We start from the raw sequence: 57,073 nt of genomic DNA on the forward strand, positions 1-57,073 counted from the left end.
TCCAGCTGAAACTCATTCATGCCAACACGACACTCCTGCATCGCAGTAACATGCGCCTGGGCACTGATCTCTGCAGCATGAGCCATCAACTCAACTTCAGCATCGGATTTAAAGAGGCGCATCTCATGTAGAAGCGTATCGGAATCCGTAAGTGCTTTTGGCACTGCAGCCCCAGCCCTAACGCGCTGAGCGACACTCTCAATCCACCCCTTAACTCGACCATCGAGTGAGGTTTTGCGGGCCAATGGATAGAAAAGCTGATCAACACCATCGATCAAATTCGGCATTTGCGTGTCAATCTCTTTCAACTCGTAAGCAGCATCCACGCCATAATCAGCAACACACCCCTCGGGACCAGCACGGTAGCCGTTCCAGATCTCCATGTCGCGATCTCGCGGCTGAGTGAACAGCACAGAGAGTGAGGTTGAGCCTGGTTTCAAAACCAGCAAACCATCGGGCTCGTTGAAGCCGGTAAGGTAGTAGAAATCACTGTTTTGACGGAAAGCGTACTCAGCATCACCATTACGCGACTGATGCGAAGCCGCAGCAATCAGCATCACCGAATTGGCAGGCATTTTGGCGAGCAGCGCGGCGCGCCGCTGTTGGTAAATCGATCGATCTAGCTTCACTATTAATGCACCGTCTGCTCTGCAGGAGTTTCTGCAGTTGCACTATTACACTCAGAGAAGAGCAACATCGCAGCCATACGAACATACTCTTCAACTTCCATTAGAAGGCTTTCGTCCTCTTCCGCGCCACCTTCAGACTCTATCTGTGCAATCTGAACTAAATCACGAAGCCCATCTTGTGCATCAGTAGAGAGGTTTTGGCCCTGCTCACCAATACCCAAACCAAAACCTGCAAGGAAACCAGCCGCCCAGAGCCCAAGACTTTCAGCTCGTAAAGCCAGCTCTTGCTCATCATCCGGGAGGATCAAACGTAGTTCAAAGCCTGGCGCCTCAAGTTGTTCCAAGGCAAGCTTATATACTGCCGCAACCAGCGTTTGGTTTGCCTCTCCGCCAATTTTTTCTAAGTCGAGCTGTGCAGCTACAAATTGGTTAAGCGCACTGCCCTGCAACCTCTGGCCAGCAGACAACTGCCCCACAATGACACCGTGCAACTCGGCAGGAGAGAAAGCAACCGCGCCCTCCTCGACCAGCATATTGGCAATTTGATCAAAATCTGGGGAACTCATTTACACTCACTTAACCGATAAAAAATCGCGACAGTTATTAGATTACAGGACAAATGCTAGCACTTTGCCTAAGAACTGACTATGAAGGATCATTGACCCAGTGCAGCTGACTGCTAATAATGGACGAAACTTGAAGACAGAGACTGATAATGTCGGAAAAAAATATGCAGATGCTCGCACAGCGAGTGGATCAATTAATTGATACCTGCCGCCAACTGGATGAGCAGAATCGCTACCTATTGACCCAAAATGGCAAATTGAAAGAGGAGCGTGCGCAGCTCCTTAAAAACTATGACGAGACCCGTTCTCGTGTAGAAGCTATGTTAACCCGCCTCAAAACACTGGAGCAGAACTCATGAGCCAAGCGAACACAGTGACCGTCTCGCTGCTAGATAAAGAGTACAAACTGAGCTGTCCTCCAGGTGAAGAGCAATCGCTCATCGACGCTGCTAACCACCTCGACAATAAAATGCGCGAGATATCAGGCAGCGGCAAACTGCTTGGGCTTGAGCGTATCGCAGTGATGGCCGCTTTGAATTTGAGCTATGAGAATATGAATGGCTCAAAATCGCAAAGCAGCTCTAATGACGAAGTGGCAGCGATGATCGACAAAATCGATGCTGTGCTTGCAAAAAATTCATAGCCCAAAGTGCAGTCAACCCTGCAAAGTTGAATTTATAGCGTTATAATCGACTCAACCCTGGGATGTTCGACAGATGTTCAAGTCCCTCGAGCCGATAATCATTTTACCGGAAGCAGGGGATTGGTATTGTGCGCATGTCCGCATGCGGAAAGCCTAATATGCCGATACTTGTTTCCACCCTGAACCGTCGGGTTCAGGGCCAAGAACACCAACGGCATTCTGGGGGGTTTTATGACTACAGTGACACCTGAAGCGCGAACACAGCTTCGCCGCCAAATGCGCCGAGCTAGGCGAGCACTCTCCCCTCTTCAACAAAAAAAAGCCGCTCAGGCACTGGCAACCAATATCCGTCGCGCACGCCTATTCGCAAGCGCCAAGCGAATTGCTGTCTATATCGCGAGTGATGGTGAGATTGCACTGCAGCCATTTATCGAGCTTTGCTGGAGTTTGGGCAAGCAGGTCTACCTCCCAGTTCTGCACCCTGTTCGACACAACCGTCTCTGGTTTACTCAGTATCAACCTGACACCAAAATGAGTCTCAACAAATACCGCATACCCGAACCACACTTTAAACGCTCGCACATTACCGCTTCCGCGCTAGATCTTGTTCTGCTACCACTGGTCGCATTTGATAAAGAGGGTGGACGCATGGGCATGGGTGGTGGCTACTACGACCGCACCTTCGCATTTACTCAATCTCGACACGGTCTTAAGGGGCCAAAACTGATTGGAGTTGCTCATGAGTTACAAAAGAGCGAGACACTCCCGATAGCGCCTTGGGATGTCCCACTCAACGGCGTCATCACCGATAAAGCACGCTACAAAATCTAAGCCCGATCAAACTATTTACACCCCAACCACTCATTTTTTATAACCCTCCGGGAGTTAGTAAATAAATCCGTTAGTACACTGCGTGAAATGATATGCATAGCTACAAGACGCTTTTCGCAGCTAATGGCAGCGCCCTTAGCAAGTAAAGCAACGCAGTAGATGGGTATAGCAGTTTGCGCAGAGGAGTGACGGAGTTTTTTACTGACCCCGCTAAAGCAAGAAAGCCCATGTTTTGGCATGGGCTTTCTGTGCATTCTGGAGAGTTTGGACTTTGAGGCTTGCCCAAACTAGGAGGCTTATATACTCAGACCGACATATCTCAAAAAAGTTCCAAAAAATTTATAAATTTCTTAAAAATATTTGAAAAAACTTCCCTATCATCTTTAAAACTATTTCAAATCAATAGATTAGCGAAACTGCGGATAACGCAATTGGAAGCGAAAATATTGAAACCATCACCTGCGCAGAGAGAATATTGGCAAACAAGGGGGCATCCCCTCCCAGTTGTCGAGCCAAAATATAACCTGCAGAAGCCGTCGGTACAGCAGCAAAGATCATAAAGATCTGCGCAGCCTGATTAGATAAATTCGCTATCGAGATAACAACCAACGCTAGCAGCGGCATAACACCTAAGCGAAACAGCAGCGACCATCCCAGTGCCATGCCTGAACTTCTAATCGCCTTCAGATTTATCGCTGCACCCACCGCCAACAGACCAAGTGGAAGCGCGACCTGGGCCAGCAGATTCAAAACAGGGGCAACAAGACCGGGCACTCCTATCTTGGTCAAATTTAGAGTGATACCTAGAAGACAAGCAAGGATCAAAGGGTTAGTAGCAAGCTGCTTAAGAACTTTCAAAAAAGAGGGCTTAACCTCCGAATAGAGCGCAAAAATCAAAACACAGAGCACATTGAGCAGTGGAATCATCACCGAAGCAATAATCGCAGCAAGCGCAAGGCCTGCACCGGGATCTAGACTCGCTGCAATCGCCAAAGTGATATAGGTATTGAAGCGCATCCCGCCCTGAAAGACAGAGGTAAATGCTGCAGCCTTAAACTTAAAGATACGCTGTGAGATCAATAACAATACCGACCCCAAAGCTAACAACAAAAGCACAGACTCTATAAGTGCTAGCGCCTCCGCACCATTAAAGTCGGCCGGCGCCAAACGAGTCACAAGTAGCGAGGGAAAACAGATGAAGTAGATGAAGCGTTCTGCATTAGCCCAAAAATGGTCATCGAGAAATTGTGTGCGATGAATCACCACACCCAAGACCAACAAGGCAAATACCGGCCAAAGTGCCGAAAAAATATCCAACTAACAGCCCCCAATCTAACAGGATAAAAAACTCAATACTCACGACTAACTGATGCCTACCCGAGTCGCAAAGTGCTAGGATAAATCCAATCAGCTATTTTTTGCACGGAGAGAATTATGAATACAGTGGTAATAAGCTTTATAGCGGATGACAAACCAGGCCTTGTTAATCTCATTTCCACAACCGTCAGTCAGCATGACGGTAACTGGTTAGAATCGAGCCTCTCTCACCTTGCCGGAAAATTTGCCGGGGTAGTTGTCGTGCAAATCTCCGCAGAGAAAGCAGAGGCTTTAATCGGATCGCTGAAAGCACTCAGTGACAAAGGCATTCGCCTAAATGCAGAAATCGCATCATCAGGTGCAACTGAAGTTGAATATCGCGCTGCGACGCTAGACCTTATCGGCCACGATAAACCAGGCATCGTCCGCGACATCTCAAACACCCTGGCGCAGATGGGTGTAAACCTAGCGAAACTTACAACAGAGATCACTCCAGGTTCGATGTCTAGCGAACTACTGTTCAAAGCCCAGGGCCAACTTCAGATCCCAACCACTACTGATATCCACGACCTACAAGATGCGATCGAGCGCTTAGCATCAGATTTGATGGTCGATATTGAGATTGAGTAACTCGACCTGCTAGATACAAAAAAGGCTGCATGATGCAGCCTTTTTGCGCTTTCCTGAGCTTATTCAGCGCGTTCCGCTAAGAGAGCATGACCGCGTTCGATAGCTGCGCGTACCTGGTTTGGTGCGGTACCACCGATGTGGTCACGTGCTGCAACTGAACCTTCAAGGGTGAGTACTTCAAAGACGTCATCATGGATTTGATCAGAGAACTGTTGCAACTCTTCAAGCGTCATATCAGAAAGATCTTTGCCTGTTTTGATGCCGTACGCCACAGACAAACCTACGATCTCATGCGCATCACGGAAGGCTACACCAGCACGAACTAGGTAGTCGGCAAGGTCAGTCGCTGTTGAGAAACCGCGACGAGCCGCTTCACGCATCACATCTGGTCGAGACTCAATTGCCGGCACCATGTCACCAAAGGCACGTAGACAGCCCTGTACAGTGTCCACCGCATCGAATAGAGGCTCTTTATCTTCCTGGTTATCTTTGTTGTAAGCCAACGGCTGAGATTTCATCAGCGTTAACAGAGCAATCAAGTGACCGTAGACACGACCCGACTTACCACGCACTAGCTCTGGCACATCTGGATTCTTCTTCTGCGGCATGATTGATGAGCCGGTACAGAAGCGGTCTGGAAGGTTGATGAAGTTAAACTGAGCAGATGTCCATAGAACCAACTCTTCAGACATACGCGTCATGTGCATTAGAAGCACACTTGCTGCCGCACAGAACTCAATCGCGAAGTCACGGTCTGAAACTGCATCCAACGAGTTGCCCGCCGGCATCGAGAAGTTCAGTAGCTCTGCTGTGTAGTGACGATCGATAGGGTAAGTGGTACCCGCAAGGGCAGCAGCACCTAGCGGCATAACATTGACACGCTTACGGCAATCAGCGAATCGCTCGTAGTCACGCGTTAGCATCTCAAACCACGCCATTAGGTGGTGACCAAAGGTTACAGGCTGGGCAGTTTGAAGGTGAGTAAAGCCAGGCATGATGGTATCAGCGTTGCGACTAGCCAAATCAAGAAGGCCAGCTTGCAGACGAGAGATTTCTAATAGAATCTGGTCAATCTCATCACGCATGTAGAGACGAATATCAGTGGCTACCTGGTCATTACGCGAGCGACCTGTGTGGAGCTTTTTACCGGTAATACCGATCTTCTTAGTCAGTGCAGCTTCAATGTTCATGTGCACATCTTCAAGCGCAACAGACCACTCAAACTCACCGCGTTCAATCTCAATACGAATTTCGCCAAGACCACGAATAATCGCATTACGCTCATCTTCAGTCAGCACACCCACTTTCGCCAACATGCGAGCATGGGCGATAGAGCCCTGAATATCCTGGCGGTAGAGGCGCTGATCAAAGTCTACAGACGCGGTGAATCGGGCAACAAATGCATCCGTTGCTTCACTGAAGCGGCCACCCCACTGCTGATTAGTCTTTTCACTCATGCTCTCTACCTCTTCCGAATTCGGCACATCGACCTGGTCGATTTAAAATTTTAAGGCGCGATTATATCAATCCTCGCGTGTCTGAATAACCCATCATTTCATACATTTCTGATACACTAGCCGGATTATTATGATTTAGATCGGTTTTGGAGATTTCATGTCCCGCAAACTCCGCATTGCGACCCGTCAGAGCCTACTTGCCCTATGGCAGGCTGAATTTGTAAAAGCGAGCTTGGAATCGCTTCACAAAGACCTCGAAGTTGAGCTTGTTACCATGGTTACTCGTGGTGACAAGATCCTTGATACCCCACTTGCTAAGATCGGTGGCAAAGGTCTTTTTGTTAAAGAGCTTGAAGTAGCCATGCTAGAAGGGCGTGCGGATATCGCTGTGCACTCGATGAAAGATGTTCCGATGGAGTTTCCGGAGGGTCTGGGGCTTGCAGTCGTTTGTGAGCGTGAAACACCGACAGATGCTTTTGTAAGCAACACCTACAACCATTTTGATGAACTACCAGAAGGCGCAGTGGTTGGCACATCCTCACTCCGTCGCGAAGTTCAGCTGCGCGAGCGTCGCCCAGACCTAGTTATCAAAACCCTTCGCGGTAACGTGCAGACGCGCTTAGGCAAACTGGATGCGGGCGAATATGACGCAATTATTCTGGCATCGGCTGGCCTCATTCGTCTTGAGTTGAAAGATCGCATTAAGCACCAGATCTTATCTACTGACAGCCTACCTGCTGGCGGCCAAGGCGCTGTTGGTATTGAGTGTCGTATGGATGACCAAGAGACGCTTGCTCTACTTGCGCCACTTAACCATGCTGAGACTGCTGCACGCGTTGCTGCAGAACGTGCCATGAACCGACACCTTGAGGGTGGTTGCCAAGTTCCGATTGGCTGTTATGCAGAGCTAGAGGGCGATGAGCTTTGGCTGCGTGGTCTAGTAGGCCGTCCTGATGGCACACTCGTGCTCCGAGATGAGATTCGCGGCTCAAGCAAAGATGCCGAGAAGATCGGCATCGAGCTGGCTGAAAGGCTTTTAGACGCAGGTGCTGCCGCAATTCTAGAGCAGGTGTATGCCGAGCGCGGCTAATCCGACCATTCTGGCTACCCGTCCAGCAGCAATGCTAGACGGGCTGGCCACCGCATTAGAAAAAGCTGGTTACTCCCCAGTTCGCTTCCCCCTACTTGAGATCATCGAGGAGGAGTTAGAGCGATCTAGCGACCCTACTCTTCGTACCAAGCTACTTAATTTAGATCTTTATTCATACGTCATTTTTATCAGCCGAAACGCAGCTCGCATCGGCATAGATATGATTGATCAGCTATGGCCTCAACTCCCTATCGGCGTTACCTGGCTGACCATAGGTAAAGGAACTGCAGAGGAGCTAGTACCGTTTGATGTGCCAGTTACCGTGAATAGTGGTTTAGACTCTGAGGCACTGTTAGCACTGCCAGCGCTGCAAGATGTGCACGGCGAACGTGTACTCATTTTGAAGGGCGAAGGTGGCAGAGAGCAGTTAGAGCAGACTCTTAGCGAGCGCGGCGCCCAGGTTGAAACCTTGAATCTCTATCAACGTTCTCTACCTAACTACTCAGAACAAGATCTAGCTCAACTTAGCGACGCTAACCCATCCGCTATACTCATTAGTAGCGGCGAAGCCCTAGAGAACCTAGCCGAGCTTGCCGATCAGTTGGGCATGTTTGCGAACACCCCGATTGTAGTTCCTAGCAAAAGAGTTGCAGAAATTGGTGCAGAGCTAGGATTTATCGATATTATTGTGGCAAAGGGTGCTGACGATCTCTCGATGATCGACGCACTGAACCAGCGTTTTAAAAAGGACTGACGCGATGAGCGAGACCGATAAGCCAAACGGACATCAACAGAACAACGATATAGTGGATGCCGAAGTTATCGAAAGCAGTGTTGAGGATATAAAACCGACACCCGCTGAAGCACCTACAGAAACTGTAAAACCGGATACAACAACAGCTAAACAAAGCGGCTCCAAAATTGCCATCGCGGCTGTTCTTATCTCTTTAATCGCCATTGCAGGGGTTACCGGTGCCGGCTACTGGGGCAAGCTGCAACTCGCAGAGCTGAACACGGCTATCGATAAAAAACTCTCGAGCCAGCAACTTGCAGCTACTGCTGCATTGACGGATTCACAAACTGCGCTGGCCGAGCTCAACGAGAGCTTCCAGCAAATTCAGGCTGAAAAAGCATCACAAACGGTTGAGATTGCTGCGCTTCAAGAGCGCCTAAGCGATGCTATCAAACAAGTTGAAGCGGGCCGCAATAGAAGTGAAAACGATTGGCGCCTAGCAGAAGCTGAATACCTACTTCGCCTTGCTAATCAGCGTGTATTGATGGAGAAGCGTGCAGAAGGCGCCCTCGCACTGTTAAAAAACACAGACCAGATTATCAAAGAGCTGGATGATGTTAGCCTCTATGCGTTGCGTCAGGCGCTAGCTAGCGACATCGCAAAACTCGAAGCACTCCCTAAGCTTGATGTTGAAGGGACCTATTTGCGCCTAACAGCACTGATCGAGCAGACCAAAGATCTGCCAACACTGAGTCTAGAGCAGCAACGTCAGTTGCCAGAGCTTCTCAATGAAATGACCAGTAACACTGTTACACCAGAGACCCAAGCAGCCATCACCTCTGGCTTTGCTAAAGCGCTAGCTAAACTGGAATCACTGGTCGTCATTCAACAGCACGACAAACCGGTAGAGCCGATTCTCTCTCCCGATCAAGGTCACTACCTTCGCCAGAACATTCAACTACTGCTCGAACAGGGCCAGCTTGCACTTCTGCGCCAACAGTCTGACATTTACAAAAACAGTCTAACCCGCGCACAAACGCTGCTTGAACAGTACTTCGACAAAACCAACACCAATACCGCTGCACTGCTTCGGGCATTGAGCCAGCTATCAAAACTGGAGGTCGCACCTACTATCCCTGATATTTCAGGCTCACTAAAGCAGTTGCAATCACACATGAAAGAGATGGCAAAGCTACGCGCGGAGGCTAACTAATGAAACGCTTCCTGCTACTGCTTGCCGCCCTGCTGCTAATTGGCGCCTGGGTTGGCCAGGCGATGATGGAAGACAGCGGCTATGTCCTTATCGCCTACAAAACCACCAGTATTGAAACCAGCATTTGGGTGCTACTGATCGCGATTACCGTTCTGTTTGCCCTACTCCATTGGAGCTTCAATCTACTCTCTAATTGGAAGTCACCAGCAGAACGCCTACGTCGCTGGTCTGAAGCACGCAGCGATCGCAAATCCGGTGAAAAGATTATTGCCGCACTTGAAGCAGAGGTTTCGGGCGACCTTTGGAAGGCGCGCAGATTATTCCTGCAGGCTGCAGAGCAGAGCCGTGCACCCGCGCTACTGTTTCGCCAGGCCGCACGCTTAGCTGCAGATCAGGGCGACCTAAAAGAGGCTAATCGAATTTTGCTAAAGGCGAGCAAATCAGTGCCTGATGCAGAGGATGCCTACCTACTTGAGATGGCCCGTATGGATCTTAAAGCGGGACAGCATGAAAAAGCCCAGGAGATGCTTCGCAAGCTACAGAAGCATCATGGCAACTCCACTGCTGTTAACCGTGAGCTTGTCACTCTATTCGCTGCTCAGCACCAATGGAACGACATGTTGCCACTGCTACCAGAACTCAGTAAGCGCAACGCTATAGCTCCAGAAGACTTAAAAGCACTTCGTCGGGATGCAGCTATCGCTAAACTAGAAGCGATGGATGAGCCTTCGCTAGATTCGCTTAACGAAGTTTGGGGCGCACTAAGTTACGATGCGCAGAAAGATAAGGTTGTTCGCCGCCATTACATTAGTCAGCTAACGCAGCTTGGTGATACAGCTTCGGCACTGACTCAGCTGCAGAAGTGGATTGCGTCAGATTGGGATGAAGATCTAGTCATTCGCTTTGGTGAACTGCGAGGGGAAAACCCAGAGCAACAATTAACCCTAGCCAAAGGCTGGAGCAAAGCGCACCCTGACAATGCCGCACTTGAGCTTACACTGGCTCGTCTATCTCGTCGTGTTGAACTTTGGGGCGCAGCTATAGGTCACTATAAACAGAGCTTAGCTGTCAGTGCCCACGCCCAGACCTTGCTAGAACTTGCAGAACTTCTGATGCAACTTGGTGAGAACCAACAAGCAACCGAGCTTCTAAAAAGCAAAAATTCGCCTCTTAAATTACCGGTACCGAGTGATTTAGATCGCGAGACCCGTAAACATCTAAACCATTAACACTATTTGAGGATTTAAAAGTGATTGAGCGTTTCGTTGAACGTTTAATGTATGCAACCCGCTGGATTCTGGCGCCTATCTATCTTGGCTTGAGCTTAGCTCTAGTTGCCTTAGCAGTTAAATTTTTCCAAGAAATTTGGCATCTTCTTGCACATGTTACTGAAGTGCCTGAAGCGGATATCGTGTTAGTTGTACTATCGCTGATAGATATTGCCCTAGTATCAGGGTTAATCGTTATGGTGATGTTTACCAGTTACGAGAACTTTGTCTCGCGCATGGATATTCATGAGGACACCGAGAAATTAGACTGGCTCGGTACGCTGGATACCAACTCACTTAAGAACAAAGTGGCCGCATCTATCGTAGCGATCTCTTCAATTCACCTATTGAAGATCTTCATGAATGCAGCAAGTATCGATAACGAAAAACTGCTCTGGTACGTCGTTATCCATCTCACCTTCGTCATCTCAGCTTTTGCCATGGGTTATCTCGATAAGATGACTCACAAAAAAGCACATTAAAATCAAAAAGAAGGGAAGCCAAACGCTTCCCTTCTTTTTAAGAATAACTCAGTTTACTTCTCCATCAAGGTGTAGCACATGAAACGCTTTTGGTAGAGCGTAAATAAAATAAGCGTGATCAATCCGATTCCAACTTCAATTGAATTGGGTGCTCTACCCTGCATCGGCAATGCGACTACTAGATAAATAACAAATAGGAAAAACGGCAGTGTCAGGATCTGATTTTTACCCGATACGGATAATCCAGATCCACAGGAGGTACAGCGACAAGCACTACCAATAGGTTTGTCCATGGTAGTTAACGTTTTTTTCTTATCGCAAACAGGGCACCAGCCCAGAAACATTTTCGACATATTTATCGACCGCCAGAAAAATAAGAAGTTGTTAATTAAGCATCATTACGAGTGATTTGCTATTAACGATCGATAGATTTCAAATTTTGGACAAAAAAATAGCGCCAAATGGCGCTATTTTTTTATGAGGCTAAATTTTCTTAGAAGCCTTTAGAAGTTAGTTCGCGCTGACGGCGCTCTAACTCTACAAGGTTTCCCGATTCAGCAAGGTAACGCTCTGCAGCTGCTTTGCGTGAATCGATGAAGCTTTTCTTGAACATATCTACGATAGTCTGTTTCAGTTTAGTCATTTTGCGACTCCTAATACTTTGGTCTATATGCAGCCTATTATAGGGACCAATTCTCAAGAGCGTTACTGATCAAATTTCAGACAGTAGATGAATAAATCTAACCATTAGTCTTTCAGGCTTTCTGACAGCCTGGTCAACAAAAACAAAAAAGGGCGCATCAAGCGCCCTTTATTACAAATCTTTCGATTATCGAATACGTTCACCAGTATTAACATCAAAGAATACTGCCTTAGCCGTATTCACCTGTACATCTGTACCCTTACCTGCCGCGGCACCCGCTTTAGGTGAGAAACGAGCATGAACATCGACACCATTCCACTGGCCAATCGCCATAGTGTCTGCACCCATAGGCTCTACAACATCAAAGTCCATCTGCAGACGGTGTACCCAGTGCATATCCTCTTCTGGCTTAGGCTCAGTAATCATCTCTGGACGAATACCCAGCATAACTTTAGAAGCTGAGCAAGACTCTAGCGCATCAATACATGGCACGTTCAGCTGGTGCTTATGACCTGCACACTCTATCTCCACAGAGCCATTTACCACTTCGACTTCAATAAAGTTCATTGGTGGGGAACCCATGAAACCAGCTACGAATAGGTTGGCCGGATCATTGTAGATCTCATCAGGCGTACCTAACTGTTGAACAATGCCATCTTTCATAACAGCAATGCGATCAGCCAGAGTCATCGCTTCAATCTGGTCATGTGTCACATAAACGATGGTTGTGCCCAAACGTTTGTGTAGCTTTTTGATCTCGGTACGCATTTCAACACGAAGCTTAGCATCCAGGTTAGAAAGCGGCTCATCGAAAAGAAATACTTCAGGTGAGCGAGCTAGCGCGCGACCCATAGCAACACGTTGACGCTGACCACCTGATAGCTGGCTCGGTTTACGATCTAGAAGATGATCGATCTGAAGAAGTTTTGAAACTTCATTCACAACGCGATCACGTTCAGACTTATCGACCTTACGCATCTCAAGACCAAAGGAGATGTTACGCGCCACATTCATTGTTGGGTAAAGTGCGTATGACTGGAACACCATCGCGATATCGCGGTCTTTAGGTGACACATCCGTTACGTCACGACCCGCCAATTCAAGCTTACCGCTGGTAGCATCTTCCAGACCGGCAATGATATTCATCAGAGTCGATTTACCACAACCTGAAGGACCCACTAGGATGATGAATTCACCCTCTTTGATATCGATATTAATACCCTTAAGGATCTGTGTTTCACCAAATGACTTGGTGACATTTTCAATTAACAAAGAACCCATAATTCTTATCCTTTCACTGCGCCGGCGGTTAAGCCGCGTACGAAATATTTACCAGCAAGTACATACACCAGAAGCGTTGGTAGCGCCGCAATAACTGCTGCAGCCATATCTACGTTGTACTCTTTACCGCCCATTGAAGTGTTAACTAGGTTGTTTAGCGCAACTGTAATTGGCTGCGTACCAGGACCTGAGTAGACGACACCGAAGAGGAAGTCGTTCCAAATTTGTGTGAACTGCCAAATGATTGTCACTGTGAAAATCGGTACCGAAATCGGCAGGAAGATGTGACGAAAGATCTGGAAGAAGCTAGCACCATCCAACTGCGCAGCCTTAACTAGCTCAGTTGGCACAGAAACGTAGAAGTTACGGAAAAATAGCGTCGTAAATGCAACACCATAGATCACGTGTACAAGCACCAATCCCGTTACTGTGTTTGCCAACCCTAACTCAGCTAGGAGTCGAGCCATCGGAAGCAGGATAACCTGAAATGGAATGAAGCAACCAAACAGCAACATACCAAACATCAAATCACTACCACGGAAACGCCACTTCGACAGCACGTAACCGTTAAGGGCACCAATAACAGTTGAGATAATTACTGCCGGAACAACGATCTTCACACTGTTCATGAAGAAAGGCGCAAGACCCTGACATTCAGAGCCAGTACATGCACTGCTCCACGCTTTAATCCAAGCATAAAGCGTTGGATCCTGAGGCAGCGCCAATAGGTTACCGCTTCGAATCTCTTCGATATCTTTAAATGAGGTCGTTAGCATCACGTATAGCGGCGCTAGATACAAAATCGCAAACGCTGCTAGACATGCATAGATGATAAAACGACCGAAACTGAATGAACGATTAGTGACCATTTTTTCCACCTCGCAGTTCTGAATAGAGGTAAGGCACGATAATGGCCAACACACCCATCAACATAATCATGGCACTTGCAGCACCCACACCCATCTGAGCACGGTTAAATGCAAAGGTGTACATGAAGTTGGCAGGTAGATCTGATGCATAACCTGGACCACCACCGGTCAACGCCTGCACCAAATCGAAACTCTTAATAGCGATGTGAGACAAGATCACGATCGCACTAAAAAACACTGGGCGGAGAATTGGTAGAATGACGTACCAGTAAGCTTTTATCTTACTAGCTCCATCGATCTCTGCTGCTTTAATCAAGCTATCATCGACGCCACGTAGACCCGCTAGGAACATCGCCATGACAAAGCCACTCGACTGCCATACAGCAGCTATAACGATGGTGTAAATCGCCATATCTTGATCAACCAACCAGCGGAACTCGAAGGTCTCAAAGCCCAAGTCACGGACAAACTTCTCAAGACCCAAACCTGGGTTAAGAATCCATTTCCATGCTGTACCTGTCACAACAAAAGAGACAGCCATCGGGTAGAGATAGATGGTACGTAACGCACCCTCAACACGAATTTTTTGATCCAGTAAAACTGCAATCAAAAGCCCTAAGATGAGCGACACTGCGATAAACAGCACACCAAAAACTACAAGGTTACTTAACGACACATCCCAACGTGGGTTCTCAAATAGACGAACATATTGGTCAAAGCCTACAAAGTCCCACTGAGGGAGCATGCGACTCTTAGTGAACGATAAGGCGCCAGTCCAGATCATAAAGCCATACATACATACCAGCATCGCCGCAGTGGTTGGTGCTAGTACAATTTTTGGCAATAGGGTCTCTAGAGTCATTGGCTTTTTTGCCTTTGACACAGACATGGTAATTCTCCTGAGAAAAAGAAAGGGGCTCCAGAATAGAGCCCCTTAACTGCATTACATTGCTGATTGAACAGCCGCAACTAGCTGAGCTTTACCTTCAGCTGCAGTTTGTTTTGAATTGAAGTAGTTTGTTGCTACGTCGTAGATCGCACCAGAAACTGCTTCAGATACAGCCATACCGTGCGCGAAGCTTGGTACTAGGCCGCCTGTCTGAGCGCTTGCAACGAATGCATCCATAGATGCGTGTGCACAGCTATCAAACTCGTCACGAGCCATACCTAGACGCGCTGGGATAGAACCTTTGTTCAGGTTGAATACTTTCTGGAAGTCCTGACCAAGGATCTGCTTAGCCATCTCCTGCTGCGCTTTCTGTGTTTCAGCATCAGACTGCTGGAAGAAAGCGAACGAGTCGATGTTGAACGTGAATGAACCTGAAGTGCTTGGTGCAGCTACACAAGCGAAATCTACGCCTGGAGTTTTGCCAGCAGCTGTGAATTCACCCTTCGCCCAGTCACCCATGATCTGCATTGCTGCTTCACCATTGATAACCATTGAAGTAGCAACGTTCCAGTCACGACCTGGAGAGTTAGCATCTACGAACTGGCGTAGTTCACCGAAAACACGGAAAACTTCTTCTGTTGTTTTGCTGTTAAGTGCATCTGCATCTAGTTCTACGAATGCTTTCTGGTAGTACTCAGGACCGCCTACACCAAGAACAACTGCTTCGAATACAGTCGCATCCTGCCAAGCCTGACCACCGTGAGCTAGCGCGATGAAACCAGCATCCTGAACTTTCTTAGCCTGAACTAGGAAATCATCCCAAGTTGTTGGGATAGTTGCATTCGCTTTCTTGAATACTTCTGGGTTAGCCCACAGCCAGTTTACGCGGTGAACGTTTACTGGAGCTGCTACATATTTACCTTCGTGTTTCATTACATTTGAAACAACACCTGGTAGTACGCCATCCCAGTTCTGAGCTTTAGCTACAGAGTTGATATCCGCTAGGAAACCTAGATCACCCCACTCCTGGATAGATGGGCCTTTGATCTGTGCTGCAGTTGGTGGGTTACCAGATACTGCGCGAGATTTAAGAACAGTCATTGCGTTCTCACCGCCACCACCAGCTACCGCGAAGTCTTTCCAGCCGATACCAGCTTCAGTTAGCTTCTCTTTAAGGTAAGCAACAGACTTAGCTTCGCCACCACTTGTCCAGTAGTGAAGTACTTCTACTTCAGCAGCATTTGCAGTCATTGATGATAGAGATGCGGCTGCAACACAAACCGCTAGAGTACGTTTTAACATCGAATATTCCTCTTATTGTTTTGGTTATCGATTGAACCGAAGCCAATATACCAATCTGAGGCTTACGAAGACTGACCTTCTGTTACAAAGTGTGACAAAGGGAATCGAATCTCAACAATCAAACCACCACCCGGACGATCTAAAAGCAGAGTATCAGCCCCGTGAAGCTGGGCAATAGACTTCACAATCCCCATGCCGAGCCCGACATGAATAGAGCTTGGCTGTTTATCTATACGATAGAAGGGCTCGAAAACGCGCTGTTTCATAGCATCACTTAGACCAGGCCCACGATCACACACCTGAACTACCAGCTCGTTGGTGTCAGCCGCGATCTCACCATAGATCTCAACGCCACGCCCATAGTGCAGCGCATTATCGATCAGGTTGGTAAAGAGTCGCTCCAAAGAGAGTCGACGCCCCTCAATTTCAAACTTAGCCGGGAGACTAGCCTCACAGGGCAGCCCCTCAATTTTTGCACTGGCTAAACAGCCTTGAATCAGTCTATTGAGATCTACCGTTTCAATATTCTCGTGAATGGCAGCATCTTTAATCATCTGCAGAGAGGCTTTAACCAACATCTCGAGATTTTCGAGGTCACCCACCAGCCCATCACGAATATGATCATCATCGATCATCTCTGCTCGAAGTCGCGCACGTGTTAGCGGGGTTTTAAGATCGTGAGAAATCGAAGCGAAGAGTCTCTCCCTATCTGCTATGAACTTCTCAATACGCTGAGCCATCTGGTTAAAGGCTTTTATTGTTGAACGCATCTCACGCGTCCCCTCGACGGGAATTAGCGAAGGCGTTTTACCTCGACCTAGGGCATCAGCCTCTTTAGCCAAGCGGCGTAGCGGCTTAACAATCCCAATCACCATCAGGGTCACGAGCACCATCGTGGTGAGTGTAACGAGTGTCAGCGATAAAATACGCTCACTTGAGAGGATGGGTGAACTCAGCACCTCACCCTCCGGAAATACAGTAGCAAGGTAGATCCATTCACCATCCTTCAATGGGAGCTGTACAACTACGACTGGGCTATTATCACCCGGATCGAGGAGAGCAAAACGCTGCCATTTCTTAGGTAGTTCAACCATCAGGTTGTTGGTTGATAGAATCCTTAAATCACTGAATCCCACAAACTCAACAGCAATATTGTCGGGCTCTGTTTTGATTTGATCGGCAACATTACTTGAAATACGTTCTCCAACCTCAGTCTGTAATGAATTCACTGGAAGCGTTTTCAGATTGATACGGTCAGGGTTAACAGAGACGAAGAAGCGCGTACCACCCATATCCCTGAGCTGATCCAGCACGATATGGCGATACTCTTTAGGTAGGCGTGAAAAGAACTGTATGGTTTGCCCTATACGAGCCCCCATGACATCAGAGATCTCTTCAAGACGATGGCGTTCTGATGCTTGGAACTGCTGCGACCAGATGACTGTACTGACAACCTGAGCAAAGATGATGCCGAAAAGCAGCATCAATGACATGCGTGCGATGATCGATTTAGGAAGTACCTTATCCCGCAGTGAGGAACAGAAGCCAATCATGCCAATACCAGTTGATAACCCTTGCCACGAATCGACTTGATTGGGTCGTCATTTGAGACAGCAGATAACTTAGTCCGCAATCGACTCACTTGAGTATCGATTGAACGATCATAAGGGGCACTAGGATGGCCCTTTAATTGAATACTTAATTGATCACGCGAAACAATCTCGCCACGGTGTTCGACCAGTACTTTCAAGAGGTCGAACTCCGCGCCTGTAAGCGTTAATTCGGTACCAGCAAAGTGAGCTGTACGAGCAACTGAATCAAGCACTAGCGGAGCTTCACAGTTAGATTCTTGTGGCGCAGCAATTGGAGCAGCACGACGTAACAACGCTTTTACGCGCGCTAAAAGCTCTCTTGGATTAAAGGGCTTACCCATATAGTCATCGGCACCCAGCTCTAATCCTAGGATTCGATCCACATCATCACTTGCTGCTGTAAGCATAATAATCGGCACTGATGAGCTGTTACGAACCTGTCTACAGAGCGCCAAGCCATCCATACCCGGAAGTGTGACATCCAAAATCAACAGCTCGTTATCGACAACGCCAGCCTCTAACAAGGCTTCGGAAGATTCATAGGCACGCACCTCAAAACCATTTTTAGTCAAATAGTCAGAGAGCAGAGTACGAATCTCATTGTCATCATCCACTAAAACTAATCTGTGCAAACTGATGCTCTCTTGTTTTTGTTATTGAAGTAATGCTTTCTAGAGAACTATATCAACGACGTGGCGCGTAGGCGAACACGTCTGATTTCATCTGGGTCTCGTTAAAACCCTGCGTTTCAAAAGCGTCGAGTAGCGCGTAGACCATTGCGGGCGAACCACAGGCAAAAACTAGTGCTTTGCTTAGGTCAGCAAAATCTTCACACATAGCGGTTGGCAGCAAACCTGTACGTCCGCTCCACCCTTCGCTCTTCTCTGGCTCACTAACAACAGGCACAAAGTGCACATTGGCGTGATGTTCCGCCCAGCTAGCAGGGAGTGACTCGAGGTACATGTCCTCTTCAACGCGCGCGCCCCAGTAGACGTGAATAGGATTTTTCACCTGGTTCGCTAGAAGGTGCTCTACGATACTTTTCACCTGAGAGAAACCGGTGCTTGCTGCGGCGAAAAGAAGTGGCTGATCGACAGTAAGAGAAGCGATATCGATTGTGCAATTGCCCATAGGCAACTCAACTTCAACAGTTGGCTGATGCAACAAGTGCTGCACAATTGAGTCATTAAACTCACTCTCTGGCATGTGACGGATATGCAGTTCGATTTCGCGACCCGCTTCGGGAGCCGAGGCGATTGAAAACGAAGCCTTCTTGCCATCAGGTAGACAGATATCTAAATACTGACCCGCCGCAAACTCCGTTGCAGAACTATCAGTTGCTGGCAGCAATAGACGTACACGATAGACATCGCGATTCAGTTTATCGGCAGCCAATATAGTGGTTACTTTCCTTGCCACAATTCATACTCCAGGTAACAAACAGCGTATAACACGTAATTTAATATTCGAGCGTGGGTAGCTCGTACAGAGCAGCAAGCGACACTCGCCCTGCCCTGCATCCCAATCCACTCTTGGGTAGCGTTGCCACGCTTGCCCAGTCAGAAGATCCGCTTCACAAATTTCACAAACACCGTTCCGGCACGCTTTGCGTTGCACGAAACCTGACTCAGTCAGCACCTCTAATAAAGTTTGATTGGGCGCGCAGTGCAGTTGCTTTGCTACGCCCTCAACCTCAACCAGAAAATGGCTGCTAGTCATCAATTCCTAACTCAGACCAGATCTCATCAACGCGATCTTTAACAGTCTGGTCCATCGTAATGGGAACGCCCCATTCACGATCAGTCTCACCCTGCCACTTGTTGGTTGCATCCAAGCCCATCTTCGAACCCAGTCCTGATACAGGTGAGGCGAAATCAAGGTAGTCGATTGGGGTATTCTCGATCATAACGGTATCGCGTGCAGGGTCCATGCGTGTGGTAATAGCCCAAATCACATCCTGCCAATCGCGCGCATTCACATCATCATCCACAACAATGACAAACTTAGTGTACATAAACTGACGCAGGAATGACCAAACACCCAACATGACACGTTTAGCATGACCCGGATATTGTTTCTTCATGCTCACAACCGCCATGCGGTATGAGCAACCCTCTGGCGGCAGGTAGAAATCAACAATCTCTGGAAACTGCTTCTGCAGAATCGGTACAAACACTTCATTGAGTGCCACACCCAAGATAGCAGGCTCATCAGGTGGTCTACCGGTGTAGGTACTGTGATAGATCGCATCTTTACGCATGGTAATGCGCTCAACAGTAAAGACAGGAAAACTATCAACCTCATTGTAGTAACCAGTGTGGTCACCAAAGGGGCCTTCGTCGGCCAACTCATCAGGATAGATGAAGCCTTCTAGGACAATTTCAGCGCTGGCAGGCACTTGCAGATCACTGCCAATACACTCTGTCACTTCCGTTTTCCCGCCACGCAATAGACCTGCAAAGGCGTACTCAGAGAGTGTATCTGGCACAGGTGTTACGGCACCTAAAATAGTGGCTGGGTCAGCACCAAGGGCTACCGCGACTGGATAGGGCTTGCCTGGATTCTGCTGTTTAAACTCTAGGAAATCCAATGCACCGCCACGATGCGATAACCAGCGCATGATCAGCTTATTAGGTGCAATTAATTGCTGGCGGTAGATGCCAAGATTTTGGCGCGACTTATTGGGTCCACGGGTAATAACCAATGGCCAAGTCACTAGCGGTGCAGCATCACCCGGCCAACAGGTTTGAATTGGTAGCTTGGTAAGATCAACCTGATCTCCTTCAAGAACCAGCTCCTGACAGGGCGCATTACGGACCACCTTAGGGCCCATGTTTAACACCTGTTTGTAGAGCGGCAGCTTGCTTAGAGCATCTTTAAAGCCTTTAGGTGGCTCAGGTTCTTTAAGTTGCGCCAGCAGCTTGCCCACTTCACGCAGCGCTTCAACAGACTCTTCGCCCATGCCTAATGCAACACGCTCCGGGGTACCGAAGAGGTTGCCTAAAACCGGCATATCGTAGCCAACGGGATTTTCAAATAGCAGCGCCGGACCGCCCGCTTTAAGCATGCGATCACAGATCTCGGTCATCTCAAGATTGGGATCAACAGGATATGAGATACGTTTAAGTTCACCGCGCGCTTCTAGCATCGCGATGAAATCTCTAAGATCTTTATACTTTGGCGTAGCCATCAGTTACCTCAGTAGACAATAAAAAGGGCGGTACACACCGCCCCATTTACGCAAGTCAGGTTACTTACGTTTCATCGACATAAAGAATTCATCATTGGTTTTGAAGTCTTTCAACTTATCAATAACAAACTCAGTTGCGGCAGCATCTTCCATTGGATCTAACAGCTTACGCAGAATCCACATGCGTTGGAGCTCATCTTCAGTCGTCAATAGATCTTCACGACGAGTACCAGAGCGACGAATATTGATTGCAGGGAAGACACGCTTCTCAGCGACACGACGGTCTAGGTGTACCTCAGCGTTACCGGTACCTTTGAACTCTTCGAAGATAACTTCATCCATCTTAGAGCCAGTATCAACAAGTGCAGTCGCGATGATAGTCAAGCTACCACCCTCTTCGATGTTACGTGCAGCACCGAAGAAACGTTTTGGACGCTCTAGTGCATGCGCATCGACACCACCTGTTAGAACCTTACCAGATGAAGGTACAACTGTGTTGTAAGCACGTGCAAGACGCGTGATAGAGTCGAGAAGAATGACAACATCTTTCTTGTGTTCTGTCAGACGCTTAGCCTTCTCAAGCACCATCTCAGCAACCTGAACGTGACGCGCTGGCGGCTCATCGAAGGTTGACGCTACAACTTCACCGCGCACGGTACGTTGCATGTCGGTTACCTCTTCAGGACGCTCATCGATAAGAAGAACGATCAGGTAACACTCTGGGTTGTTACGTGTGATGCTGTTTGCAATATTCTGCAGCATCAACGTTTTACCCGCTTTAGGTGGTGATACAACAAGTGCACGCTGACCTTTACCGATTGGGGTTACTAGGTCGAGTACACGTGCTGTGATGTCTTCAGTAGAACCGTTACCAATCTCCATACGCATACGTTTGTGTGCGAATAGCGGTGTAAGGTTCTCAAATAGGATCTTGTTCTTCGCATTTTCAGGTGCGTCAAAGTTGATCTCAGAAACTTTCAACAGGGCAAAGTAGCGTTCGCTATCTTTAGGTGGACGAATCTTGCCAGAAATAGTGTCGCCAGTGCGAAGGTTAAAACGACGAATTTGGCTTGGTGAAACGTAGATATCATCTGGGCCAGCTAGGTAAGAAGAGTCAGCTGAACGCAGGAAGCCAAAGCCATCCTGAAGGATCTCAAGGACGCCGTCACCGTAAATATCTTCTCCGCTACGCGCGTGCTTTTTAAGGATAGAGAAAATTACGTCTTGTTTGCGCGAGCGCGCTAGGTTTTCTAGGCCCATCTCTGCTGCAAGGTCGAGCAGTTCAGGCATGCTTTTAAGTTTTAATTCGGTAAGATTCATCGTTTTATTAGATTATCGCCGGACACGAGAAAACTCGTTTGGCTGGAAGGTTTGAAAATTAGAAGAAGGTATTTGGGCTGGTCAGGTTTTAACCAACATCGACACTATATATGCGAGATACTGAGGTGTCTATAGACCGATAGAACAAAAAGGCGGGATAAACCCGCCTTTTTTATGATTTTTTAGATATTTGCATCAACAAATGCAGTGAGCTGCGATTTAGAGAGTGCACCCACCTTAGTCGCTTCAACGTTACCGCCTTTGAAGATCATAAGAGTTGGGATACCACGAATACCAAACTTAGGTGCAGTTTCGCTGTTCTCATCGATATTCAGCTTACACACTTTAAGACGACCAGCGTACTCCTGTGCAACCTCTTCAAGTACAGGGGCAATCATCTTACAAGGACCACACCACTCAGCCCAGTAGTCAACCAACACAGGACCGTCTGCTTTTAGTACATCTTCTTCAAAGCTTGCGTCAGATACGTTGTGAATGTTTTCGCTCATTCGTTCATCTCTCCAGATGTGCAGTAGCACTAATTATTTTCAAGCAACAGCTCGATTGCATTTCATGTATCCCGATAATAGCATCAGCACCAACAGATTGGGAATCAACCAACCCAATTACTGACCTTTTTTGGAGGCTAAGTGCCAACTATATTAAAACACCTTGAAACCATCCTAAGAGATAGTGCCAAGGTCTCTATCAGCCTGCTCAAGATTCTGATACCTGCCATTATAGTGGTACGCCTCTTAGATCTGATTGGAGCAGCAGAACTTCTCGCATCAACACTCGGCGCACCTCTCGAACTGTTAGGGCTACCAGCAATCGCTGGTTTAATTTGGGCGACAACAATCGTTACCAATATCTATGCAGGCCTCATCGTACTCTTCACCTTTCCAGAGGCATGGACGCTTGGACAGATTACAACCCTGGGCGTATTAATGCTTGGAGCCCACAACTTTATCGTTGAACTTTCTGTTGCATACAAAGGGCGATGTCGAATCCTACCGATGTTTTTAATACGCATTTTAGGCGGTTACGGCCTTGCAGCTATTCTTAGCTATATCTACGCCGACATGCCAGAGATGCAGACACCGGTCGCTTGGAACTGGACACCAGAAGCCGTTGATAACAGTTGGAGTGGTTGGCTTAGTTCTCAGATTGAAATGCTGTTCTGGACACAGGTGGTTATCCTCGGACTGGTTGCAATGCTGCACATTGCGAAAATCAGAGGCTTCGAACGACTTCTAGAGAAGCTACTCAAACCTGTGCTTAGAGTTATCGGCATACGTGAAAACGCACTACCAATGAGCCTGATTGGCATGACGCTAGGCCTTGCTTATGGTGGCGGACTGCTCATTCGTGAAGCGGAAAAAGGGACTTTGGCACCACGCGACATCTTCGCCTCTTTCGCACTTTTAGGGCTCTGTCACAGCCTAATTGAGGATACCCTACTGATATCCCTGACTGGAGCAGAACTGAGCGGGATTCTCTGGGCAAGACTGGCTTGGGCGCTGCTTTTGATCGCGATAATCACCCGAATCCTGCCGCGCATTCCTGATGCCTGGCTACAGCGCCATCTGGTCCGATAGAAAAATGCGAGCAATAAAAAAGCGACCCGAGGGTCGCTTTTTTCGTCTCTAGTGAGAGTGATTATAACTGAGGACCAGCAGCAACAATCTTCTCATCAACGCCATCGAACTTAGTGAAGTTGTTGACGAACTGAGAGATTAGATTAGCAGCGGTAGCATCGTAATCTTCGCCATTTGCCCAAGTGTTGCGTGGCACTAGTAGCTTGCTGTCGACACCATGAACTTCTGTTGGAACTTCAAGATTTAGACCAGGGATATTAGTTGTTGCAACATCTTTCAGGTAACCATTCTGGATCGCACTAATAATTGCACGAGTCGTAGGAATGCTGAAACGATCGCCTGTACCGTAGCTACCGCCAGTCCAACCTGTATTCACTAGGTAAACACGCGAACCAAAATCTTCGATACGTTTAATCAGAAGATCTGCGTACTCGCTTGGTGGACGTGGGAAGAACGGCGCACCAAAACATGTAGAGAAGGTCGACTTAATGCCGCCACCAGAACCCATCTCAGTAGAACCAACAAGCGCGGTGTAACCAGATAGGAAGTGATATGCAGCTGCCTCTTTGCTCAGGATAGAGACAGGAGGAAGAACGCCCGTTAAGTCACAGGTGAGGAAGATAATGTTATCTGGCTCGCCACCCTGGTTAGTCGCAGAACGCTTCTCAACATGATCGAGAGGGTATGCACAACGGCCGTTTTCAGTCAGTGACGTATCGTTGTAATCAGCAGTACGACACTCATCCAACGTTACGTTCTCAACGATTGCGCCAAAACGGATAGCATCCCAAATGATAGGTTCGTTTTTCTGGCTAAGATTGATTGTTTTAGCGTAACAACCACCCTCTAGGTTAAAGACAGAACCCTTGCCCCAGCCGTGCTCATCATCACCGATCAAGTAACGAGATGGGTCTGCTGAAAGCGTTGTTTTACCTGTACCCGATAGACCGAAGAAAAGAGTCGTTGAACCATCTTCACCGATATTTGCAGAACAGTGCATAGGTAGCACGTCACGCTCAGGTAGAAGGAAGTTCTGCACAGAGAACATCGCCTTTTTCATCTCACCAGCGTAACGCATGCCAGCTAGAAGAACTTTACGTTGTGCGAAGTTTAGAATGACACAGCCATCAGAGTTAGTGCCGTCACGCTCAGGATCACATTCGAAACCTGCAGCGTTGATGATTTGCCACTCCTCTTTACCCTTAGGATTGTACTCACAAGGGCGGATGAAAAGGTTGAGACCAAAAAGATTCTGCCATGCAGTCTCTGTAGTCATCTGAACCGCTAGGTAGTTGTTAGCATCTGCACCAACATGAACCTCAGAGGTGTAAGACTCTTTTTCAGAGATGTAGGCTTCAACACGTGACCAAAGTGCGTCAAATTTATCAGCATCGAAAGGACGGTTGATAGGACCCCAAGAGATTGCATCAGCAGTGCTAGGCTCCTGCACGATGAATCGATCCATTGGCGAGCGACCTGTGCGCTTACCCGTGGTCACAACCAAAGCACCTGTATCAGCGAGCGTACCCTCGCCGCGACGAATTGCCGCTTCAATCAACTCCGCAGGAGTTAGATTCTTATGGTTCAACGAACCCATGTCTGTAGACATCAATGTTCCCTTTGGGGCTACTGCCCTCTAATTTCTGTAGGCCTTGCCAGACATCCGAAGATTCTGACTGCGAAAACTAATAGTTTTTATATGGCTAGTGCGTTTAAACGACTGGCTCTTATTGTTATGTGGGATCAAGTAATTATCCCACAACCTATTAGGAGGACATAGAGCCTCCTAATTAGATATTAGTGTAATGAAGTGTTCTCGCTTAACGCTCCATCATTGTGAAACAGCGCTTTGATATCAGCAGAATCAAAGCTGTAAACCTTATTACAGAAGTGACAAGCTGTTTCAACAGCACCGCCCTGCTCTTCTGCTACTTGTAGCAGCTCCTCTTCGCTCATCATCTGCAACGCATTAGCACTGCGCTGGCGTGAACATGGGCAGTGGAACTTCACCGGATCAGACTCAATCAAACGAACCTGTTCTTCATGGAAAAGACGGTAAAGAATAGTCTCATTATCAAGCTCTAGTAGCTCTTCTGCCGTCAGTGTGCTGGCAAGTGTAGCGATATGTTCCCAATCTGAGTCGCCGCTCTGTGCTGCTGGCAACACCTGCACCAACATACCTGCAGCCTTAGTTGCAGATGCAGCAAGATGAATCTGCGTTGGTAGCTGTTCAGACTGTTTGAAGTAGCTCTCTAGACACTCAGCAAGTGTCGCGCCCTCCATAGGCACAACACCCTGATAACGCTGCCCGCCATCTGGCTCGATAGTGAGCGCCATACGGCCATTCTCAAATAGCTGATCAAAACGATCTTCAGGCACAGCGTGCCCCTCTTCAAAACGAGCAACAGCACGCACCTGCTGATTGTGATCGACCTCGGCCATCAGAAGACGAAGATCGCCTTCACCCTGAGCCTGAAGTGAGATACGCCCTTCAATCTTAAGGTTCGAACCCAGCAGCGCTACAGCTGCAAGTAGTTCACCTAGAAGTTTTTGAATAGAGGCTGGGTAGTTGGCGTGCTCAGTCGCTTCAAGAAAACTCTTATCTAGACCAACCATCACAGCGCGAACATCTGCGCCATCAAAAAGGAGACGTTGAATTTGATCTGAAGAGCTCATTGAAAACCTACTGAATGAATTGAGGGTGCATATTCTACCCTGTTTGAAATGATTTTTTAATCTCGAAGGTAGCCCTTAACACGCAACAATTCACGGCGGCTCTTTTTGTTTGGACGCGAGTCTGGTCCAGAGCCCAACTGCTTGCGCATCTCCGCAGCAGTTTCACGTTTATTCTGGCTCTGCTCAGTCTCTTTATAGAGTTTTTGTGCTTCGGGCGCGCCGCGACGTTGGTCAGATAAAGCGATCACTTCGATCTCTTTCTCGTCATACCCTTGGCGAATTTGAAGGTGCGCACCAATCTCTACAGACTTGCTGCACTTGGCTCGCTGACCGTTATAGTGCACCTTGCCACCCTCGATCATCTCTTTTGCTAAACCACGAGTCTTATAAAAACGCGCAGCCCAAAGCCACTTATCTAAACGAACACCTTCACTCATTGGTGAACCATTACCTCATTAAAATCATTGATCGACATAAAATCGCAATCACTCATATCACGGGGCGGAAGCTTCAGATCGGGCTGATCAATCGTCAGCAGATGCTTAATGCCAAAGTCATGCGCCGATTGCAGCACTGGCAGACTATCATCTACCATTAACGTTCTTTGCGGATCAAATGGCTCATGCGTCATGAGCGTTTCCCAAAATAGCTGAGACTCTTTTGGGTAGCCATAATCGTGCGAGCTAATAACGCCCTGCACCTCATCAGCCAGATTTGTCCTAGAAAACTTAAGATCAACACCGGCACGATGAGAGTTAGTCACAATAAGAACTCGCTTACCGCTCTTTCTAAGCCACGCCAAAAATTCAGGAACGGAGTGGCGATAAGCGATCTTATCCGCAACCTCCTTTTTCAACTCGGCAATCGGTAGCTGGAACCTTTCACTCCAGTAGTCAAAACAGTACCAATTCAGTGTGCCCTGCTCTTCCATGATATTGGAGATAATATGCTGCTTCGCCGCCTCGACATCGATCTTATTAATCTCAGCATAACGCACCGGGAGAAACTCTAACCAAAAATACGAATCGAAATGGAGATCCAGCAAAGTACCATCCATATCCAAGAAGACAGTATCGATCTCTTGCCATTGAAGCATAATCAGGGAACACTCTTGTTAAACATTCATTGGATCCCAGTATGCCCACCAAACCAGAAATTTTGAAGGTAAGTCGACCTGAGAAGAGTCGTCTATTTCATGTTGAGCAGCTGGATCTAAAATTTAGCAACGGTGCCGAGCGTCAATTTGAACGGCTAGTAACTCCGGCACTGGGGGCCGTCATGGTCGTTGCCATAGATGATCAGCAGCGTATGGTCCTAATTCGTGAGTACGCCGCGGGTCTTGATGAATACGTACTCACCTTCCCAAAAGGATTAGTCGATCCCGGAGAAACAGTGAGTGAAGCTGCAAACCGCGAACTTCAAGAGGAGGCAGGCTTTGGTGCAAAACACCTAAACCCTATTAAGACGATGAGTGCTGCCCCCAACTACATGGGCCACATGCTAGACGTTGTAATTGCACAAGATCTCTACGAGAGCAGACTCGAAGGGGATGAACCAGAGCCTTTGGAGGTGGTGCTAATCCCGCTAACAGAGGTAGAGCGCCTAGCCATGGATCCTGAATTTCACGAGGGCAGAGCCATCGCCGCTATGTTCATTGCACGACAATGGCTTGCTAACAATAGCTAAATAGCCGCTTATTCCGCAGCCTTACACGCCAGAGTTCCAGCCGCTATCGTGCGCTCCACCTTAGCTGCAAATGCTTCATCACTCATGTTGTGAGTCATAATTTTACGCACTTCAAGATCATCAAAACGTTCATGCACGTAATCTGTTAAACAAGCACAACGCGCCTCTGTTGCGCCCGATGCAATACAGCCCTGCAAAAAAGGCTCATAGGTTTTCGAACCGAAATAGTTCACACGAACAAGATAGATAGCACCAAAAACAACCGCCACCCAGAGAAGTACTTTTGACATCGATACGCCTTGTAATCAGAAGTTAAGTCACCATTGTAAGGATATGGGCAGAGTGATCCAACAATCTTTAGTTGCAGTATCACTCGAACCAAACTGAAAGCGCTAAAGACATTACTTTTTGTACCGTTTATTGAGTTACAAAGGGTGTTATGATTGCGCGACTGATTTATGAGTGGTTGTAATAACAGCCCCTCAAACTTTTAAAACTCAAGAACATGGAGTGAATAATGAGCTTTGAACTACCTGCTCTGCCATACGCAAAAGACGCTCTAGAGCCACACATCTCTGCTGAGACTCTAGACTTCCACCACGGCAAACACCACAACACTTACGTTGTTAAGCTAAACGGCCTAGTACCTGGTACTGAGTTCGAAGGTAAATCTCTAGAAGAGATCATCAAAACTGCTCCAGCAGGTGGCGTATTTAACAACGCTGCGCAGGTTTGGAACCACACGTTCTACTGGAACTGTCTATCACCAAACGGTGGCGGTGCACCAACTGGCGCGATTGCTGATGCGATCAACGCTAAATGGGGCTCATTCGACAAGTTCAAAGAAGAACTTAACGACAAAGCAGTTAACAACTTCGGTTCTTCATGGACTTGGTTGGTTAAAAACGCTGACGGTTCACTAGAGATCGTTAACACTAGTAACGCAGGCACTCCAATGACTAACGGTCAGACTGCAATCCTAACTGTTGACCTTTGGGAACACGCTTACTACATCGATTACCGTAACGTGCGTCCAGACTACCTAAACGGTTTCTGGTCACTAGTTAACTGGGAATTTGCAAACGCTAACCTAGCGGCTTAATTGCAACGATCTAAAAAAGCCCATCCTTTGATGGGCTTTTTTGTCTCTACCGAATTACATCTGCAAGCACCTGCCACACAGTACCCAGGATCTTCGGTTGCGCCTCTGCCGTTGGATGTAGCCCATCAGCCTGCATTAAAGACCAGTTATCAGCCACTCCCTCTAGCAAAAAGGGTACCAGTGGAGCTTCAAATGTTTCCGCAAGCTTAGGAAAGAGGTTAAAAAAATTGTCGGTATACCGTGGGCCGTAGTTAGGGGGCAAACGAATGCCAACCACGACTAACTGGGCACCACTCGCCTGCACAGTCTCAGCCAATTTTGCGAGATTGGCTTCAATGATTTGCAACGGCATACCCCGTAAACCATCGTTAGCCCCCAACTCCAAAACTACCCACTGGGGCTCATGTAAATCCAGTAGATCCGGCAAACGAGCAAGACCCCCTGATGTTGTTTCACCACTGACACTCGCGTTAACCACCTCAAAAGCGAGTCCCTCTTCTTGAACTCGTTGTGCAAGAAGATCGACCCAACCCTGGCCTGGCTCCAAGCCATAGCCGGCAGAGAGACTGTCACCAAACACCATGACTCCCGACGCTTGAACCGAGTAAGGAGAGAGCGCAATAAACGCAGATAAAAGCAGCGCTTTAAAACTAAAATTGAACATCAACCTAACCTGATTTTTTTAAATTCACGTACACTAAAAAGTGACTAATATCTGATACCGATTAAGGTTCATGTTAGATCAGCGTGGCAGGATATCCCATCACTTTTAATTAGGAGTCATTATGAACAACCCTCGCGTCCTACTTGAGGCGAAGAAGCTAGCCAAGCAATTCAATCAAGGTGAGCGAAAAGTTGAACTCTTTAATGACCTAAACCTCAAGATTCATGCGGGCGAAACGGTAGCCATCATTGGTAAATCAGGAGCCGGCAAGTCAACGCTTCTAAGCCTTTTGGCTGGGCTCGATACCGCCTCAAGTGGCACCGTGGAATTTGCCGGCGAAGGGCTAGAGACTCTGAGCGATGCTGAGCGAGCAAAACTGCGCGCGGAGAAGATTGCCTTTATTTTTCAATCCTTCCATCTGCTGCCAGAGCTCAACGCGTTGGATAATGTGGCACTTCCACTCGAAATCAGGCAGCAGGCAGATAGTGAAACGACCGCATCGCATTGGCTCAAAGTTGTCGGTTTAGAGAATCGCCTGGATCACTACCCCTCTGAACTATCTGGTGGTGAACAACAGCGCGTTGCAATTGCCCGTGCATTTGCCGGTAACCCAGAGATTCTGTTTGCTGATGAACCGACCGGCAACCTGGATGAGGCGACCGGAGCCGCCGTTGTTGAGCAGCTATTTGAACTGAATAAAGCACAGGGTACGACTCTCATTTTGATTACCCACGATCGCGAGTTGGCAGCCAAATGCCAACGCCGCCTCACTCTGGCTAACGGCTCAATTGAGGAGCTGCTATGAGCTCAGCTGTAAGCCGAATAGGTTACCGCCAATTTCGAGCGCAACTCCGCACGGTAGAGTGGCGGGTGCTAATGATAGCTGCCCTTTTGGCCGTGACTCTCACCTCCTTTTTAAGTGTTGTCAGCAATCGCATGGAGGCAGGCCTGCTGCGCGAAAGTGCTGCAGTTCTGGGATCAGATCTACAGCTGACTTCCAGCCGCCCTATAGAGCCTACTCGAATAGAGCGCGCTAAGGCGTTAGGGTTAACAACAACCAGCGTGATTCAGTTTCCAACCATGCTAGGTGCTGGTGACAAAATGCTGCTCTCTTCAGCACGTGTCGTCTCGGCACCCTACCCTCTGCGCGGGGAGATGGTGACACAACCTGCTTCCTCTCTAAGCTTGCCAGAACCCGGCACCACATGGGTTGAGCCACGCATTCTGTCTCAACTAGGAATCAAGATCGGTGACAGCGTTCAATTTGGCTATGCCGATCTTAAGGTCACCGCAGAACTACTCAGTTCACCCGATCGTGGCTCAGGCTTTAACTCACTGAACCCTCATATCATCGTTAACCATGCCGACCTTGAACGAAGCGCCGTACTGGCACCCGGATCTCGCGCAGCATTTCGACTTTTGATAGCCGGGGACGAGAGCAACGTTGCGAACTATGAAAAAGAGATACGCGCCACGCTAACCAGTAACGAGCGCATTCTATCGCTTGTTAATGATCAGCCAGTGACAGGTAATGCGTTAGCGACTGGCTTGGGCTATTTACGCCTAAGCGCAATGACCACCCTACTGCTGGCATCGCTTACTATATTGCTAGCTCTAAGACGCTTTGGGCAGGCTCAATTGAGCAGAAGCGCGCTCTTAATGAGTCTTGGGATGGCGCCGACTACACTCATCAAACTCTACTTGTGGCAACTGACACTGGCCGCAACCATCATTGCGATTGTCGGTACAACCCTAGGGACTGGCTTGGCAGCAGTAGCCAATATGTGGTTGGCAGATCTGCTTCCACAAGCGCTTCCGAGTGCAGACCTCTACAGCTACTTTATTGGTGCTGGATTGGGCTATGCGATGCTGATTTTGCTAGGCATTCCACCGGTACTTCAGCAAGCAGGCGTATCAGTTGCCCAACTTCTTCGAGCGGATAGCGAGATCAAAACCACCCGTTCAGCGTTTGCTATTAACGCACTGAGTTTGACCTTATTAGCGCTGGTGCTACTCGCATTTCTGGGTGCGCCGGTGGCAGCCGCTATCATGCTGGGTGTTCTAGCTATCAGCGGCATTCTATTTGGCTGGCTTGCCCAATGGTTACTGCACACTCTGGGCCACAAACTCAGCAAACGCATCCGCTTGGGTCGCCTTTTGCGCATGCGCTTTAAACAGCAGCGTCGTTGGCACCGTCTTCAAGCGGGCGTGATGGTGCTATTGCTTATGCTCATTAGTGTGATGTGGGTTGCGCGTGAAGATCTTCTGAAAAGCTGGGCAGCACAGTTTCCAGAGGATACGCCAAACTACTTTGCTATCAATATTCAGGATTGGCAGAAACCAGAGCTGGATCAATTCCTCTCAGAGAGGTCTATCAAGGCTGAACTTTCGCCGATGATTAGGGGGCGTGTTACAGAGCTAAATGACCAACCCATTAAGAGTCAGTTGAACGACGCACAACAGGATCACAACTCACTGCGCCGTGAACTTAATTTAACTTACAGCGCCACTCTGCCAGGTCACAACCAGCTCATCCAAGGTAAGTGGTGGAGCAGTGACACTAGCCAAGAGATCTCAATTGAGCGTGAGATGTTTGAGGCATTGGGGCTAAAGCTCGGGGATAAATTAGGCTTCGATATTGGCGGGCGCAAGGTTACCGCTGAGATCACCAGCGTTCGTAGTTTGGAGTGGACCTCTTTTCGCCCTAACTTCTACATCATCTTCTCGCCGGGTGCTCTAACGGCAATGCCGGCGACCTACATTACCAGCTTCAATCTGGAAGAGAGTTCACGTCACTATGCAGTAGAGCTGCTTCGTCAATTTCCATCCCTTACATTGATAGACATCGATCAGATGCTGGAACAGCTATCAGGTTGGCTGACGCGCTTGGCAGAGAGCTCGACTCTAGTCCTCCAGCTGACACTCGGCTCCGGTTTGATTCTTGTGACAGTTACACTGCTGCAAGCCCTCGATCAGCGACGTATCGAAGTGGCTCTTTTGCAAACCTTAGGTGCTAACGCAAAAGAGACCAAACAGCTCGATCTTTTGGAGTTTGGCCTACTCGGCTTGGTTTGTGGCTTCCTGGCAGTCTTCAGCGCGGAATCTACTTTGGCCGCGATTCATCACTTCGTTTTGAAGCTTGAACCGACGCTACATGTAGAGCTCTGGATTGCACTACCTGTTGTCTCAGCACTGCTGTTCATTCTCATCGGCTCGTTACTGCGCTCACCATTAAAAATCGAGCAGTGTTATCAAATACTTAAGTCTGGTGGCTGATACCTAAGGGTTAAATGACACTAATTCCACCTAAGGAGTAGTGTCATTTAGGGAGCAAAGTGTTTAAAATGCGCTCAAAATTTGATCTAGATCAATCTTTTTGAGGAGCTAAACATGGCACATCACGACGAAAACTTCCGCGACGGTTCTGGCTGGGGCTGGATTGCAATCAACCTAGTAGCACTTGCTTGGATCACTATGCCAGTAAGCATCGCGCTAACTAAAGTTGTTCAGTGGTAAGCGATTACCCATAAAAAAGGAGCCTATTGGCTCCTTTTTTGCTTATTGGCTAACGCATCGATTAAACCGTAAGTGTCTCGACACCATCAGGGGTTGCCATCAACACTATATCAGCTGGGCGCAAGGCAAAAAGCCCGTTAGTCACCACACCAACAAGATCGTTCAACTCACGCTCTAACCCTTTAGGGTTTAGAATTTCCATATCGTGCACATCCAAGATGATGTTACCGTTGTCGGTCACAAAGCCCTGACGATACTCAGGCTGCACGCCTAACTTTGCTAATTCACGCGCAACATAAGAGCGCGCCATCGGAATCACTTCGATCGGTAGTGGGAAAGCACCCAACACATCAACCTGTTTGCTCTTATCCACAATACAGACAAACTCTTTCGATGCCGCGGCAACAATCTTCTCACGAGTCAGCGCACCACCACCGCCTTTAACTAGGTTAAGGTGCGGGTCAAACTCATCCGCGCCATCTACGTAAACCTCGATACCCGATACGCTGTTTAGATCTACAACCTCAATGCCATGCGAGCGCAGACGCTCTGCTGAAGCTTCCGAACTTGCAACAGCAGCTTCAAACGCACCTTTGTGGGCCGCCAGCGCGTCAATAAAGCAGTTCGCGGTAGAACCGGTGCCGATACCGATAATCGAATCCGCTTTCAATTTCGGCAGTACATAATCCAAAGCTGCGGCAGCAACCGCTTGCTTCATTTCATCTTGAGTCATGGTTTAAGCCTCGAAAAAACAATCCACTAAGTATACGTCATTCGCCCAGTTATGTAGACGCATTGGCAGCGAGTCTATACCATTTGCATCCAATAACTTATTGCAAACAGCAGCAGATCATCATGCAGCGATACATTCGAAAAATTTTAGAAGCCCAGGTATACGACGTAGCGATCGAGACACCGCTTGAAGAGGCGCGTGGCTTATCAGAGCGCACAGGCAACCACGTACTCCTCAAACGTGAGGATGAACAGCCAGTCTATTCGTTCAAAATTCGTGGTGCATACAACCGCATGGCGCAGCTTACACCAGAAGAGCGTGCGCGCGGCGTCATTACCGCATCTGCAGGTAACCATGCACAGGGTGTTGCCAATGCCGCGCGTTTCCTAGGTGTTAAAGCGACGATCGTAATGCCGAAGACAACGCCTGACGTGAAGGTAACAAACGTGCGTCGTCTTGGCGGCAAAGCGGTACTTCATGGCGATGCTTTCGATGATGCACGTGTCTATGCTGAAAAGTTGATGGAAGAGAAGGGACTCACCTACATTCCACCTTACGACGACCCAGATGTGATTGCCGGACAAGGCACTGTTGCAATGGAGATGCTTCGCCAACACACCGGCAAGATCGATGCGATCTTTGTACCTGTCGGCGGTGGCGGCCTAATCGCGGGTATCGCAGCGTACGTTAAATACCTGCGTCCAGAGACTAAAGTGATCGGCGTTGAGTCTAATGAATCAGCCTGTCTCGCTTTAGCGATGGAGAAGGGACGCCGTGCTATTCTGCCGCAGGTCGGCATCTTTGCAGACGGTGTAGCGGTTGCGCAGATCGGTAAATACACCTGGGAGATCTGTAAAGATCACGTCGATGAAGTGATCACAGTGAGCGTCGATGAGATCTGTGCTGCGGTAAAAGATATCTTTGATGATACCCGTTCAGTAACAGAGCCAGCAGGCGCACTTGCTGTTGCTGGTTTGAAGAAATATGTTGCGCGTGAAAAGTGCGAAGGCAAAACGCTTATCGCTATCAACTCAGGTGCGAACGTTAACTTTGATCGTCTGCGCCATATTGCAGAGCGCTCTGAACTAGGCGAAAAGCGTGAAATGCTTATCGCTGCCCGTATCCCAGAGCGACCAGGCGCTTTTAAAGAGTTCTGCAAGGTACTGGGCAATCGTAACATCACCGAGTTCAACTACCGTTACAGCGACAGTGATAGCGCAATCGTCTTTGCTGGCGTACAGATTCGCAAAAATAACGATGGTCGTGATGAACTCCTCGCCGAGCTGAATGAAGCACTCGACGAAGTGACAGATCTAACTGATAACGAGATGGCAAAACTACATATCCGTTATATGGTTGGTGGACACAAGCCGAGTAGCTGTGGAGATGAAGCGATCTACCGCTTCGAGTTCCCAGAGCGACCTGGTGCTTTGATGAAGTTCCTAAATACCCTTGGTGGCCGCTGGAATATTTCAATGTTCCACTACCGCAACCACGGCGCTGCTTTTGGCCGTGTATTAGTGGGTATGGAAGTGCCTAAGAAAGAGCGTGCCGAAGTGCGCAAATACCTAAATGAATTGGGTTACACCTGGTTTGACGAGACCGAAAACGAAGCCTATCAACTATTCCTAGGCTAAGTTAAGCTCTCTCTAATAGCGGGGTTTTATACCCCGCTTTTTGGTTTTACGACCCCATAGTACTGGCAAGGACCGCCAGTTTGGAGCTAAAGCGTTATGAACAATCTGTCGTTTTCGCTATTCGTCATCTTTGCCGGATTAAGCTCGGGCTATTCATTGCGTCAGGTTGTTAATCAGGGCTACGTTACACTCCCCTTTTCTCTAACTAGCTTGGCGAAGTGGGGGCGAAATATCGGTATCACCGCTATCATTCCACTGGCATTTCTACTCGCTATTTGGGTCACAAGCCTCTCTGATCATCGACTCTTTTTGATGCCATTTATCGGGCTTGCAACGCTCGTTTTTGGAGGTATCTGCGGTTACCTCATTGGCGTCTATAACAAGAGCAGTGATCGTGACAAAGCAGTGCTCTTCTGCTCAACCAGCTTCACCAATATCGGAGCTGTGGGCTCCTTAGTCTGCTACCTATTTCTTGGCGAAGCGGGCTTTGCTCTGGTTACCTTCTACCGATTCTTTGAGGAGGTTTACTACTTCACGGTCGGCTACCCTGTCACACAGATGATTGGCGATGCCGGGAACCAACGTAAAGAGCCGATACTTCAAATGTTACTACGCATTTTGAAGCAGCCCTTTCTACAGGCAATCCTCTTAGCACTCACCATTGGGGTATCGCTGAACCTATTGAACGTCGAACGACCTGCGCAACTGGGCGTTGTGAACAACTACCTGATCCCCTGTGGCGCCTTTATTCTGCTCTTCTCAGTTGGGCTGGGTCTGCGCTTTAGTAGCATTAAAGATTATCTAAAACTCTCGGTTCATGTCGCGACAGTTCGCGCAACGGTTGTGCCACTCTTCGCCGTATCGCTGGCCTGGGCACTAGGTTTAGGTGAGATAGATAACGGCTTAGCCTTAGGGGTGGTGTTGATACTGAGTGCGATGCCAACCGCGGTGAACGCGATTGTTGCGACCTCAGTCTATGACTTAGATATCGATTTAGCGAACTCTGCTTGGGCAGTCTCTACCGCCTCTATGGCTATCGTACTGCCCTGTATCTATCTGCTGATCCATCTACTCGGGTTTGGAGTTTAATATCCAGCCCATACAAGTAGATGATCTATTTCAGCTAACGCTCTCTGGCGTCTATTGCCCCTCTGGAGTCTCTGGAGAGAAAGCAAACTCTGATTGGGTTAGCGCCTGGATAGAAAAGATCAGCAATGAGACCAGCCCCCAGCTCAGACCCAAGACTACACCAGCATCAATAATGCCGCGCCAAGGCTGCGGAATTGAGTGCACCAAAATCACCAAGCAGATGATAAAAGCAGTGAGCGAGTAACTGACTATTTTGCGTTTCTTAGTGGTGTGGAAAAAACCCATGCAGAAGAGCGGCGCCAACAGCATACGAATCAGGGTTGGGTTATCTCGCAGGTAGCGTGCACGTGCTGCAGCTCGTGGCGAGAAGTTTTGCTGAAAACCACGGTAACCCTCAGCAAACCCCATAAATACGAGGCAGGATAAGAGTGCCATCCAGTGACCAAAGCTCAATTCAGCAAAAGGCAGTTCAAACGCCATAGGTGCAAGGCGATATACAGCGCTGCTAAAGATCAGCACCATACCAATCACACCCCAGAGTGCCGCGATAGATCCGAACATTGATTAATCTCTAATAAAACTGAGCAGTGAAGTATACGGGAAAGTCAGCCTATTTGTAGTCAGCCTTATCCAAACCATATTTACGCATCTTATCGTAGAGCGTTTTTCTAGGCACATTGAGTGCTACCAGTGTCTCTTTAATGGAGCCAGCATGACGCTCCAACTCATTTTGAATCAGGGTCTTCTCAAAGTTTTCGACGCGCTGCGGTAGGCTTAGATCAGCCATTTGAGTCGCGAATGCCTGCGGCTCACCATCGAGTGCAAAGGCATCACCGAGAAGTACATAACGCTCGGCAAGATTACGCAGTTCACGGACGTTACCCTGCCAATCCTGCATCACTAGAGCTTGCATCTGTTCAGGACTAAGTGGTGCTACCTCGCGCCCAAATTGCGAGGATGCAACCAGAGCAAAGTGCTTAAATAGCAGAGGAATATCCTCACGACGCTCGCGAAGTGGCGGAATATCGACACGCACAACATTGAGACGGTAGTAGAGATCTTCACGGAAATCGCCGCGTGATGCTGCCTCACGAAGATCCACCTTCGTCGCCGCTATGACACGCAGGTCCAGATCAATTGTCTTATTCGATCCAAGACGCTCAATCTGCCGCTCTTCCAACACACGCAACAGCTTAACCTGAAGAGCCATCGACATGCTCTCGATCTCATCGAGGAAGAGTGTACCGCCTTGGGCGTGTTCTAACTTGCCGATGCGTCGCGTTTTGGCATCGGTAAAAGCGCCAGCTTCATGGCCCAAGAGCTCGCTCTCGATCAAATTTTCAGGTACTGCACCACAGTTAATCGCCACAAAATTGGCAGCTCTGCGATTTGAATTTTCGTGAATATAGCGGGCCAACAGATCCTTACCGGTACCCGTCTCACCATGAATCAAAATGTCCGCTGGGGTATCTGCAACCGCACGCACCACGTTACGCAGTTGCTGCACACCGGGACTGGTACCAATTAATCGAGGACCCGCCGCATTGTGTTCCGCCAGCTCCTGTCGAAGTGCACGGTTTTCAAGGGTAAGTGCCCGTTTTTCCGAAGCACGACGACAGACATCTAGCAGCAGATCAGAGGCGAAAGGCTTCTCGATAAAATCGTAGGCCCCTTCGCGAATAGCGGTCACGGCCATGGAGATATCACCATGCCCGGTGATAATGATCACTGGGATATCTGCATCTAAATCTTTAATCTTTTGCAGCAGCTCGATACCTGTCATACCGGGCATATTGATGTCGGTAACAACAACACCAGGCCAACCAGCTGTTAAGGCTGAAAAAGCAGTTTCAGCGTTTGCATGGGTCTCCAGTTCGTACCCTTCAAGCTCCAGTGTCTGGCCCGCAGAGTCACGTATATAGGGGTCGTCATCAACCAACATGACCCGCATAGAAACTGCTGTTAATTCTGCCACTCTTCTATCCTTGCTCTAACTCGATACGAAACTCTGCACCACCTGCAGGATGGTTGTGAGCGCTTAACTCACCCCCTAGAGAGGAGACTATACGCTGTGATATCGATAGACCCAAACCTAATCCCTGCCCCTGCAGCTTAGTTGTATAAAATGGTGTGAAAACATTGGCAAGAGATTCGGGCTCCAAGCCAGGTCCAGTATCAATGACCGAGATAATAAGTCGCTGTTGGTTTTGATATTGATGCTGCGAAACTTTAATTTCTATCTCTTTGCGCTCACTTTGCTCTAGCGCTTGAGCCGCATTATTGATGATATTGACCATCACCTGCTCCAAACGCAGCAAGTCCCCTTTAACCCAAAACTGTTCAAGATTATCAGGCCAATGAATAGTGACGCCCTGACGATCAAGCTGACCATACAGAATCGACATTGCACCATCTTTAAGATCGCGAAGTGAAATGCGCCCCTGAATATCGTCACTCTTGCGAGAAAACTCCTTAAGCGGGTGAATGATTCTCGCCATACGTTCTGTAAGAGAGGCGATCTCAAGAAGATTTTGATGAACACGCTCTTTCCTATCCATTTCTAGGAATTTATCGGCATTATCGGCGTAATTACGGATTGCAGTGAGTGGCTGATTCAGCTCATGGTTGATCCCTGCAGACATCTGACCAATGGTTGCCAGCTTCGCAGCTTGAACCAGCTCGTTCTGTGTCTGATGGTGTTTTTCAACCTCTGCTAGCAACTGCTCGTTGGCTGCTTGCAGGTCCACAGTGCGCTCTTCAACACGAATTTCTAACTCATTCTGAGCACGCTCTAAGGCTTCAATGTGTTGGCGACGTTCAGTGATATCTACCAAAGTAAGAATCAGCTGGGTCCGCCCTCCTCGCTCCGTATAACTCAGCGCCAACTCAACCGGAAACTCCGATGAATCGACTCGAATACCATCGACTTCAAGACGCAGATTCTCCTCGCGTGTTGAGATCTCTCGAGTGATGTATTGCTGCAGAACGGGCCTGTCCGCCTCAGATACTAGATTATAAAAAGGCTGACCCAACATCTGCTCTGGAGAGTAACCAAACATCTGCTGCAAAATCGGATTGAAATACTCAATTCGACCATCAGCATCAATCAAAGAGAGACCCGCTTGGGTGTGGTTGATGACCCCTTCAATGCGCTCCTCTTGCTCACGCCTAACCTGCTCCTCACGACGGCTGAAAAGCTCGCGCTCGCTGCGAATACGCCTGCGCTGAAACAGCAGAATCGAGACCAGTGCAATCACTACAAAGCCGATGGTTGCAAGCAGCTGTACAAGCAGAATGCGCTCTTCGACTGGACGAAGGTTGGCAAAGATATGAATCTTTAGATCGGTATCTTCAACGTTAGCTGAATTAGTTAGATATTGATTAGGATTGAGCTGATCAGTTGCATTTTGGGTTGGATCTTTGGGCTCTAGAAGCGTGATGACTTCTGTACCCAGGGCGGCACGTTCACGGTAGACGATATTCAGCGAGTTAAGCGCCTGATCGCCATAACGCAAACTATCTACGATACGTTGCATCTGTTCACTATTAAGTGGGCTAAGGGTTTTAAACATCCACTGATTGTTGGTACTAATTACCACAACGCCGTCATCATCAGAGACCACAACCTCTGTGTTAGGGTCACTCCAACGACCCTCAATCTGATCCAGGTCTATTTTGACGACTACCGCGCCTATCACTTTTTCAGCTCGACGCATCGAGAAACTGAAGTAGTAACCACGTTTTTTGGTGGTGCTGCCTAGCGCAAAATAGCGACCAGGCACACCCTGCATTGCATCGGTAAAGTAGGGACGAAACGCAAAGTTACGGCCGATAAAGCTGGTATCTTTAAACCAGTTACTTGCCGCCTGCGTTGTACCCGAAGCATCCATTACGTAAATGTCCAAAGCGTTAACTAACTCTGCTGCCTCTTGCAGGTAGAGGTTAGCCGATGCAATCGTATCTTCGCCCGCGCCTGATACAGCATCGAGAAGCAAACGGTGATTCGCCAACAGCTGTGGCAGGCTTCGATAGCGTTCTAGACGCTGCTCTAAGGTCGCCTTGTATCGCACCAGATCATCACTCACCTTCTGCTCCAACTCACTCATCGCTTGTTCGCGCGTAGCAAGCGTCGAGTAGATCAGGGTCAGTACGAACAGAGTTAACGTGACAATGACCACTACTGGGCGGTAGGGTAGAAATGAACGTGCCGAATATGAGTCGGGCATAGGGTAAAAGTACCTTTAGATAACTAGGTAGATTTTTTCGCACTGTCGCAGCAGTTGCAAGCAGTTAAAATCTGACAAAATCGCTCGGTTATTAAATATATGCTCTGCTATACTTCCGGCACTTAAGAAAGGAAGCTCATTAGTGCTACAGTCAGTTCAAGAAAATCTGCAGCGCCTTGTTGCCACTGGCAATACGGAACTACTCAAGGGCCTTGGCCATGGAATCGAGAAAGAGGCGCTTCGCGCTGACTCTCAAGGTGCCATAGTACAGACAGATCACCCTGTAAAATTAGGCTCTGCTCTAACCCATGGTCACATTACCACTGACTACTCTGAAGCACTCCTAGAATTCATCACCGGTGTAAGCACCGATGTCTCTGAAAGCCTACGAGAACTCACCGAACTTCACCAGTTTGCCTATCGCAATCTTGGCAATGAAACCCTTTGGGGAGCTAGCATGCCATGCAAGATCTCATCAGTAGATGAGATTCGCATTGCTGAATACGGTAGTTCAAATATTGGCAAACTGAAGCACATCTACCGCATCGGTCTAGAGAGCCGTTATGGCAAGATGATGCAGACCATTGCAGGCATCCACTATAACTTCTCTCTGCCTGAAGCCTTCTGGCCAGTCTGGAAAGGGGTAATGGGCAGTTCACTTTCAGACCAAGACTTTGCATCGGATCGCTACTTTGCGCTGATTCGAAACTTCCGTCGTTACAGCTGGCTGCTTCTATACCTTTTTGGCGCATCACCCGCTGTCGGTAAAGAGTTCCTGAAGGGAGTTAAGCATCAACTTCAGGCACTAGACGACCATACCTTTTACGGCCCTTGGGCAACATCACTTCGTATGAGTGACCTCGGTTACTCAAACCGTGCGCAAGAGGGTTTGAATGTCTGCTTTAACCACCTATCGACCTACGCGACCTCGTTAAAGCAGGCGATCAATACACCGCATGCACCCTATGCAGCGATGGGAGTGAAAGTTGATGGCAACTACAAGCAGTTAAATAGCAATGTTCTGCAAATTGAGAACGAGTACTACAGTGACATTCGTCCTAAGCGTGTCACCTACTCTGGTGAAAAGCCCGTTCACGCGCTCATTGAGCGAGGCGTGCAGTATATTGAAGTACGCAATACAGACATTAACCCGCTGCTACCGATCGGAATCGATCTGGTGCAAGCACGGTTTATGGATGCCTTCCTGCTAACCTGTCTGTTTGCAGGTGAAGAGACTCTATCTCCAGCAGAGTGTGCTACCGTTGCTCGCAATAAGTCACTAATCGTTAACGAAGGCCGCAAACCCGGTTTAATGCTTGATACACCAGAGGGCGAAGTGACCCGTGAAGCCTTTGCAACTGAGATACTAGATCAGGTTGCCCGTGTTGCTGAGATACTCGATACGATCCACAAAACCAATCTCTATTCACGTGCTGTAATCGAGCAGCGTAAAGTGGTTGCGGACCCTGAACTTACGCCATCTGCGAAGATCATTAATGCACTTAAAGAGAGCGGCCTTTCCTACCATGAATGGACTCTTTCGATGAGCCAGCAGCATCAGAAACTGCTTGAGAGTGAACCGCTTAACTCTGAAGTTGAGGCTAATTTGGTAGCACAGAGCAACGCATCACTTGCAGAGCAGCGCGCTGTAGAGGCTGCAGATACAATCGAGTTTGATGAGTTCCTTGAGGCATACCTCAACGGTTAATCGCCCTCTCCCTAGTCTCCAATCGGCGGCATAAATCAGACATAAAAAAACCGGCTGAATAGCCGGTTTTTTCCTTTGCTTGGAATTAATCTTCAGGATTAACTTTCAGCAGTTCTACTTCAAATACTAGGGTCATGTTTGGACCAATCAGGCCACCCGCGCCGCCAGGACCGTAAGCCAAATCAGCGGGGATCACTAGACGAGCTTTACCGCCCTCTTTCATCAGTTGCAGACCTTCAGTCCAACCTTTGATGACACCTGCTAGTGGGAAGGTTACTGGCTCACCACGACCGTATGAGCTATCAAACTCACGACCATCCGTTAGCGTGCCACGGTAGTGAACTTTAACGTTGTCTTCAGAGGTAGGGGATGGACCAGTACCCGCTTCTACACTCTCAAACTGAAGACCAGACTCTGTAACCACAACGCCATCTTTTTTAGCGTTATCAGCAAGGAATTTTTCACCTGCTGCCTGGTTCTCATCAGCAATTGCTTGCTCCTGAGCACGCTGCTGTTCCATCTTCTTAGCCTGGAAGTCCATCATCGTCTTAGCGATTTCACCTTCAGTCATTGCTGGCGCATTGCCTTCAAAAAGATCCTGAATACCCTGTTTTAGCAGATCGTAGTTTAGGGTGTCGAAGTCCGCTTTCAGACGCTGACCAAGAACCATACCCAAACCGTAGCTCAATTTATCTTCGTCAGTTGTTATTTCAGCCGCTTGAACGATTGGTGCTGCAATGACTGATGATAGCGCAAGCGCCAAAATCGTTTTCTTCATTTCTACTTCCTTAGTAAATAACCTATAGACGCAGTGTCTCGCGCCGATATGAAAGCAACATTAAAACCGATCCAGTTAAAAAGCTAAAGGCGTTAAAGAGGATTTAAAAATTCGCCTTATAGAGGGTCAGCATTTCTGATAACTCACTCTCGTAGTCATCTACACCTACCAGAACTGCACGTAGGTTAGGCTCTAGCAAATCTGCTTGAGGGTTTGTTTGGCAAGCCTTTAACCACTGATACAACATTGCGAGCTCTAGCCGCTCCATATTGAGCTCAACCCCCTTAAAATGCGTATAGAGCGACTCTAAATCTGGATACTCTTCCAGCTGCGGCTTAAGGGCCATGCGCTGCATTCTGATTGGCAGAATCTGTTGATGCCACTGCTCGATCTCATCTGGAATAGATCCCGGCCAACGAATTCCATGCTTTGCAGCCCAAATTGCTGCGAGCATTTGATTCACACGGGCCCCTCTGCTCTGCAATGCAAGCATAGGCTTTGAAAGCTCAGCATAGACGACCAAAGCAAAGTCCCATAACGGGCTCTTTAAATCCAAACCTGAGGGTAACAATTGATATCCTTCCATACATTCAACAGGGGTAAATCGCCCCGCTGCTATGATACTATCCGCGCACTATGATACGACTAGATAGCCTAACCTTACAGCGTGGCGCGCAGCGCCTAATCGATCACGCCGACTTGAACCTTCACTACGGTTGGAAGGTTGCACTTATTGGTGCCAATGGTGCGGGTAAATCGAGTCTATTCAAACTGATTCTTGGTGAGTTGTCACAAGATACTGGTGACATAACAACACCCCCTCGCCACAAGATCGCACACATGGCGCAAGAGGTTCCAAGTACTGACCGCCGGGCTATCGATTATGTTTTGGATGGCGATTTAGAACTGCGTGAACTCCAAGCTAAGCTAGCCAAGGCTGAAGCTGAGCACAGCACTCATATCGGTGAGTTACATGCGCAGATCGAGGCTATAGATGGTTATCGGGCAGAGTCGAGAGCGTTTACACTTCTGAACGGGTTAGGATTCTCAAACACAGATGCGACCAAACCTGTAAACACCTTCTCGGGTGGTTGGCGAATCCGTCTCAATCTTGCCAAAGCGTTGATGAGCCGCTCAGACCTGCTACTGCTAGATGAGCCGACCAACCACTTAGATCTGGATGCCACTATCTGGCTAGAGCAATGGTTAAACGCCTATCCCGGGACCCTTATTTTAATCTCGCACGACCGTTCATTTATCGACGCAACTGCTGACCAGGTAGTTCATCTATATCAGCAAAAACTGACACTCTATAAGGGCAATTACAGCGCCTTTGAACGTATGCGTGCTGAACGCCTAGCACAACAGCAAGCGGCATTTGATAAGCAACAAGAACGTATTGCCCACATCGAGAGCTTCGTAAGACGTTTTAAAGCGAAAGCGAGTAAAGCTAAGCAGGCCCAAAGCCGAATCAAAGACCTAGAGCGCATGGAGATGATCTCTGCTGCGCACATCGATTCACCCTTTAGCTTCCGCTTTGATGCGTCTGATAAAATCTCATCGCCCCTGCTCAATATCTACAATGCGGATCTTGGCTACGGCGCAGAGAGTAAGATTCTAAATGGAGTTTCACTGACTCTAGTGCCAGGTCAGCGCATTGGCCTTTTAGGCCGCAACGGTGCCGGCAAATCGACACTGGTGAAAAGCTTAGTGGGCGACCTTGCTCTAATATCAGGTGAGCGGGCCACTGGTGAACATTTAAAGATTGGTTACTTTGCTCAGCACCAACTCGAAGCACTCGATATGAATGCCTCTGTGCTACTTCATCTGCAACGTATAGCACCTAAAGCGAGCGAAGCTGAGTTACGCTCCTTTGCAGGTTCCTTTGGCTTTAGCGGGGACGATGCTTTAGAAACGATTGGCCGCTTTTCCGGTGGTGAGAAGGCACGCCTTGCACTTGCGCTAATAGCTTGGCACAAACCCAACCTACTCCTTCTCGATGAGCCGACCAACCATCTGGACTTAGAGGTTCGTCACGCCCTGACTCTGGCGCTGCAAGGGTTCGAAGGCTCGATCATTCTGGTATCGCACGACCGTCACCTTCTTGCCAACACCGTAGACCAGTTCCTACTCGTTGCTGAAGGGAAAGTGACAGAGTTCGATGGTGACCTGGATGACTACCACCAGTGGCTCGCAAGCCAACGCCAAAACCAAAACGCGCCAGCGATCGAATCTGAAAGCAGATCTCAATCAGCTGCAGATCGTAGAGAGCAGAAGCGCTTAGAGGCGGAGAAACGAGCTAAACTCAGCCCGCTGCGCAAAAAAATTGAGAAGCTCGAAAAAGAGATGCATAGCAGCAGCGAAAAACTCGGTGAACTAGAAACCCTTCTTTCCGATACCGACCTCTACTCTGAAACACGTAAAGATGAACTTAAGTCTCTGCTTGCCAAGCAAGGTGAGTTGAAATCCAAGCTGGAAGAGATTGAACTCGAATGGCTGGATGCTCAAGAGGAGCTTGAGACCTTAGAGCAGTCACTTTAACTACTAGGAAACCTGCTTAATTACTTACAAATCGGCGTTGTGCTCGTGAAATAGCAACGAGAGCAACACCAAATATCAAAGAAGCCAACAGGCCACCCCAAAGTGCAATCAGGGTCATTGATATAACGATCAGGATCTTAGAGGGCTTAATCGCCTTAAGTTGAACTGGATCAGCAAGATGCCAGGCAGCATAGAGAACCAGCACGACTACCACCTCAAGCGGGATAGCCGCTAAGATCGCAACAGCCTGCGGACCCATTAGGGCAGCCAGCAATAGACAAACCAATCCAAATATCGCAATAGACCAACCAGTGCGAGAACCCTGTGCGTAGTGTGCAGACAGACCACCTGCACCATGACACATGGGTATAGCGCCAATAGGTGCCAACACAATATTGGCTATACCACTCGTAAATGCGAGGCGCTTTTCGGTGACGGGCTTAGCGTCATCTGGAAAGTACTCTTGAGCAATAACGGCCGTCAGGATAAGTGCGTTCGTCAGGGTTAATGCCAACTGCGGCAAAAATGAAAGTTCCAGGGCTGAACCATAGGAATAGAGTGAAGGCAGGTTCAAAGCAGGTAGAGCTATCAGCGAATTTGACTCAACGAACTCAACACTCTGCCCCAAGAAGATCCAACCAACCAATAGCACCAACAACAGACCAACAGGACGCAGGGGTGTGTATTGCAAGCCAATCAAAAGCACTAACAGAAGCGCAACCGCGATCAACGAAATATTCCCCATCCCCAGGGCATTCACAATCAACGTGATCGCAAGTGCAGCACGCATGCCATGCAGTACGGTTTTAGGAATCTGCGACTTAATCCAATCGATAGTGTTGGTCTGCCCAAGCAGAATTAATGTGATGCCTAGCAAGATACCAGTCGCAGCAAGAACATCAGGCCCAATCAGGCCAGCTATACCCATTGCCGCGGTCGCCTTCATCGGCTGGATTGGAATCGGACGACGGTAAAAGAGTGCCGTAACAAGAGCGAAAATGCCGAAACCATACAGGAGGCCGATAGGGCTGACCCCTCCGAGCATAATCAGGCCAATTGCCAACGGGAGAAATGTTCCCAAATCAGCAAAAGCGGCAGAGGCCTCTGTTAACCATTTACGCACAATCGTCGACACCAATAGTGTTGTTTAGAGAGATGATATTCTTTTTATAGAGAGTTGCAATTCTTCGGCAAACGTTCAAGAATGCGTAAAAATTACAAAAATGAAAAAAATGCAGTCTTATGCTACTTAATGCCTTCTCCGAAGCGTTCGCACTCATTCTCTCTTGGAACGCAGATTTAGGTGAGATACTTGGCCTATCTATTCAGGTCAGCCTAACAGCGCTATTGATTTCTATACTGCTAGGGCTCCCTCTCGGCACGCTACTGGCTATCGGTAAATTCCCTGGCAAACAGGGGCTTGTTACCGTTGTAAACTCACTCATGGCCCTACCCCCAGTGGTTGTTGGCCTACTTGTCTACCTGCTCCTATCTCGCTCAGGACCACTTGGCGTCCTAGGCTTACTCTATACCCCAGAGGCGATGGTGATCGCGCAGGTGATTCTTATTACGCCAATCATTGCTGCACTATCACATCAAACGATGGAGGAGCTCCATTTAGAGTATCGCGAACTATTCTCAAGCCTTCAGGTCACCACGTTTAGAGCGATTCCTGTCTATCTTTGGGATGCCCGTTATTCTCTTGTAACCGCTGTGCTAGCTGGTTTTGGACGCGCCACCTCTGAAGTAGGTGCAGTGATTATTGTTGGGGGCAACATAGACCACCTGACCAGAGTAATGACCACAACCATTGCCCTTGAGACAGCCAAAGGGGAGCTGGCGATGGCGCTTGCGCTGGGTATTATCCTGGTTGGCCTGGCGCTTATTGTGAACGCGAGTGTGATGATGGTTCGTAATTTTGCGAGAAGGAATGCGTATGCCTAACGCAAATACCGCACCGTTCTCGGTCAAAAACCTATCACTTAAAATCGGTGACAAAATACTACTGAGCGAGATTAATCTAACCTCTTCAACCACTGGTATCTCTCTGATCATGGGTGCCAATGGCGCAGGTAAGAGCCTTCTTTTACGCTCCCTTCATGGTCTATTAGAGATCAGCAGTGGCGAGATACATTTCTCGGGCAGCGCACTAGAAGAGAGCCGAGTTAAGCAAGCGATGGTATTTCAGAAACCGGTTCTGCTTCGACGATCTACTCTCCAGAACCTAAAGTTTGCAGCACCCGAAGGGACCGACGACAAAACCCTTTTTGAATATCTAGCGCTAGTTCATCTGGATGGCAAAGCGAACTCCCCCGCTCGTATGCTCTCAGGTGGCGAGCAGCAACGCTTAGCTCTAGCCAGAGCATTGATTACCCAGCCAGAAGTTTTGCTCTTAGATGAGCCTACAGCAAGCCTAGACCCCGCTTCAGTTTTGATCATTGAGAAACTGATCAAAAGCGCTTCAGAGAAAGGGGTCAAAGTGATCTTTGTTTCACATGATATTGGCCAAGCTAAACGCCTAGCATCAGACGTTATCTTCCTGCACAAAGGGGAAGTAACGGAGCATGCAGAGGCCAATACTTTTTTTACACACCCCGAATCCAAAGAGGCAAAAGCCTACCTGGCCGGGGAACTTTTAATATAAACAAAAACAGGAACACAACGATGAACGGATTCAAATCCTTTAAAAAGACCGCACTTGCACTATCTGTTTCACTGATAGCTGGAGCTGCATCGGCAGAATCTATTATTGTTCAGTCGACCACTTCAACTAAAAACTCTGGTCTCTATGACTACCTACTTCCTCTAGTGGAAGCTGACACCGGAGTGCAGGTGAATGTTGTTGCTGTAGGTACAGGACAAGCGATCAAAAACGCGGAACGCTGTGACGGCGATGTACTGCTTGTGCATGCAAAAGCGTCTGAAGAGAAGTTTGTGAACAGTGGCTATGGTGTCAGCCGCAGCGATTTGATGTACAACGACTTCGTCATTGTTGGCCCTGCTAACGATCCTGCAGGCGTACATGGATCTAACAATGTTTCCGAATCACTCGAGAAGATTGCGGGCAAAGAGGCGCTATTCGCTTCACGCGGTGATGACTCTGGTACACACAAGGCAGAGCGCAAACTTTGGAAACTCACCAAAGTTGATCCAACGGCGAGCTCAGGCAAATGGTACCGCGAAACCGGTTCTGGCATGGGTGCAACGCTGAACACAGCAGTCGGTATGGGTGCGTACGCAATGACCGACCGTGCAACTTGGACAAAACACGGTAACAAAGGGGATTACATGATTCAGGTCGAGGGTGATAACCGCCTTTTCAACCAGTATGGTGTGATTCTAGTAAACCCAGCGAAGTGTCCATCTGTTAAAGCAGAAGCAGGACAGAAGTTCATTGACTGGTTGATATCAGATAAGGGCCAGAAAGCGATTGCAAGCTACCAGGTTGCTGGCAAGCAGCTATTCTTCCCTAACGCGAAATAAATCTCAGGTGAATTTCGTTGCTAACGGGCTCCGTTAGCAACGACTCTACCCGTCTCTGAAACATCATATCCGATGTAACGCGCCGCCTCGGCTTGGAAGGCTTCACTCTTAGTGAAGTTAAGAAGCGCCTGCATTGCAGGCTCAAAGTAGGCGTGGCGATCAATGATCAAATCATACGACTCTTCACACACCGGAATGAAATCGAGCTTGTAGCGCTCAGCAAAACAGCGCAGACCGAAGGCAACATCTGCCTGATCCTCTAGAATAGCTAGGGCCGCTTCTGTTTCAGTGCGTGCTTCACGAACAACCTTGAGCTTATCTAACGCGATACCCGCATCTGCAAGGTAACGTTCAAATACATGCTGCGAACCAGCAGCCGCTTGGCGAGTCACCAGACGCTTGCCTGGAATATCAGAGAAACCCTCAATTCCGGAACCCGGCTTCACAACTAAGCCACGTTCACGCTTTGCCCAATGAACTAAAACACTGGCCGTGTTTGCCAGTGACTCTTGAAAGGCTTCGGTGTTCCAACCAGAGCGATCAGAGTTTTCAAGGTGGATAGCACAAGCGATACCCTCATGCTGTTTATAGCGTGTTAAGCCATCGAAACTTCCACTTAGCAAGGTCGGTAAGCCAGAACCTGAGGCACTTAGAGCCCACTCCAAAACAGGGTCGTGAGATCCGAGCACAACAAACTTTGGCTGATTGCCAGCCTCTGTAACCACACCCTTCTCTTGCATCCACTGGCGAATCTCAGCCTTTGGAAAAAGCAGCTTGCCCGTCGCCTTAGCACAAGGGATAGCATTGCGAGCGGCAAGGTCATAAACCTTACGCTCTTTAATTCTGAGAAGTTCGGCAACCTCTTTGGTCGTTAGAAACTCTGACATAACGCTCTCTTTTAAGTGTTTAGAGAGCATACAACACAGACGCTTTATTAGGCTAGCTAGAGAGTGCAACTGTGCGTTAGTATTTGGTGGTAAAACCTTAGCTTTATCAATTTATTAGGTGACAGATGAAACCCTTACGAAACGACTGCTTCGCACTTCCGCCAGGTGTCAATTGGACACCGGTTGAGGAGGCACTGACACGTCTTCGTGAGCGTATACACTGCGTTGTTGGTATCGAATCCAATGTTCCGTTAGCGCAGGCCAGTGGCCGCATTCTAGCGCGAGACATCACAGCGCCTCGGGCACATCCACCTAGCACCAACTCAGCTGTCGATGGCTATGCATTCGCAGGCCCTCTAACTGAAGTCCCTGCGGCAATGCCGATAGTCGATGGACGCAGTGCTGCGGGTGTTCCTTATCAAGGCTCAGTTCCTCCTGGCCATGCAATACGTATTCTCACTGGCGCAGTCGTGCCCGAGGGTGTTGATACCGTCGTTCTCGATGAGGACTCGGAGGTCGTAGATGGACTGCTGCACCTAAACGGAACGCTGAAAGCGGGTGCTAATACCCGCCTCACTGGTGAAGATATCCAGGTCGACGATGTCATCGTTACCGCAGGTACAAAAATCAGTGCAACCCACATTTCCGTAATGGCGAGTGTTGGAATCACCGAGCTTGATCTATATAAACCGCTTCGCGTGGGCGTTCTATCAACCGGCGATGAGGTAAAACCAGTAGGCTCCACTGTGACTGATTGGCAAATATATGATGCCAACAGACCTATGCTTACCGCGCTCGTTGCTCAACTCGGCTATGAGGTGATCGATCTGGGTCATGTTCTTGATCGCGCAGAAGATGTCGAAGCTGCACTGACAAGCGGTGCTGAGCGCTGTGACCTAATCCTCACCAGTGGTGGCATTTCCGCCGGTGATGAGGATCACGTCTCTAAAACTTTAAAGGCGCAGGGTGAGATTAGTAATTGGCGTATCGCTATCAAACCAGGCCGTCCACTTGCACTTGCAATGTACAAGGGCACACCGGTGGTTGGTTTGCCTGGCAACCCAGTCGCAGCTTGGGTTTGCACCCTACGCTTTGCAGCCCCTGCAATGGCGCTATTAGCCGGAGGCGAATGGTTTGAACCACTAGGCTTTATGGTGCCAGCTAACTTCCAGAAAAATAAGAAGCCAGGTCGCAGTGAGCTATTACGCGCTCGAATTCGCGATGGCAAAGCAGAAGTGTTTAGTTCAGAAGGCTCCGGCCGAGTGACAGGTCTTGCCTGGTCAGAGGGGCTTGTTGATCTGGACGAAACTGCACAACAGATCGAACCCGGCACCCCGGTCAAATTCATCCCCTACTCAAGCTTCGGGCTGTAAAAAAGCAAAAAGCCGCAAGTGCGGCTTTAAGTTCTTGGTTTTAGCTATTAAGCCTTAGCATTTACGTATAAATCAGATGCGACTAACTGGTCAGCGATACGCACGAATGCTTGAGCTTGTGGGCTATCAGGTTTAGAGACCATCACTGGTAAACCGCCGTCAGATCCGATACGGATATCGAGATCCAGTGGCACTTCGCCTAAGAAAGGCGCACCCAGCTTCTCAGCTTCCGCTTTTGCACCACCAGAACCAAATGGGTGGTGCTCTTTGCCACAGCCATCACAAACGAATGAGGCCATGTTCTCGACAATCCCAAATAGAGGCACGCTCATCTGCTTAAACATATCGATACCACGGCGGGCATCAATGAGGGCGATATCCTGTGGTGTAGAGACCACAACAGCGCCAGCAATATGGAACTTCTGACTTAGGGTAAGCTGCACATCACCGGTACCTGGTGGCAGGTCGACAAGCAACACATCCAACTCACCCCACTGCACCTGTTTTACCATCTGCTCCAGGGCGCTCATCAACATAGGTCCGCGCCAAATAAGCGCTTCATCTTCGGGCATCATTAAGCCAAGCGAGATGAGGGTAACACCGTGTTTATGAAGAGGAATAATGGTCTCGCCGTCTGGGCTGGCCGGACGACTATTTACACCAAACATGCGTGGCTGACTTGGACCATAAGCATCCGCGTCTAGAAGGCCTACCTTGAGGCCTTTCTGTGCTAGAGCAACAGCAAGGTTGGCAGAAACAGTCGACTTACCTACTCCACCCTTACCAGAGGCGATAGCGATGATTCGATCTATCCCTTTAGGGTTTTTATCCTGAGGTTTGGGAGCATCGCTTCCAATAATTGTGCTCTTACCTACCTCAACATACTGTTCCATCTACCACTCCTTAGTTAAGGAATCTGCGAACAAGTCCATAATATCTCAGCGGGATCTGAAGCTTTCAGATACAAGGCGAATTGCGCAACTAATGGCCTTAGTCCTTAGTAAGCAATTCAACGCAGTAGCAGGAGGTTTCAGATCTCGCCCTGCGGGGCCTTCAGTCATATCCATCATCTGTGTTGTGACGTCTCGACTTAGCCCGCTAGGCCTTCGACGACAAGCCTTGATGTTAAATATGACTGTAGGCCTGAGATGTCATGGACTTATTCGTAGATTCCTTAATTATTTTTGTTAAGTTCGTGTCACGCGATTCACCTGACGGATCGCACGTAGTTTTTTCATGATTCGGGCAAGATGGACACGGTTCGCGACCATTAACTCGATCGTTACTGCATTCATTTGGCCATCTTTTTCACCAGATAGAATCTGTCTCACGTTACCCTCAGCAGAGGCAACTGCAGTCGCTAACTGAGCAATAATGCCGCGCTGTGATTCAACCTGAAGTTCAAGTACCACGCCATACTCTTCATCTGAAGTATCTGCCCATTCGATGAAGATATCGCGATTACCCTCATCACGCTTAGCATTCATGTTGCGACACTCGGCGCGGTGTACAACTAGCCCACGGCCTGCTGAGATCTTACCAACGATAGAATCACCAGGAATTGGGTGACAGCAGCGAGCAAAGTGCATCACCATGCCCTCTGCACCACGAATAACAAGCGCCTTACCATCTACACCCTTATCAGAGTTCTCATCTTCGCTGTTATCACCAGGGCGGAGGTGTCTCGCAACCACGTAGGCCATGCGATTACCCAGGCCAATATCTTGGAGCAACTCATCAAAGTTTTTGAAGTTGTTATCTTCAAGCATCTTCTGCAGTTTAACTTGGTCAACCTGCTCATCATTGATATCAAATTGCGCCAGATATTGATTCAACAGACGACGTCCGAGCTCAACTGACTCATGCATCTGCTGGTTCTTCAGGAAGTGACGAATACTGGTTCGCGCTTTACCGGTCACAACAAAGTTGAGCCACGCCATATTAGGCTGTGCACGAGGTGTAGTAATAATCTCTACTGTCTGGCCTGTTTTTAGTGGCTCAGAGAGTGGCGAGAGGTGGCGATCAATACGACAAGAGATACAAGAGTTACCCACATCGGTATGCACTGCATAAGCGAAATCTACAGGCGTTGCACCCTGCGGAAGCTCAAGAATGCGCCCCTTAGGCGTGAATACGTAGACCTCATCCGGGAATAGCTCTTTCTTCACGCTATCGATGAACTCCATCGAGTCACCTGCAGCCTGCTGCATCTCCAACAAGCCTTGCAGCCATTTACGCGCGCGGCTGTATGAGCCAACAGCCGTACTACCATCACCGGTTGACTTGTAGTGGCTATGCTCTGCGATACCCTGCGCAGCCACCGCGTCCATCTCTTTAGTGCGAATCTGTACTTCGATAGTGAAGTTACGTGCACCGAATAGATCGGTGTGCAGTGACTGGTAGCCGTTCGCCTTTGGAATGGCGATATAGTCCTTAAATCGACCCGGCACCGGCTTGAATAGGTTGTGTACAGCACCTAGCACTCGGTAACACTCATCAACAGTGTTGGTGACTATACGGAATGCAAATACATCCATAATGCTGGCGAAGCTGCGACTCTCACGCTTCATCTTCATATAGATGGAGTAGAGGTGCTTTTCTCGTCCGGTCACACTACCAGGCAGCCCCTCTTGCTTGAGACGGTTCTCGATAGCGGTTTGGATCTCGGTGATCACATCACGACGCTGTCCACGCGCTTGGACCACAGCTCGGCGAATAAACTTGGCACGCATGGGATGCGCGGCTTTAAATGCTAGATCTTCTAGCTCCACCTGAACATCGCGCATACCTAAGCGAGCGGCAATTGGGGCGTAGATATCTAAGGTCTCTTTGGCAATACGGCGCTGTTTATCAGGGCGCATCGCACCTAGGGTACGCATGTTGTGAAGACGGTCGGCGAGCTTAACAATGATGACGCGGATATCTTCCGCCATCGCTAGAACCATCTTCTGGAAGTTTTCAGCCTGTGCTTCTGCCTTTGACTCAAACTCAAGGTGAGTCAGCTTAGAGACACCGTCCACCACCTTCGCAACCTGATCACCAAACTGGCTCTCGATACCGTCGTAATTGATTTCAGTATCTTCGATGACATCATGCAACATCGCTGCGATTAGACAGTCATGGTCCATGTGCATTTCAGCCAAAACTGAAGCAACGGCGAGAGGGTGAGTAACGTAGGGTTCGCCAGACTTACGACGCTGGCCGTCATGCGCTTGTGCAGCGTAAAAATAAGCGCGCCTAACCTTCTGGATTTGAGTTGGATCCAGATATTCGGTTAGGCGTTCAGAAAGTGCGTCTATCGATGGCATCATAAAAGCTTAACAAACAGTATGTTAAGAATGATGCCCGAGTTTATCGCAGGTTGGAAGCGCTCTAAGAGTTTGTTTTAAACAAACTTTAGAAATGTTCCGGGCTCTTAGTCGAGCTGTGGCTCATCCATTACTGAACGAGTTGTAAGACCTTCAGCAATTTCACGTAGCGCAACTACTGTAGGCTTATCATTTTCCCAATCTACCTTAGGATCCTGACCACCAGTCGCGATCTGACGTGCACGTTTAGATGCAACCATCACAAGTTCAAAACGGTTATCAAGATTATCGAGGCAATCTTCAACTGTTACACGTGCCATATTTAACCTCTTCGGGGTGTTCTATCGTTAACGAACGGGCGATTGTACAGACTTTAGGCAATAACCTACAAGAGATCTTCGAGTAAACTCTTCTGAACTGCAGTCTGAACACCCATTTTCAGGCGATTTGCGGTAAAAATAGCCTGCAATTGATTCAACGCTTCACCAAACTGATCATTAATCACTAGGTAATCAAACTCACCAAAGTGACTCATTTCTGACTCCGCTTGCGACATGCGACCTGCAATAATCTCGGCAGAGTCAGTACCGCGCCCTGTAAGACGACGCTCAAGCTCTGCTCGACTTGGCGGTAGAATGAAGATCGACAACGCGTTTGGCATCTTCTCGCGCACCTGCTGTGCCCCCTGCCAATCGATCTCAAGAATCACATCGATGCCTGCGGCGAGCTGCTCTTCAACCCACAACTTAGAGGTACCGTACTTATTGGTAAATACCTCGGCGTACTCCAGAAACTGCCCAGCGTCGATAACTTGGTCAAACTCAGCAAGCGAGACAAAGTTGTAGGCCACACCATCCACCTCGCCATCACGTGGCGCACGGGTTGTGTGCGATACAGAGACACGAACCTTCGCGTCCTGCTCTAAAAGCGCTTTTACGAGACTGGTTTTACCGGCACCAGAAGGTGCAGAGATAATGTATAGAGTGCCTTGTGCCTTCTGCATTGCAAATATCCTGATTACTCAAGCAGCAAATGATACAGCATTTAGTAACGAAGTTTACCGTTGCGACGAAACTCGCTAGGCGTCATGCCGCGCACTTCCATAAAGCGACGGTTGAAGTTGGCAACGTTGTTAAAGCCAACGTTATAACAGATGGTCGAGATGTACTGCTCCGTCTCGAGCAGCAACTGACTCGCCTTATTGATACGGATACGGTTCACGAAATCAGTAAAGGTGTTGCCGGTCGCTTTTCGGAAATAACGTGAGAAGCGAGACTCACTCATACCGAACTTCTCCGCAACCTCAGCCATACTAAACGGCGAGGCAAAGTTTTCTGTAACGTAGTCAACAATCTCACTGATTTGATCGAGGCGCTTCTGATTGTCACGGCTCTGCATCTGAACAGAAGAGAGCAAACGATAGTTTTGATGCTGCGACAACATCGCTAGCAGTTCTGTAAATAACGCCATGCGTTGCAGGCCGCTACTCACTTTAATTCGGTCCATCAACGCTTCAACATCTGAGCTAATACCGTAAAACTCGATACCATTAGCGGCACGTTCTAGGAAGGGTAAAACCTGACGTAATTCAGGAATCAGCTCAGCTGCTTTGTGAAGGGGTTCAGGGTTAAATTGCAGCACTTTATCGCGAATTGAGACCTTTTCACCCTCATCTGGATAATCGGTAGAGATCCAATTGTGAGGAAGGTGCGGCCCCGTCATTACCAACTGACCAGGTTGGAAGTTGCCGATGTAGTCACCCACAAACACCTTGCCAAAGGTTGAAGTGATTAAGTGAAGCTCAAACTCTTCATGAAAGTGCCAACGTATAAGTGGGTGTGGCGCGCCATGCTCAAGAAAACGGATAAACCCCTCTTCCAACTTCTCCTCGTAACCAAGGTCTGGATGACGGTTAAATTCACTCTCTCGTTCTGGCGGCCTTGGGCTCGTTTCGTTATGTTTATACATGGCTTGGCACTGTTCTTAAATTATTGTTTTTCTTGATCAGGTATCCCTGTAAGTATCTAGGGAGCGCATTGATCGCTCCCTATTTTATAGTCACTTAGCGCGACGAGCGATAAATTCTTCAACTCTGGCAAATGCACGACGCATCGCAGCCAGAA

General features: G+C 48.5%; 60 protein-coding genes and 1 other RNA gene (2 of these 61 running past the window's edge). 24 read left to right on the forward strand and 37 right to left on the reverse strand.

The features are described from left to right. Together pepP and HH196_RS07895 are read right to left on the reverse strand one after the other, a co-directional pair. On the reverse strand, window positions 1-629 hold the 5' portion of the coding sequence (gene pepP / locus HH196_RS07890; RefSeq protein WP_169451590.1) for a Xaa-Pro aminopeptidase. It extends 685 nt beyond the left edge of the window; the window shows 629 of its 1,314 coding nt (coding positions 1-629); it begins with the start codon at window positions 627-629; its stop codon lies off the left edge, out of view. A 2-nt stretch (window positions 630-631) separates the two neighbouring features. Beyond that, the gene (locus HH196_RS07895; protein ID WP_169451591.1) at window positions 632-1,195 is read right to left on the reverse strand and encodes a UPF0149 family protein; all 564 of its coding nucleotides are present in this window, start codon (window positions 1,193-1,195) and stop codon (window positions 632-634) included. A 149-nt stretch (window positions 1,196-1,344) separates the two neighbouring features. On the opposite strand from HH196_RS07895, the gene HH196_RS07900 reads away from it, so the two are divergent. The 4 genes from HH196_RS07900 to HH196_RS07915 all read left to right on the forward strand — a co-directional run bounded on the left by HH196_RS07900 (window position 1,345) and on the right by HH196_RS07915 (window position 2,669). Further along, window positions 1,345-1,554: a TIGR02449 family protein gene (locus tag HH196_RS07900; protein WP_169451592.1), complete on the forward strand. Its 210-nt coding sequence runs from the start codon at window positions 1,345-1,347 to the stop codon at window positions 1,552-1,554. Continuing rightward, window positions 1,551-1,838: a cell division protein ZapA gene (locus tag HH196_RS07905; RefSeq protein ID WP_169451593.1), complete on the forward strand. Its 288-nt coding sequence runs from the start codon at window positions 1,551-1,553 to the stop codon at window positions 1,836-1,838. The genes HH196_RS07900 and HH196_RS07905 overlap by 4 nt, the downstream gene beginning before the upstream one ends. Window positions 1,839-1,889: 51 nt before the next feature. Next, a non-coding RNA gene (gene ssrS / locus HH196_RS07910) (6S RNA) lies at window positions 1,890-2,068 on the forward strand. 1 nt (window position 2,069) lies between these two features. Beyond that, window positions 2,070-2,669: a 5-formyltetrahydrofolate cyclo-ligase gene (locus HH196_RS07915; RefSeq protein ID WP_169451594.1), complete on the forward strand. Its 600-nt coding sequence runs from the start codon at window positions 2,070-2,072 to the stop codon at window positions 2,667-2,669. 399 nt (window positions 2,670-3,068) lie between these two features. Here the strand turns inward: HH196_RS07915 and HH196_RS07920 are convergent, their stop codons facing one another. Next, window positions 3,069-3,986 carry an AEC family transporter gene (locus HH196_RS07920; RefSeq protein ID WP_169451595.1) on the reverse strand — a complete coding sequence of 306 codons (918 nt, stop codon included), beginning with the start codon at window positions 3,984-3,986 and terminating at the stop codon, window positions 3,069-3,071. Window positions 3,987-4,103: 117 nt separating this feature from the next. Here HH196_RS07920 and HH196_RS07925 point away from each other — a divergent pair, with 117 nt between their 5' ends. After that, entirely contained in the window at window positions 4,104-4,616 is a 513-nt protein-coding gene (locus HH196_RS07925) for a glycine cleavage system protein R (protein WP_169451596.1), read from the forward strand. Between the two features lie 59 nt (window positions 4,617-4,675). Here the strand turns inward: HH196_RS07925 and argH are convergent, their stop codons facing one another. Continuing rightward, entirely contained in the window at window positions 4,676-6,073 is a 1,398-nt protein-coding gene (gene argH / locus HH196_RS07930; protein ID WP_169451597.1) for an argininosuccinate lyase, read from the reverse strand. A 157-nt stretch (window positions 6,074-6,230) separates the two neighbouring features. Here argH and hemC point away from each other — a divergent pair, with 157 nt between their 5' ends. From hemC to HH196_RS07955, 5 genes are read left to right on the forward strand one after another with little or no spacing between them, the layout of a single operon-like run. Next, on the forward strand, window positions 6,231-7,163 hold the full coding sequence (gene hemC, locus HH196_RS07935) for a hydroxymethylbilane synthase (protein ID WP_169451598.1): 933 nt from the start codon (window positions 6,231-6,233) through the stop codon (window positions 7,161-7,163). Next, window positions 7,147-7,917 (forward strand): uroporphyrinogen-III synthase, encoded by a 771-nt coding sequence (locus HH196_RS07940; protein ID WP_169451599.1) that lies wholly within the window; start codon window positions 7,147-7,149, stop codon window positions 7,915-7,917. Before hemC ends, HH196_RS07940 begins: the two co-directional genes overlap by 17 nt. Window positions 7,918-7,921: 4 nt before the next feature. Continuing rightward, on the forward strand, window positions 7,922-9,109 hold the full coding sequence (locus HH196_RS07945) for a uroporphyrinogen-III C-methyltransferase (RefSeq protein ID WP_169451600.1): 1,188 nt from the start codon (window positions 7,922-7,924) through the stop codon (window positions 9,107-9,109). Then, a complete protein-coding gene (locus tag HH196_RS07950; protein WP_169451601.1) occupies window positions 9,109-10,338 on the forward strand; it encodes a heme biosynthesis HemY N-terminal domain-containing protein in 1,230 nt (409 codons plus the stop codon). The genes HH196_RS07945 and HH196_RS07950 overlap by 1 nt, the downstream gene beginning before the upstream one ends. 23 nt (window positions 10,339-10,361) lie before the next feature. Further along, on the forward strand, window positions 10,362-10,859 hold the full coding sequence (locus HH196_RS07955) for a TIGR00645 family protein (protein ID WP_169452351.1): 498 nt from the start codon (window positions 10,362-10,364) through the stop codon (window positions 10,857-10,859). 53 nt (window positions 10,860-10,912) lie between these two features. Here HH196_RS07955 and HH196_RS07960 read toward each other — a convergent pair whose 3' ends face one another. From HH196_RS07960 to trxA, 13 genes are all read right to left on the reverse strand, one after another. Then, window positions 10,913-11,152 (reverse strand): hypothetical protein, encoded by a 240-nt coding sequence (locus HH196_RS07960; RefSeq protein ID WP_169451602.1) that lies wholly within the window; start codon window positions 11,150-11,152, stop codon window positions 10,913-10,915. A 200-nt stretch (window positions 11,153-11,352) separates the two neighbouring features. Next, the gene (locus HH196_RS07965; RefSeq protein ID WP_169451603.1) at window positions 11,353-11,502 is read right to left on the reverse strand and encodes a hypothetical protein; all 150 of its coding nucleotides are present in this window, start codon (window positions 11,500-11,502) and stop codon (window positions 11,353-11,355) included. A 186-nt stretch (window positions 11,503-11,688) separates the two neighbouring features. Continuing rightward, a complete protein-coding gene (locus tag HH196_RS07970; protein WP_169451604.1) occupies window positions 11,689-12,783 on the reverse strand; it encodes an ABC transporter ATP-binding protein in 1,095 nt (364 codons plus the stop codon). Between the two features lie 5 nt (window positions 12,784-12,788). Beyond that, on the reverse strand, window positions 12,789-13,652 hold the full coding sequence (locus tag HH196_RS07975) for a carbohydrate ABC transporter permease (protein WP_169451605.1): 864 nt from the start codon (window positions 13,650-13,652) through the stop codon (window positions 12,789-12,791). Further along, window positions 13,642-14,541 carry a carbohydrate ABC transporter permease gene (locus tag HH196_RS07980; protein WP_169451606.1) on the reverse strand — a complete coding sequence of 300 codons (900 nt, stop codon included), beginning with the start codon at window positions 14,539-14,541 and terminating at the stop codon, window positions 13,642-13,644. The genes HH196_RS07975 and HH196_RS07980 overlap by 11 nt, the downstream gene beginning before the upstream one ends. Before the next feature lie 54 nt (window positions 14,542-14,595). Continuing rightward, window positions 14,596-15,843, reverse strand: a complete 1,248-nt coding sequence (locus tag HH196_RS07985) for an ABC transporter substrate-binding protein (RefSeq protein WP_169451607.1) — start codon at window positions 15,841-15,843, stop codon at window positions 14,596-14,598. Between the two features lie 62 nt (window positions 15,844-15,905). Further along, complete coding sequence (locus tag HH196_RS07990; RefSeq protein ID WP_169451608.1) at window positions 15,906-17,396, reverse strand: ATP-binding protein; 1,491 nt, start codon at window positions 17,394-17,396, stop codon at window positions 15,906-15,908. After that, window positions 17,393-18,067 carry a response regulator gene (locus HH196_RS07995; protein ID WP_169451609.1) on the reverse strand — a complete coding sequence of 225 codons (675 nt, stop codon included), beginning with the start codon at window positions 18,065-18,067 and terminating at the stop codon, window positions 17,393-17,395. Before HH196_RS07995 ends, HH196_RS07990 begins: the two co-directional genes overlap by 4 nt. 52 nt (window positions 18,068-18,119) lie before the next feature. Continuing rightward, complete coding sequence (locus tag HH196_RS08000) at window positions 18,120-18,854, reverse strand: NAD(P)H-flavin reductase (protein ID WP_248276837.1); 735 nt, start codon at window positions 18,852-18,854, stop codon at window positions 18,120-18,122. Window positions 18,855-18,857: 3 nt separating this feature from the next. Further along, window positions 18,858-19,154, reverse strand: coding sequence for a 2Fe-2S iron-sulfur cluster binding domain-containing protein (locus HH196_RS11580; RefSeq protein WP_248276838.1), 297 nt, complete (start codon window positions 19,152-19,154; stop codon window positions 18,858-18,860). Further along, window positions 19,147-20,625 (reverse strand): 4-hydroxy-3-polyprenylbenzoate decarboxylase, encoded by a 1,479-nt coding sequence (gene ubiD, locus HH196_RS08005; RefSeq protein ID WP_169451610.1) that lies wholly within the window; start codon window positions 20,623-20,625, stop codon window positions 19,147-19,149. Before ubiD ends, HH196_RS11580 begins: the two co-directional genes overlap by 8 nt. 60 nt (window positions 20,626-20,685) lie before the next feature. Beyond that, a complete protein-coding gene (gene rho / locus HH196_RS08010) occupies window positions 20,686-21,945 on the reverse strand; it encodes a transcription termination factor Rho (protein ID WP_169451611.1) in 1,260 nt (419 codons plus the stop codon). Between the two features lie 182 nt (window positions 21,946-22,127). Then, entirely contained in the window at window positions 22,128-22,454 is a 327-nt protein-coding gene (gene trxA / locus HH196_RS08015) for a thioredoxin TrxA (protein ID WP_169451612.1), read from the reverse strand. 141 nt (window positions 22,455-22,595) lie between these two features. Here trxA and HH196_RS08020 point away from each other — a divergent pair, with 141 nt between their 5' ends. Next, entirely contained in the window at window positions 22,596-23,543 is a 948-nt protein-coding gene (locus HH196_RS08020) for a hypothetical protein (RefSeq protein ID WP_169451613.1), read from the forward strand. Window positions 23,544-23,604: 61 nt separating this feature from the next. On the opposite strand, the gene HH196_RS08025 is transcribed toward HH196_RS08020, so the two are convergent. The 4 genes from HH196_RS08025 to yrfG form a co-directional block, all read right to left on the reverse strand. After that, the gene (locus HH196_RS08025) at window positions 23,605-25,152 is read right to left on the reverse strand and encodes a phosphoenolpyruvate carboxykinase (RefSeq protein ID WP_169451614.1); all 1,548 of its coding nucleotides are present in this window, start codon (window positions 25,150-25,152) and stop codon (window positions 23,605-23,607) included. 188 nt (window positions 25,153-25,340) lie between these two features. Continuing rightward, window positions 25,341-26,219, reverse strand: a complete 879-nt coding sequence (hslO, locus tag HH196_RS08030; protein WP_169451615.1) for an Hsp33 family molecular chaperone HslO — start codon at window positions 26,217-26,219, stop codon at window positions 25,341-25,343. Window positions 26,220-26,275: 56 nt separating this feature from the next. Continuing rightward, window positions 26,276-26,656: a ribosome-associated heat shock protein Hsp15 gene (gene hslR, locus HH196_RS08035; RefSeq protein WP_169451616.1), complete on the reverse strand. Its 381-nt coding sequence runs from the start codon at window positions 26,654-26,656 to the stop codon at window positions 26,276-26,278. Continuing rightward, window positions 26,653-27,315, reverse strand: coding sequence for a GMP/IMP nucleotidase (yrfG, locus tag HH196_RS08040; protein WP_211160767.1), 663 nt, complete (start codon window positions 27,313-27,315; stop codon window positions 26,653-26,655). The genes hslR and yrfG overlap by 4 nt, the downstream gene beginning before the upstream one ends. A gap of 41 nt (window positions 27,316-27,356) precedes the next feature. On the opposite strand from yrfG, the gene nudE reads away from it, so the two are divergent. Beyond that, complete coding sequence (gene nudE / locus HH196_RS08045; RefSeq protein ID WP_169451617.1) at window positions 27,357-27,905, forward strand: ADP compounds hydrolase NudE; 549 nt, start codon at window positions 27,357-27,359, stop codon at window positions 27,903-27,905. A gap of 8 nt (window positions 27,906-27,913) precedes the next feature. Here nudE and HH196_RS08050 read toward each other — a convergent pair whose 3' ends face one another. After that, window positions 27,914-28,195: a hypothetical protein gene (locus HH196_RS08050; RefSeq protein WP_169451618.1), complete on the reverse strand. Its 282-nt coding sequence runs from the start codon at window positions 28,193-28,195 to the stop codon at window positions 27,914-27,916. Window positions 28,196-28,422: 227 nt separating this feature from the next. On the opposite strand from HH196_RS08050, the gene HH196_RS08055 reads away from it, so the two are divergent. After that, window positions 28,423-29,007 (forward strand): superoxide dismutase, encoded by a 585-nt coding sequence (locus tag HH196_RS08055; RefSeq protein WP_169451619.1) that lies wholly within the window; start codon window positions 28,423-28,425, stop codon window positions 29,005-29,007. Between the two features lie 46 nt (window positions 29,008-29,053). Here the strand turns inward: HH196_RS08055 and HH196_RS08060 are convergent, their stop codons facing one another. Then, the gene (locus HH196_RS08060) at window positions 29,054-29,671 is read right to left on the reverse strand and encodes an arylesterase (protein ID WP_169451620.1); all 618 of its coding nucleotides are present in this window, start codon (window positions 29,669-29,671) and stop codon (window positions 29,054-29,056) included. Between the two features lie 121 nt (window positions 29,672-29,792). Here HH196_RS08060 and HH196_RS08065 point away from each other — a divergent pair, with 121 nt between their 5' ends. From HH196_RS08065 to HH196_RS11605, 3 genes are all read left to right on the forward strand, one after another. After that, on the forward strand, window positions 29,793-30,476 hold the full coding sequence (locus HH196_RS08065; protein ID WP_169451621.1) for an ABC transporter ATP-binding protein: 684 nt from the start codon (window positions 29,793-29,795) through the stop codon (window positions 30,474-30,476). Further along, the gene (locus HH196_RS08070; protein WP_169451622.1) at window positions 30,473-32,947 is read left to right on the forward strand and encodes an ABC transporter permease; all 2,475 of its coding nucleotides are present in this window, start codon (window positions 30,473-30,475) and stop codon (window positions 32,945-32,947) included. Before HH196_RS08065 ends, HH196_RS08070 begins: the two co-directional genes overlap by 4 nt. 114 nt (window positions 32,948-33,061) lie before the next feature. Then, on the forward strand, window positions 33,062-33,187 hold the full coding sequence (locus tag HH196_RS11605; protein ID WP_256366868.1) for a hypothetical protein: 126 nt from the start codon (window positions 33,062-33,064) through the stop codon (window positions 33,185-33,187). 61 nt (window positions 33,188-33,248) lie between these two features. Here HH196_RS11605 and rpiA read toward each other — a convergent pair whose 3' ends face one another. Next, entirely contained in the window at window positions 33,249-33,920 is a 672-nt protein-coding gene (gene rpiA / locus HH196_RS08075) for a ribose-5-phosphate isomerase RpiA (protein ID WP_169451623.1), read from the reverse strand. Window positions 33,921-34,039: 119 nt separating this feature from the next. Here rpiA and ilvA point away from each other — a divergent pair, with 119 nt between their 5' ends. Both ilvA and HH196_RS08085 read left to right on the forward strand, forming a co-directional pair. Further along, window positions 34,040-35,557, forward strand: a complete 1,518-nt coding sequence (ilvA, locus tag HH196_RS08080) for a threonine ammonia-lyase, biosynthetic (protein WP_211160847.1) — start codon at window positions 34,040-34,042, stop codon at window positions 35,555-35,557. Between the two features lie 96 nt (window positions 35,558-35,653). Continuing rightward, on the forward strand, window positions 35,654-36,646 hold the full coding sequence (locus HH196_RS08085; protein ID WP_169451624.1) for an AEC family transporter: 993 nt from the start codon (window positions 35,654-35,656) through the stop codon (window positions 36,644-36,646). Between the two features lie 51 nt (window positions 36,647-36,697). On the opposite strand, the gene HH196_RS08090 is transcribed toward HH196_RS08085, so the two are convergent. From HH196_RS08090 to HH196_RS08100, 3 genes are read right to left on the reverse strand one after another with little or no spacing between them, the layout of a single operon-like run. Then, a complete protein-coding gene (locus HH196_RS08090; RefSeq protein WP_169451625.1) occupies window positions 36,698-37,207 on the reverse strand; it encodes a hypothetical protein in 510 nt (169 codons plus the stop codon). A 49-nt stretch (window positions 37,208-37,256) separates the two neighbouring features. Further along, window positions 37,257-38,597: a sigma-54 dependent transcriptional regulator gene (locus HH196_RS08095; protein ID WP_169452354.1), complete on the reverse strand. Its 1,341-nt coding sequence runs from the start codon at window positions 38,595-38,597 to the stop codon at window positions 37,257-37,259. A gap of 28 nt (window positions 38,598-38,625) precedes the next feature. Beyond that, window positions 38,626-40,872 (reverse strand): ATP-binding protein, encoded by a 2,247-nt coding sequence (locus HH196_RS08100; protein ID WP_169451626.1) that lies wholly within the window; start codon window positions 40,870-40,872, stop codon window positions 38,626-38,628. 142 nt (window positions 40,873-41,014) lie between these two features. Between HH196_RS08100 and gshA the strand changes: the two genes are divergently transcribed. Then, the gene (gshA, locus tag HH196_RS08105) at window positions 41,015-42,580 is read left to right on the forward strand and encodes a glutamate--cysteine ligase (RefSeq protein ID WP_169451627.1); all 1,566 of its coding nucleotides are present in this window, start codon (window positions 41,015-41,017) and stop codon (window positions 42,578-42,580) included. A gap of 85 nt (window positions 42,581-42,665) precedes the next feature. Here gshA and HH196_RS08110 read toward each other — a convergent pair whose 3' ends face one another. After that, entirely contained in the window at window positions 42,666-43,358 is a 693-nt protein-coding gene (locus HH196_RS08110; protein ID WP_169451628.1) for an FKBP-type peptidyl-prolyl cis-trans isomerase, read from the reverse strand. 103 nt (window positions 43,359-43,461) lie between these two features. Continuing rightward, window positions 43,462-43,944 carry a DUF2390 domain-containing protein gene (locus tag HH196_RS08115; protein ID WP_371807837.1) on the reverse strand — a complete coding sequence of 161 codons (483 nt, stop codon included), beginning with the start codon at window positions 43,942-43,944 and terminating at the stop codon, window positions 43,462-43,464. A 50-nt stretch (window positions 43,945-43,994) separates the two neighbouring features. Between HH196_RS08115 and HH196_RS08120 the strand changes: the two genes are divergently transcribed. Then, window positions 43,995-45,899: an ATP-binding cassette domain-containing protein gene (locus tag HH196_RS08120; RefSeq protein WP_169451630.1), complete on the forward strand. Its 1,905-nt coding sequence runs from the start codon at window positions 43,995-43,997 to the stop codon at window positions 45,897-45,899. Window positions 45,900-45,915: 16 nt separating this feature from the next. Here HH196_RS08120 and HH196_RS08125 read toward each other — a convergent pair whose 3' ends face one another. After that, window positions 45,916-47,022 carry a putative sulfate/molybdate transporter gene (locus tag HH196_RS08125; RefSeq protein WP_169451631.1) on the reverse strand — a complete coding sequence of 369 codons (1,107 nt, stop codon included), beginning with the start codon at window positions 47,020-47,022 and terminating at the stop codon, window positions 45,916-45,918. 119 nt (window positions 47,023-47,141) lie between these two features. On the opposite strand from HH196_RS08125, the gene HH196_RS08130 reads away from it, so the two are divergent. Genes HH196_RS08130 through HH196_RS08140 form a run of 3 tightly spaced genes read left to right on the forward strand, consistent with a single transcriptional unit; the run spans window position 47,142 to window position 49,382 of the window. Beyond that, window positions 47,142-47,843: an ABC transporter permease gene (locus tag HH196_RS08130; protein ID WP_169451632.1), complete on the forward strand. Its 702-nt coding sequence runs from the start codon at window positions 47,142-47,144 to the stop codon at window positions 47,841-47,843. After that, complete coding sequence (locus tag HH196_RS08135) at window positions 47,836-48,543, forward strand: ATP-binding cassette domain-containing protein (RefSeq protein WP_169451633.1); 708 nt, start codon at window positions 47,836-47,838, stop codon at window positions 48,541-48,543. Before HH196_RS08130 ends, HH196_RS08135 begins: the two co-directional genes overlap by 8 nt. Before the next feature lie 20 nt (window positions 48,544-48,563). Next, on the forward strand, window positions 48,564-49,382 hold the full coding sequence (locus tag HH196_RS08140) for a substrate-binding domain-containing protein (RefSeq protein ID WP_169451634.1): 819 nt from the start codon (window positions 48,564-48,566) through the stop codon (window positions 49,380-49,382). A 20-nt stretch (window positions 49,383-49,402) separates the two neighbouring features. On the opposite strand, the gene HH196_RS08145 is transcribed toward HH196_RS08140, so the two are convergent. Further along, entirely contained in the window at window positions 49,403-50,269 is an 867-nt protein-coding gene (locus HH196_RS08145; RefSeq protein WP_169451635.1) for a helix-turn-helix transcriptional regulator, read from the reverse strand. 125 nt (window positions 50,270-50,394) lie between these two features. Here HH196_RS08145 and HH196_RS08150 point away from each other — a divergent pair, with 125 nt between their 5' ends. After that, window positions 50,395-51,642, forward strand: coding sequence for a molybdopterin-binding protein (locus HH196_RS08150; protein ID WP_169451636.1), 1,248 nt, complete (start codon window positions 50,395-50,397; stop codon window positions 51,640-51,642). 47 nt (window positions 51,643-51,689) lie between these two features. Here the strand turns inward: HH196_RS08150 and HH196_RS08155 are convergent, their stop codons facing one another. From HH196_RS08155 to dalD, 6 genes are all read right to left on the reverse strand, one after another. Continuing rightward, entirely contained in the window at window positions 51,690-52,535 is an 846-nt protein-coding gene (locus tag HH196_RS08155) for an Mrp/NBP35 family ATP-binding protein (protein WP_169451637.1), read from the reverse strand. A 294-nt stretch (window positions 52,536-52,829) separates the two neighbouring features. After that, the gene (spoT, locus tag HH196_RS08160) at window positions 52,830-54,950 is read right to left on the reverse strand and encodes a bifunctional GTP diphosphokinase/guanosine-3',5'-bis pyrophosphate 3'-pyrophosphohydrolase (RefSeq protein WP_169452355.1); all 2,121 of its coding nucleotides are present in this window, start codon (window positions 54,948-54,950) and stop codon (window positions 52,830-52,832) included. Between the two features lie 107 nt (window positions 54,951-55,057). Beyond that, entirely contained in the window at window positions 55,058-55,270 is a 213-nt protein-coding gene (gene rpoZ / locus HH196_RS08165; protein ID WP_169451638.1) for a DNA-directed RNA polymerase subunit omega, read from the reverse strand. Between the two features lie 65 nt (window positions 55,271-55,335). Then, a complete protein-coding gene (gmk, locus tag HH196_RS08170) occupies window positions 55,336-55,953 on the reverse strand; it encodes a guanylate kinase (protein WP_169451639.1) in 618 nt (205 codons plus the stop codon). Between the two features lie 41 nt (window positions 55,954-55,994). After that, on the reverse strand, window positions 55,995-56,918 hold the full coding sequence (locus tag HH196_RS08175) for an AraC family transcriptional regulator (RefSeq protein ID WP_169451640.1): 924 nt from the start codon (window positions 56,916-56,918) through the stop codon (window positions 55,995-55,997). Between the two features lie 90 nt (window positions 56,919-57,008). Beyond that, a protein-coding gene (dalD, locus tag HH196_RS08180) for a D-arabinitol 4-dehydrogenase (RefSeq protein WP_169451641.1) crosses the window boundary here: on the reverse strand, window positions 57,009-57,073 show its 3' end. Its footprint extends 1,324 nt past the window's final position; the window shows 65 of its 1,389 coding nt (coding positions 1,325-1,389); its start codon lies off the right edge, out of view; it ends in the stop codon at window positions 57,009-57,011.

Origin of the sequence: Marinobacterium sp. LSUCC0821 (assembly GCF_012848475.1) — a bacterium.
Classification (GTDB): Bacteria; Pseudomonadota; Gammaproteobacteria; order Pseudomonadales; family Balneatricaceae; genus Marinobacterium_E.

Coding starts and splice junctions, on each gene's coding strand:
- HH196_RS08115 (WP_371807837.1), bottom strand. CDS start 43,944: ATGGAAGGATATCAATTGTTACCCTCAGGTTTGGATTTAAAGAGCCCG.
- spoT (WP_169452355.1), bottom strand. CDS start 54,950: ATGCCATCGATAGACGCACTTTCTGAACGCCTAACCGAATATCTGGAT.
- HH196_RS07925 (WP_169451596.1), top strand. CDS start 4,104: ATGAATACAGTGGTAATAAGCTTTATAGCGGATGACAAACCAGGCCTT.
- HH196_RS08175 (WP_169451640.1), bottom strand. CDS start 56,918: ATGTATAAACATAACGAAACGAGCCCAAGGCCGCCAGAACGAGAGAGT.
- HH196_RS07990 (WP_169451608.1), bottom strand. CDS start 17,396: ATGATTGGCTTCTGTTCCTCACTGCGGGATAAGGTACTTCCTAAATCG.
- HH196_RS07950 (WP_169451601.1), top strand. CDS start 9,109: ATGAAACGCTTCCTGCTACTGCTTGCCGCCCTGCTGCTAATTGGCGCC.
- rpiA (WP_169451623.1), bottom strand. CDS start 33,920: ATGACTCAAGATGAAATGAAGCAAGCGGTTGCTGCCGCAGCTTTGGAT.
- HH196_RS07940 (WP_169451599.1), top strand. CDS start 7,147: ATGCCGAGCGCGGCTAATCCGACCATTCTGGCTACCCGTCCAGCAGCA.
- HH196_RS08155 (WP_169451637.1), bottom strand. CDS start 52,535: ATGGAACAGTATGTTGAGGTAGGTAAGAGCACAATTATTGGAAGCGAT.
- HH196_RS08070 (WP_169451622.1), top strand. CDS start 30,473: ATGAGCTCAGCTGTAAGCCGAATAGGTTACCGCCAATTTCGAGCGCAA.
- HH196_RS08100 (WP_169451626.1), bottom strand. CDS start 40,872: ATGCCCGACTCATATTCGGCACGTTCATTTCTACCCTACCGCCCAGTA.
- hslR (WP_169451616.1), bottom strand. CDS start 26,656: ATGAGTGAAGGTGTTCGTTTAGATAAGTGGCTTTGGGCTGCGCGTTTT.
- HH196_RS07965 (WP_169451603.1), bottom strand. CDS start 11,502: ATGACTAAACTGAAACAGACTATCGTAGATATGTTCAAGAAAAGCTTC.
- rpoZ (WP_169451638.1), bottom strand. CDS start 55,270: ATGGCACGTGTAACAGTTGAAGATTGCCTCGATAATCTTGATAACCGT.
- rho (WP_169451611.1), bottom strand. CDS start 21,945: ATGAATCTTACCGAATTAAAACTTAAAAGCATGCCTGAACTGCTCGAC.
- HH196_RS08060 (WP_169451620.1), bottom strand. CDS start 29,671: ATGTTCAATTTTAGTTTTAAAGCGCTGCTTTTATCTGCGTTTATTGCG.
- ubiD (WP_169451610.1), bottom strand. CDS start 20,625: ATGGCTACGCCAAAGTATAAAGATCTTAGAGATTTCATCGCGATGCTA.
- HH196_RS07970 (WP_169451604.1), bottom strand. CDS start 12,783: ATGGGTTCTTTGTTAATTGAAAATGTCACCAAGTCATTTGGTGAAACA.
- HH196_RS08140 (WP_169451634.1), top strand. CDS start 48,564: ATGAACGGATTCAAATCCTTTAAAAAGACCGCACTTGCACTATCTGTT.
- argH (WP_169451597.1), bottom strand. CDS start 6,073: ATGAGTGAAAAGACTAATCAGCAGTGGGGTGGCCGCTTCAGTGAAGCA.
- HH196_RS08120 (WP_169451630.1), top strand. CDS start 43,995: ATGATACGACTAGATAGCCTAACCTTACAGCGTGGCGCGCAGCGCCTA.
- HH196_RS08065 (WP_169451621.1), top strand. CDS start 29,793: ATGAACAACCCTCGCGTCCTACTTGAGGCGAAGAAGCTAGCCAAGCAA.
- yrfG (WP_211160767.1), bottom strand. CDS start 27,315: ATGCTTCAATGGCAAGAGATCGATACTGTCTTCTTGGATATGGATGGT.
- gmk (WP_169451639.1), bottom strand. CDS start 55,953: ATGCAGAAGGCACAAGGCACTCTATACATTATCTCTGCACCTTCTGGT.
- HH196_RS07980 (WP_169451606.1), bottom strand. CDS start 14,541: ATGTCTGTGTCAAAGGCAAAAAAGCCAATGACTCTAGAGACCCTATTG.
- HH196_RS07960 (WP_169451602.1), bottom strand. CDS start 11,152: ATGGACAAACCTATTGGTAGTGCTTGTCGCTGTACCTCCTGTGGATCT.
- HH196_RS08135 (WP_169451633.1), top strand. CDS start 47,836: ATGCCTAACGCAAATACCGCACCGTTCTCGGTCAAAAACCTATCACTT.
- HH196_RS07900 (WP_169451592.1), top strand. CDS start 1,345: ATGTCGGAAAAAAATATGCAGATGCTCGCACAGCGAGTGGATCAATTA.
- HH196_RS08025 (WP_169451614.1), bottom strand. CDS start 25,152: ATGTCTACAGACATGGGTTCGTTGAACCATAAGAATCTAACTCCTGCG.
- HH196_RS11605 (WP_256366868.1), top strand. CDS start 33,062: ATGGCACATCACGACGAAAACTTCCGCGACGGTTCTGGCTGGGGCTGG.
- HH196_RS07945 (WP_169451600.1), top strand. CDS start 7,922: ATGAGCGAGACCGATAAGCCAAACGGACATCAACAGAACAACGATATA.
- HH196_RS08085 (WP_169451624.1), top strand. CDS start 35,654: ATGAACAATCTGTCGTTTTCGCTATTCGTCATCTTTGCCGGATTAAGC.
- trxA (WP_169451612.1), bottom strand. CDS start 22,454: ATGAGCGAAAACATTCACAACGTATCTGACGCAAGCTTTGAAGAAGAT.
- HH196_RS08150 (WP_169451636.1), top strand. CDS start 50,395: ATGAAACCCTTACGAAACGACTGCTTCGCACTTCCGCCAGGTGTCAAT.
- HH196_RS08145 (WP_169451635.1), bottom strand. CDS start 50,269: ATGTCAGAGTTTCTAACGACCAAAGAGGTTGCCGAACTTCTCAGAATT.
- hslO (WP_169451615.1), bottom strand. CDS start 26,219: ATGAGCTCTTCAGATCAAATTCAACGTCTCCTTTTTGATGGCGCAGAT.
- HH196_RS07895 (WP_169451591.1), bottom strand. CDS start 1,195: ATGAGTTCCCCAGATTTTGATCAAATTGCCAATATGCTGGTCGAGGAG.
- HH196_RS07905 (WP_169451593.1), top strand. CDS start 1,551: ATGAGCCAAGCGAACACAGTGACCGTCTCGCTGCTAGATAAAGAGTAC.
- HH196_RS07915 (WP_169451594.1), top strand. CDS start 2,070: ATGACTACAGTGACACCTGAAGCGCGAACACAGCTTCGCCGCCAAATG.
- HH196_RS11580 (WP_248276838.1), bottom strand. CDS start 19,154: ATGACTAGCAGCCATTTTCTGGTTGAGGTTGAGGGCGTAGCAAAGCAA.
- HH196_RS07975 (WP_169451605.1), bottom strand. CDS start 13,652: ATGGTCACTAATCGTTCATTCAGTTTCGGTCGTTTTATCATCTATGCA.
- hemC (WP_169451598.1), top strand. CDS start 6,231: ATGTCCCGCAAACTCCGCATTGCGACCCGTCAGAGCCTACTTGCCCTA.
- HH196_RS08055 (WP_169451619.1), top strand. CDS start 28,423: ATGAGCTTTGAACTACCTGCTCTGCCATACGCAAAAGACGCTCTAGAG.
- HH196_RS08090 (WP_169451625.1), bottom strand. CDS start 37,207: ATGTTCGGATCTATCGCGGCACTCTGGGGTGTGATTGGTATGGTGCTG.
- HH196_RS08110 (WP_169451628.1), bottom strand. CDS start 43,358: ATGAAGAAAACGATTTTGGCGCTTGCGCTATCATCAGTCATTGCAGCA.
- HH196_RS08095 (WP_169452354.1), bottom strand. CDS start 38,597: ATGCGGGTCATGTTGGTTGATGACGACCCCTATATACGTGACTCTGCG.
- HH196_RS08130 (WP_169451632.1), top strand. CDS start 47,142: ATGCTACTTAATGCCTTCTCCGAAGCGTTCGCACTCATTCTCTCTTGG.
- HH196_RS08050 (WP_169451618.1), bottom strand. CDS start 28,195: ATGTCAAAAGTACTTCTCTGGGTGGCGGTTGTTTTTGGTGCTATCTAT.
- HH196_RS07985 (WP_169451607.1), bottom strand. CDS start 15,843: ATGTTAAAACGTACTCTAGCGGTTTGTGTTGCAGCCGCATCTCTATCA.
- nudE (WP_169451617.1), top strand. CDS start 27,357: ATGCCCACCAAACCAGAAATTTTGAAGGTAAGTCGACCTGAGAAGAGT.